Below are 57,671 nucleotides of genomic sequence, written 5' to 3' on the forward strand. Positions count from 1 at the left end.
CACAATGCCCCGGCCTTCATCTGCAACCATCCGCATTGCCGCATCGAGTTGTGGCCCACAATCACAGCGAAGTGAACCAAAGATGTCGCCTGTCAAGCATTCGGAATGAACACGAACCAAGACGTCGGCTCCAGAACCATCCGCGCCTGCGATATCGCCCGTCACCAGCGCTACGTGTTCAACGTCGTCATAGATGCTGCGGAAGCCAACAGCGCGAAATTCGCCGTACGGCGTCGGGATACGCGCTTCAGCGACGCGGACGACATGCTTTTCGTTCTTGCGTCGCCATGCAATCAGATCGGCGATCGAAATCATCGATAGATTGTGGTCGTCAGCGAAAACCCGCAGTTCGTCGGTCTGCGCCATATGGCCTTCGTCTTTTTGACTCACGATTTCGCAAATCGCACCTGCTGGTCGCAAACCAGCCAACCGAGCAAGGTCCACCGCAGCCTCAGTGTGGCCCGGGCGACGCATGACGCCACCCTCTTTGGCGCGCAACGGCACCACATGCCCTGGGCGGGTGAAATCCTCCGGGCGCGCTGCCGGATCAGCGAGAAGCTGCATCGTTGTTGCGCGATCAGCAGCCGAAATACCAGTACCGATGCCTTCTTTTGCATCAACGGTCACCGTGTACGCGGTTTGGTGCTTGTCCTGGTTCGTCGCGAACATCGGCGGCAGACCCAAACGGTCACAGTCCGCACCGTCGAGCGGAACACAGAGGTATCCAGACGTGTAGCGAACCATGAAAGCGACAAGTTCAGGCGTTGCCTTTTCCGCCGCAAAAATCAGGTCGCCCTCGTTTTCGCGATCTTCGTCATCGACGACCACGACGGCCTTACCCGCTGCGATGTCAGCAATCGCACGCTCGACACTGTCGAATCTGACCACAGTTACTGCTCCTCGGCCCCGTTGCCGGCGGCATTCGGTTTGTCGGCCGCACGCGGCCCTTCATTAGTAAATGACACTAACCGTTCGACGTACTTGGCAATAACATCAACTTCCAAGTTCACAACAGTCCCAATAGGGCTGCGGCCAAGAATCGTTAGGTTCAGTGTCGTTGGTATTAGAGAAACTTCAAAATACCCGCCACGTTCGTCGCGCCCCACCGCCGACACCGTCAGCGACACACCGTCGACCGTGATGGACCCCTTTTCGACCACATACCGCTCAATCGAGTCAGGGAGCGACACTCTCACGACTTCCCAGTTTTCGAGCGCGGTACGCGAAACAATCGCACCAGTGCCGTCAACGTGGCCCTGGACTATGTGGCCGCCTAGCCTAGTTCCTATCGCCATAGCGCGCTCAAGGTTGACTGGGCTGCCCTGCCCCAGGTTACCGAGACTTGTCCGGTCCAGCGTTTCGCCCATGACGTCCGCGGTGAAGGAGCCATCTTCAAGTGTGTCCACGACGGTAAGGCACACTCCGTTCACGGAAATAGAATCGCCGTGCTTAGCATCCGACGTGACGAGTGGTCCACGGACCGTTAGGCGCGAAAAACCGGACTCTGAGTCGACTGAATCAACTGCGACGACAACGCCACATTCTTCGACGATCCCTGTGAACACTCAAGCTCCCCTCAATGGTTCAACACCACGTTATCGCGGTACCAGACTGATAAGCACATCGTCGCCAAGCAAACTGACGCTCTCACAGTGAAACCGTTTTGCGTCCGCGATATTTCCTACCCCCGCATCGACCACTGCGGAAGTTCCAGATCCGAGGATCACCGGCGCGACATAAGCAGTAATGCGGTCGACCATTCCGGCCTTGAAGAAAGCCCCCGCTAAGTGCGGTCCACCCTCAACAACCACGTCGACATGGTCCTTGAGAGCCTCCACGACATCGTCGATATTGCGGGATCGGACAAAAACTGTCGGCGCTGCGTCATCACACACGCGCGCCTCCGGTGGAATCGGCCGAGTACCCACGACTACACGCACCGGTTGATGGTCAGTCAAACTGCCATCCGGGTTGCGCGCCGTCAACCAGGGGTTATCAGCCAAGACCGTGCCGGTTCCCACGACGATGGCGTCAATTTTGGAACGCTCCGCGCGGTCACGCGCACGGGACTGATCGCCGGAAATCCACTGGCTCGACCCATCCGCCGCCGCAGATCGACCGTCCAAGCTCGCAGCGTACTTATATGTGAAGTGGGGGCGTCCGGTCCGCTGCCTGTGCAACCAGGCCCGCAAGGGGCCTTGGGTTACCGGGGTTGCATCGTGCCAGGTTGTCACCGCTACCCCGGCCCGAGCCAAAGTGCGTGCACCACCGGCGGCATACGACACGGGGTCGGCCACCGCGTAGTGCACCTGTGCAATGCCAGCGTCAATGATTGCTTGGCTACACGGCGGAGTGCGACCAAAGTGATCACATGGCTCCAGCGTCACGATGATCGAACCGCCATAAGCTCGCTCACCAGCATCGCGCAGTGCCATGACCTCAGCGTGCGGACCTCCGGGCGGTTGCGTCGCTCCCACACCCACAACGGCACCCGCCACATCAAGCACCACCGCCCCAACCGGGGGGTTTGGGCTTGTGCTCCCACGCACCTTGTCTGACTCGTCGACAGCGCGCCGCATAGCCTCCTGCAGATGCACGCCCATACCTCGGCCGCTACTTGGTGAAGTGAGGAGCCGACGCGAGTGCACGTTCACGCAATTGCGTCACCGCATCGGCTGGGCTTGGCGCTCCGTACACAGCCGAACCTGCAACAAAACAGTCCACGCCTGCAGCCGCAGCCTCATCAATGGTGTCGAGCGCAATTCCACCATCAATTTCAATCATCAAGTCGAGTTCACCCGAGTCGACCAAGCTTCGTGCCATCCGCACTTTGTCCAGCACCTCAGGCATGAACTTTTGGCCCCCAAAGCCTGGCTCGACGCTCATGATGAGGAGGAGATCAAATTCCTTGAGGATGGTCAGGTATGGCTCCAACGGGGTGCCCGGTTTGATGGACAGTCCAACTTTGGAACCAGCGGCTCGGATCTCTTTCGCAACCGCGATGGGGTCTTCGGTCGCTTCAGCGTGAAAAGTGACGTTGAAAGCTCCGGCCTCAGCGTAAGGCGGCGCCCAACGCTCAGGGTTCTCGATCATCAAGTGGCAATCGAATGGCTTATCCGAATACTTCATCAAACTTTTGACGATCGGAAGGCCAAAGGAAAGGTTAGGTACAAAGTGGGCATCCATCACATCGATGTGCAGCCAGTCTGCATTGTCCACGGCCTGCGCCTCAGCGGCGAGGTGCGCAAAGTCAGCGGACAGGATTGACGGAGCGATGATCGGTCCCGAAGGTTGAGCAGCCATAGTGCGAGTGTAAGAGGTTCAGTGTTAAAGTCCGAACCCGATGATCACCGCGATTTCTTTGAGCATCACAGTGCTTGCCCTCATCGCCGCACTGTGGTCATTTATCAAGCTTGTCGCCGACCGACCGGTAAATGTAAGCCGTGTCAGCGATAAAGCACTACTTGGCGTGCTTGCATTGGTCGAAATACTCACCGTCGTGCAATGTTTCGTCGGCCTCTTCCTTGCTTTCACAACAGACCGCGAACTGTCCACGCTGACGTTCGTGCTCTATCTCGTCGGTGTACCACTCATCATCCCCGTGGCCACATGGTGGGCAATGGGCGACCGGACCCGCGCGGGCGCGGGTGTCCTCACTGTGGGACTTATCTCAGTACCTGTCATGGTTTTACGAATGCATGAACTATGGGGAGCCGGACTGTGACGAACGAAACGACGACTCCTCAACTATCTACCCTGCAGGAACGCACCCGCACCGGAACTGGGCGCATCCTCATCGCCGTTTATGCGGTCTTCAGCCTCGCTGCAGCGGCACGGTCGTTTGTCCAGATCGTCGATCGATTCGAAGTCGCACCGGTTGCATTCATCTTGAGCGCAGTCGCCGCAGCGTTTTATATCCTCGCCACCTTCACACTCGCTCGCGCGAGCACGGTATCGCGGAAACTTGCTACGTGGTCATGCATCATCGAGTTCGCGGGTGTCATCACAGTGGGCACCATTAGCGTGATAGTGCCGGAATGGTTCCCAGAAGCGACCGTGTGGTCCAACTTCGGGCAAGGCTATCTGTTCATACCGCTCGTGCTGCCCATCGTCGGATTGTGGTGGCTACACCACACGGCGCGTCTTGATGCTGCTGCCGGGTCGTCACACTAGTTCGCGTTGATACGGCGCCACGGATGCGCTTGCTCTAGCTCGAACGCCAATTCAAGCAGCGTGCGCTCGTCACCGTGCTGAGCAGAAAAATGCACCCCGATTGGCAAACCTTCGTCAGTGACCCCGCAGGGCAACGACAATCCTGGGTTTCCGGCCGCGTTGTTGACTGGGGTGAAGGCCACGTAGTTGGTGAGCCGCTCAAGCAACTCCTCAAAAGGGTGACGTGGGGACAAGTACCCAATGGGTGGCGTCGTGTGGCTCACCACAGGGCTCACGATCACGTCCCACTGCTCAAAGCTTCTTCGCACGTCCTCAACGGACTTACGTAACCGATATAGCGCCGCAGGTGTTTGATGCACCTGTTTCCAGTAGTGCTGCGCCAAACCCAGCGTCAACGAGTCGAGATGTTCGCGGTTGAAGTCGCGGCCATGAATCCACCGTCCTGGCGCGGTGATGATCACTGAAAGCATGCCCCAGTAGTGCAAAAACGCCCGCGCAAAGTCTTCACCAACGGGCAGTTGTGCCTCCCCCACATGATGACCAAGGTCAGTGAGGGTACGCGCGGTACCGTCAACCGCACGCAAAGTTGGAGCGTCGACCACCTGGCCCAAAACCGAATCGCGAATAACCCCGACCCGCAGCCGCCTCTTCGACGGGCCACGCACCGCGCCGATAGAAAGCAACTTCGGATTCCGGTACACAAGTTCTGCTTGCTCGTAGAACATCGCTACGTCGCGAACGCTCCGGGCAAGTACTCCATCGCTGATAATCCGCACAGGCAAAGCATCTTGAATGAACTCGGTACGCACCCGTCCACGAGTCGGTTTGAGGCCCACTAACCCGCACGCCGCCGCAGGAATTCGAATCGACCCGCCACCATCGTTCGCATGCGCAATCGGTACCGCACCGCTAGCGACCAAGGCCGCCGCCCCACCTGAGGACGCCCCAGCTGAAAACTCGGTATGCCACGGATTACGCGTCGGTTCAGCGTTCGAGAACTCCGTCGAGGCATTAAACCCGAATTCGGGTAGTCGCGATTTTCCTAATACCGCGAAACCGAGATCGAGAAATTGTTCAACAAATCGATCGCTTCGGGGCGCAGGCGTTGGTGAGAACGCAGTCGAACCTCTGGTGGTCGGTAGCCCCTTGACGTTGACATTGTCTTTAAAGAAAGTTGGCACTCCGGCAAAAGCGGACTCCCCCAACGCGGTTGTCGACACATTTCTTGCCCGATCAAAATCAGCGAATTGCACCGCGTTGAGAACTGGTTCTATTCGCTCCGTTCGCGATATTGCAGCGTCAATAGCCTCACGTACAGATATGTCTTTCCGCCGAATGCTCTCGGCGACACCCACAGCATCAAGATCACCGAGAGCATCGTCGGAGAACACGTGTGCGGATTGGAGCGGACGTGGCGGCAACGAATCGGGCAGGCCCTTCATCGTTTCGATGCTACCCGCGCCCCGCTGCCGCACACTTGTAGCTGTATGTAATCCCCGTCATTCCGGGTTGGGTGTCATTCCGGCTTGCGTAAAACGGCTACAAACATCGCGTCGGTGCCGTGTCGGTGCGGCCACAATTGCACAAACGCCCCGTCCGGCCCAGTCGCGCAGCGCGGCACTTCAGGAAGCAACTCGGGGCACGACAAAACCTCAACCGAATGTTTACGGATAACTGGGCCCACCACACCAACAGTTTCAGCGATGTGTGGCGAACAAGTGGAGTACACCACCACTCCGCCTGGGCGCACCAACTTCAACGCTGACTCAAGTAATTCACGCTGCAGTTTCGTCAACGCCGAAACGTCGCTAGGTTGCTTACGCCACCGAGCTTCGGGACGACGACGAAGCGCTCCCAGACCAGTGCAGGGTGCATCAACGAGGACACGATCGTATCCGCCGCTAAGGCCGGGATCGCGCCCGTCTGCCTCAAGGACAGTCACGGGTAGCCCCTCAGTAGAGGTGCGGACCAACTTAACGCGGTGAGGAGCCAATTCAACGGCGTCGAGGTGTGCCCCGTCGATCCGCGCTATCGCGCCCATCATTGCGGCTTTTCCGCCTGGGCCTGAGCACAAGTCGAGCCACCGCCCCGTGTCTTCGCCGACAACGGGTGCGCGCAGCGTCGCAAGCGCAACGAGTTGGCTGCCTTCGTCCTGCACAGTCGCGAGACCGTCACGAACCGGTTCCAGCGAACCGGGGTCACCACCGTCGAGGTACACCGCATACGGCGAGAACTTTCCTTCCTCGCCGCCTATGCTCAACGCCAGTTCCTCAGCTGTGATGTCACCTGGACGAGCAGCTAAATGCACAACCGGTCGGGTGTCATCAGCGGCCAGGGCAGCGTCTAGTTCAGTTGCATCAGCACCAAGGGCATCGACAAACGATTGCGCTATCCAACGCGGATGAGCGTGCGTGAACGCCAGCCTCCCGACGGGGTCCTTGGGTGCTAGCTCCGCCACCCATTGTTCCTCCGTTTTTTCTGACACCCTCCGCAGCACCGCGTTGACAAAGCCTGTCACTCGCTCGCCCGCAGATTCCCGCGCCATTGCCACAGCCGTACTAACAGCAGCATGGGGCGCGACTCGCGTCCGCAGAAGCTGGTAAGCGGCGAGACGCAAAACATCAATAACCTGGCCGTCCATTTCCTCAACTGGACGCCCTGCTCCGGCTGCAATTATCGCGTCGAGAAGTCCCTGCGCTCGGCATGCCCCGTAGGCAAGTTCGGTGGCGAAGGCTGCGTCGCGGCCCGACAGCTTTCGTTCCCTCAGTAGCGACGGGAGAATCAAGTTTGCATACGAATCACGGCCACGGACGGCCCGCAAGACATCTCGGGCGACCATTCGCGGCGCGTCGACGGTGCTTGGTGCAGGAGTCTCGCGTCGGGTGGGTCCACGACGAGGTGAATCACGATGCGGCACTTTCGGACCGGGGCGACTGCCGGCACCACTGTTTCGGCGGTTGGTGCCACCCTGGTTCTTGCCACCCTGGTTCTTGCCGCCCTGGTTCTTTCCGCGATGTGGTTGGTCCCCGGGACCCGAACCTGTTGCACTCACTGCGCCTGCACCTCTTCACTAAGTCGGGCACCGCGAGCCCAATCTGCGGCCACCATAGTTTTCTTGCCTTGCTGTTGAACCGTCGCGACCTTGATGGGGGTTGACCCCGTGCCAACGAACACTGCCTTCTTGGTGACATGAACCTGACCAGGAGCGAGTTCGGCGTCAATGTTGTCGGCAACACCAGCGGAAGTGATCTTTAGCCTCATATCGCTGACCGTGGTCCATGCACCTGGCATGGGCGACATGGCACGGATGTGTCGATCAACGACAAATGCCGGGGCTGACCAATCCACACGCGCTGCATCGACAGAAATCTTCGGGGCGTATGACACACCGTCGCTTGTCTGCGGAACAGCGGTGAGCGTGCCGTTTTCAATTCCGTCCATTGTTCGCTCAAGCAGTAAGGCACCCGACAACGCGAGGCGGTCAAGTAGCACCCCAGCCGTGTCATCTGGCCGAACCGTCTCAGTAACGACACCAAAAACGGGCCCGGTATCGAGGCCCTCATCGATGCGAAATGTCGTGGCCCCTGTCATATCATCGCCCGCGGCGATACTCGCCTGAACCGGCGCAGCTCCACGCCATGCAGGTAATAGCGAAAAGTGCAGATTGACCCATCCATACCTCGGAATCGCGATGACTTCTTTGGTCAGCAATGCTCCGTACGCGACAACTGGGCAACAGTCGGGCTCAAGCGCCTGCAACGCGGCAACAAATTCGGGATCGGATGGTCGCTGTGGCGTGAGCACTGGAATGTTGTAGCTGTCCGCGAGTTGCGCAACGCTACTTCGCTGTGTGCGGCGCCCTCGACCAGCGGCTGCATCTGGCCTGGTGACCACGGCAACGACGTCGTGTTGTTCGCACTCTATAAGGCGTTGCAGCGCCGGAGCAGCTGGATCAGGAGTTCCTGCAAAGACGAGCCGCATCGATCTCCTCGTGGTCGCTGGCGTTTGGGTCGTGAGCACCCATCGGTGCTTCAGACCGACACAGTCTATTGACAGAGCAGACCTCAGCGCTAACCGCGACTAGCTGTTGCTCGCGATGAAAGTGTCAATTAGCCCCACGCCGGGCGGCACGAAGCGGCATTCGACCACCGGAATGTGTTCCGGATTTAGCGCGTGGAGCGTGAGTTCGAGCACCACTGGGTTGAACGACAATTGAAAATGTCCGCTCATGTCGTATGGGCACACGGATTGTAGGGAGAAGTGCTGCGATTCACCTCGGAGGGGAATGTTGGTCACTGGTGAAATAACTTCGTCGAAGTCGGTGCTGATGGTGGTGTATCGCACGCCAGGAACCGTGTCTGTGGGCCAGTTAAGTTCGTGGAGAAACGATGAGCCCGAGATCTGTTGTATCAGCGCCGGAGCGAGAACATTCGCAGCCAACTCTTCACCGCCTGGTATGCGGAGGATCGGTGAGAATGCGTCGCTACCGTAGGTAGGTGACGCAATCCCCACCCAGGCGTCAACTACGCTGGCTCCGCCAAGTTTGTTGACGTAATACCGGGTGACGTTGGCTCCTTGCGAAAAACCGATGAGATGTACCTTGTTAGCGCCTGTTGTGGCACGGATCCGCGTGACAGCGTCGGCAACTTCACGCGCCGATTTTCTAATGTCTTTGGTACCAAAGGTGGGGGCGTCTACACCCGTCGATGGGCTCAGGTTGATGCCTGGCTTTCCCACGCCGTAGTTCAGCGCGAAGACGCAGTATCCGCGCTTGCGTAGTTCTGGCGCGAGATAGGCGAAATCGGTGTAGGCGGTGGCATCAGTACCATGGGCGAGCAATATCGGATAGGAGCTAGTGGAAGTGCAAGCTGGATCGTTCGCCCCGTGCGGCGCGCGCCCAGGATTACTTCTATCGAAGTGTTTGGCCTTAATCGGTGAGTTTTGCGCTGGGCCGTGAACGATCGGGATGGTAATCGAGTGTCCGTTTGCGCCTGGCTGCGTCGATGAGGTCGGCTCCGCGGTCGCCAGACTGACTTGTGCAGTGACCAGGCCAGCCGAGACAAGGCCAGCCGAACACACCGCAATCACTATGGATTTCCATGTTTTGCCCGAACTATTTCGACGCATGTTCCTGACTGACCGCGCTTTCCGTTGTACTAGCGGCCTACCCGCGCCGATGTGCCTGTGTTGTGCGAGGCCGGTTGTGCAAGGCCGCGTGTTGCACCGTCACGGGTAAGCCCAGACTCGATTGCGATGAGAGTACTGAACCAGTCGCAAAAAAGTCGGCATATCGGACACGTTTCTATGCCATTTGTTGGCGATGTCCTACGACTGAACGACGGTTCGCCGACCTGAAATTCAACTCCAGGAATTAAATAAATCAATCGTGCATGATTTATTTAAAGGTTTTTGCTGAGACCTGACGACTCACATATATTCGCTTTCAGCGCAATACATTGACGACCACGAATAACAGCCACAAAACGTGCAATGCTGAAATCGGCGAGCCATACGGTAAGCCAACAACCCCACTCTCGGCACCCAAGTCGGTGACACTACAGTGGAAATGTTTCCAGCGAACTGCACACTCCCCATCAGGAGGAACACAGCGTGGCTTCCACCACCAACTCAAGGAATGTCGTCTTTGTCGACGGCATCCGCACACCATTTGGTCGGGCCGGCAAAAAAGGGATATACGCCGAAACCCGCGCCGACGATCTCGTAGTCAATTGCATTCGCGAACTAGTTCGCCGAAATCCACAATTACCGACCGACCAAATAGACGAAGTCGCAATCGCCGCGACAACACAAATCGGCGATCAAGGCCTCACAATAGGTCGCAGCGCCGCCATGCTCGCTGGGCTGTCCGAAACGGTCCCCGGTTACGCCATCGACCGCATGTGCGCTGGCGCGATGACAGCCGTCACCAATACGGCAGCCGGCATCGGTTTTGGCCAGTACGACATCGCTATAGCTGGTGGAGTCGAGCACATGGGACGTCACCCCATGGGCGAAGGCGTTGACCCCAACCCGCGCTTCCTCGCCGACAAACTCGTCGACCCCAGCGCGCTCGTCATGGGAAACACTGCAGAGAACCTGCACGACCGCTTCCCCAGCATCACCAAGGAACGCACTGACGCATACGCCATCGGCAGCCAGCAGAAATATGAGGCAGCCCGGGCGGCAGGAAAAATAGCCCAGACCTTGGTCCCCATAGCAACGCGTCACGTCGACAGCGGCTGGGGATACGCCACCGCCGACGAACCGCCACGTCCAAGCACCACTCTGGAGGACCTGGCCGCGCTCAAGACACCGTTCCGTACAGCAGGACGCATCACCGCGGGCAACGCTGCCGGTCTCAATGACGGCGCCACCGCAGCAATCCTCGCTGGTGAAGACACCGCTAAAGAACTCGGCTTGCCCATCGGCATGCGCATGGTTGGCTTCGCCTTCAAGGGCGTCGACCCCGCCGTGATGGGAATCGGCCCCGTACCCGCCACCGAGAAACTTCTCGATCGCACCGGCCTCACGATTGGCGACATCGGACTGTTTGAAATTAACGAAGCATTCGCAGTGCAGGTTCTCGCCTTCCTTGAACACTTTGGCATTGCAGATGACGACCCCCGCGTCAACATGTGGGGCGGCGCCATCGCATGCGGCCACCCACTTGCGTCATCGGGCGTCCGCCTCATGACCCAGCTGAGCCACCAATTCAAAGAACGCACAGACGTCCGCTATGGCCTCACCACCATGTGTATCGGCATGGGCATGGGCGGCAGCGTTATCTGGGAGAACCCGAACTACACCGGAGAGAAGGCATAAGTACACATGACTGATCTCACGTCAGCCTTTGCAGATGAAGTCGTCACCCACGCATACACCACCCTTGTCGATGTCCCAGAAATCGAAGGCCGCATCGCGCTCGTCACACTCGACAACGGGTTCGACCACACCAAACCTTCCACCTTCGGCCCACAAGGACTCACTGAGCTAGACGCCGCACTAGACGTTGCCTTTGATGCGAAACCCTCGGCGATTGCCATCACCGGCAAGCCCTTCATCTTTGCCGTTGGTGCAGACCTCAAAGGTGTTCCCGACATCAAAGACCGCGACCTCGCGCTCCACATCGGGCAGCTTGGGCACCGGGTCTTCAAGCGCCTACGCGACTCCTCCATCCCCACCTTCGCCTTTGTCAACGGCGCAGTAATGGGTGGCGGGCTTGAAGTTGCGCTAGCGTGCCACTACCGCACTGTCTCCCGCAGCGCCGCAGCAATTGCACTGCCAGAATGCTTCCTTGGGTTAGTGCCAGGCTGGGGCGGCACCCAGTTGCTGCCTAACATCATCGGCCCGTCCAATGCTGTAACTGTTGTTCTGGAGAATGCGCTCAACCAGAACAAGATGCTGAAACCCGATCAAGCAGCCAAACTGGGAATCTTCGACACCGTCCTCGACTCAGCTGACTACATCGAACAGTCGATCCGCTGGGCCGCTGGCGTTCTAAATGGCTCCGTCACCGTCGACCGCCCCACTGTGGAACGCGGCCAGGAATGGGACGACGCCATTGCCCGCGCGAAGAAGTTCGTCGACGCCAAGACTAAAGGCAACGCCCCGGGACCCGCGCGCGCCCTCGAACTGCTCGAACTTGCGAAAACAATCGACATCAATGACCCCGACTCACTCGCAAACGGGTTCGCAGCGGAAGACGAAGCTCTTGCTGACTTGATCATGAGCGACGAGCTACGCGCTGGTCTCTACGCCTTTGATCTCGTTCAACGACGCGCAAAGCGCCCAGCGGGAGCCCCCGACCGTAGCCTTGCGCGCCCCATCACTGGGGTTGGCGTCATCGGTGCAGGTTTGATGGCCTCCCAGCTGGCGCTTCTTTTTGTCCGGCAGTTGAAGGTTCCGGTCATCCTCACCGATATTGACCAGGAGCGCATCGACAAGGGTGTGGCCTACGTTCACTCCGAGATCGACAAGCTCCAGGGCAAGGGCCGTCTGTCCCCAGATGGCGCAAATCGCCTCAAGGCGCTCGTGTCGGGATCTCTCGACAAGTCTGTTTTTGCCAGCACAAACTTCGTCATCGAAGCCGTGTTCGAGAACATGGACTTGAAGAAGAAGATCTTCGCGGAACTTGAGGACCACATCGCTGACGATACGATCCTCGCAACAAACACATCGTCGTTGTCCATCACGACGATGGCAGCGGATCTCAAACATCCAGAGCGTGTGGTCGGGTTCCACTTCTTCAACCCTGTGGCCGTCCTGCCACTCCTAGAGATCATCCGCGGCGAAAAAACCGACGATGTCACTCTCGCCACCGCGTTCGCAACAGCGAAGGAACTGAAAAAGTCTGCGGTTCTCGTCGCGGATCTGCCAGGCTTTGTCTTCAACCGGCTGCTCATCCGCACGCTCGGCGAAGTCATGAACTCCGTTGACGAAGGCACCCCATTTGAGGTGGCTGATATTGCGATCAGTGAACTTGGAATGCCGATGACACCGTTTGCGCTGCTCGGACTTGTGGGACCAGCTGTAGCACTGCACACCGGTGAAACATTGTCGGAGCACTATCCTGAACGGTTCAAAGACTCGCCAGGGTTGCGTGCCATCGTTGACGCTGGGATCAAGGGGATCTGGTCGTACGATCAGGCAGGGAACCAGACGGTTGATCCAGAGGTCGCCAAGTTGTGGACACAGGGCGACAATCCATCCACTGCCGAGCAGGTACTTGATCGCACCCGTCGCGCTTTTGCTGAGGAAATTCGCATCATGCTCGACGAGGGTGTTGTAGCTGCTGCTCAGGACATTGATTTGTGCATGATCCTTGGTGGTGGGTTCGCGTTTTGGAACGGCGGCATCACGCCATACCTGGACCGCACCGGTGCTTCTGAGGCTGTGAACGGAAAACGCTTCCTAGAACCTGGCGTTGCCAGCGTTTCTTAGCGAACCAGCGTGTCCTAGGAAATAGGGTGATCACGTAGGGATGTGTCCGACATTGAGGCCGCACAGGTCGCGGTGTCGGACATTTTCTCGTTGAAGCGTCTGCACGTCGTGCGCGCTTTTATGACGAAGGTGATTCGTCGGCGAGTAGCCGGTACAACGCTTTCCGGGCGTCTGTCAGAATCTCCGCTGCTTTGTCTCTTTGTTCCTGGGTGCCGACGTTGGCAACTTCTGTTGCTGCCGACCCAACGAGGCGGGCAAGTTGACGAAGCTCGCGTCCGGTGTTGGACTTTCCGTCAGAGACAGCAAACGGGTCGCCGATTGCCGACTTGTTTTCCTCGACGTAGCTTGTGCCTTGCTCTGTGAGTTTGGCAGTTTTTCGTCCACCGATGTTTTCGATGAGGACGATTCCTTCGTCTTCGAGCTGTGACAAGGCTGGATAGATCGAGCCGGGGCTGGGTTTCCACTGCCCGTCACTGCGGCTTTCGATTTCTTGAATGAGTTGGTAGCCGTGCATGGGCGCTTCGGCGAGGAGTAGCAGGATCGCTCCGCGTACGTCGCCTCGACGGTTGCGTTCGCGGCGGTGCGGTGGTGTGCCGATGCGGATGAGTCCGTTGCCGCGGGAGAATCCTTCGATGTGAAGGCCTGCTGGCCGGTCTTCGCGTGGGCGCCGTGGTTGACGGCGGCGTTCGCGGTCAGGGCCTCGGTGGGTGCTTGATTTGCGGGTGGGGTGTTGGTTTCTCATGGTTTCCCTTTCGTATCGCGATATATCGCTTCGCTTACGATATATCGAGGACTGTCGAGTGTCAACCACTCCCCTTAGCCGATGTGCAAGGGGTCCACCTGAATGCGCACTGCGGAAGTTTCCTTGCGAGCACTTCGCGCCGCCTGCGCCACACGCAATGCACGGGAAAGCTCAAGCCCCACCTGCCTGGGAACCTTAATCAGCACGCGCTCAATCTCGCCCTCGTCCACACCGGCATCCGCCGATGGCGGCCGCGCAAACGGCGGCAATGGAACCGGACCCAATACTTCCGCCCCACCAGGCAGTTCCAGCACATCCAGCATCCCCGACACAGCAGCATGACTCCCATCGATAGCCGCAATCCGCACCGCAGGAGGAAACCCCACCTCCGCACGTTCGGCCAGTTCATGCTCCGCGAACCCCACCGGATCCCACCGGACCAGAGCCTGGACGACAGGAATGCCCGCATCAGCAATGACTGCGACCGCGCCCCCCGCAGAAGCGGGCTTCACCAACGCCGCCGCGGCCATCCACTTCCGTAATGTTTCTTCCCCCGCGCGCAAATCCGCACGCCCAAGCAACGCCCACCCATCTAGCAACAACGCCGCCCCATAACCGCCCTCGACCAGCGGCTCAGCGCCCGGAGTGCAGACGACTAGCGCGGAATGTGGCTGAATCTCCGCGACCACATCATCACCCCCAGAAGTGACAACGGGAACGCCCGGGAATGCTCGCCCTAGCTCCTCCGCCGTACGGCGAGCCCCGACAACCTGCGCACGAACGCGAACAGACCCACACGCAGAACACTTAGGGGTATGCACCGACGTCGAACACCACCGGCACTGGTAAACGCCACTATCATCGACAAGCTCCAAGGGACCTGCGCAACGACGACACCTCAGACTCTCGCGGCAATCTTGGCACACCACCGCTGGCACATACCCCCGGCGCGGAACTTGCACCAGGACAGCATCTCCCCGCTGCAACGCCGTACGAGCGGCACTAAACGCGATACCAGGTATCCGCGCCGCCTTCGCGCCAGGATCACGCTCGAGCGCAAAATCGCTGTCAGCCAGAGCTACCACACGAGGTGACCGCTCCCGAATGGCGCTACGCGAAGCAACCAACGGGTGAGCCCAGCCAGACTCAACGAGCAGCTGCCCTTCACAGGTGCGCGCAAACCCGCCACTCAGGAATCCCGCACCGCTCCGATGCGCACGATGAACAGCAATGTCCCGGGTATGTGGATATGGCGACCGCGGTTCCGACAGCAGATCATCGCCGTCGTCCCAGACAGCAACAAAACCTAGGTTGACCACAGGCGCAAAAGCCGCACTGCGTGTGCCAACCACAATACGACTGTGCCCTCGCAACACTGACAGCCAGCGGCGGTATCGCTGCGCAGGCCCCAGCCCAGCGGCAAGCGCGCAAACAAGGGACGGGTCAACCAATGTTTCACAGACCTTGACCACACGGTCCAAATCTTTGTGGTCGGGCACAATGATCAACGCTCCGCGCCCAGTGGCAGCCACCATCGCAGCCATTTCAGCCACACGACGAGGCCAATCCTCACCTGGTGCAGCATTCCACACAGCACGGGCGGGTCGCCCAACTCGCACCGCGTCGGCGTATGACATGGCGTGCTCATAGATGGACCAGTTCCGCAGATCAGGTGCGACGATGGGCGCAGGCGGACTTTGAACCGGTGCTTCGTTTTCAACCCTTGCATGCCTCGGCGGTATTGCGAGACGAAGCAGGTCCGCCCGCGTACCAGCAAAACGCTCAGACACTGTGTCTATGAGGTCGACAATTTCCGGGGTGAGAACCTGAACCGGCGACACGACCTTATGCAGCCAGGCCAGCGTTCCTTCGCGGTCACTGGTCTCAACTCGCTCAAGCAAGTAGCCGTCGACAAGTCGCCCACCAAAGCGGATGCGAACACGCACACCTGGTTGCGCGTCCGCATCGCTTTCTGCCGGCACACGGTAGTCAAACACCCGGTCCAGGTGTGGCAGTGGCAGCAAAGGCAGCACCTTCGCGATTGGGCGTTGCGCTGCCGCAGTGAGCTCCAGAGCGCGGTCCTTTCCTACTCGACACCGTCCCTCTCTGAAACCGACGGAGGTGTTTTACAAACCTGCCGCTGCGCGCAAAGCTTCAGCCCGATCCGTCTGCTCCCACGGCAGGTCAATGTCTGTCCGGCCGAAATGCCCATATGCCGCTGTTTGGGCGTAAATGGGACGCAAAAGATCAAGATCCCTGATGATCGCCGCGGGACGGAGGTCAAACACCTCGGTGATGGCTTTTTGGATGACAGCGGGATCGACCTTTTCGGTCCCGAAGGTCTCCACAAATAGCCCTACTGGTGCGGCCTTACCGATAGCGTAAGCGACCTGCACTTCGAGGCGATCTGCAAGCCCTGCCGCCACAGCATTCTTCGCGACCCACCGCATGGCATACGCTGCGGAACGGTCAACCTTCGACGGATCCTTGCCGGAGAATGCTCCCCCACCATGCCTAGACATACCGCCGTAGGTGTCGACGATAATCTTGCGGCCAGTCAGACCGGCGTCACCCATCGGTCCACCCACGACAAAACGTCCGGTTGGGTTAACAAGCAACCGCACATTCGACGTATCGAGGTCCTCGATATTGAGTTCATTGAGAACTGCGACGAGGACATGGTTGCGAATATCTGGGGTGAGGAGATTATCGAGATCGATGTCTGCCGCATGCTGGGTGGAGATGACCACAGTGTCGAGTCGAACGGGCTTCTCGCCGTCGTATTCGATGGTGACCTGTGTTTTTCCATCTGGCCTGAGGTACGGCAGGATGCCCGTCTTTCGCACTTCAGTCAGCCGTCGGGCCAACCGGTGAGCGAGCGCAATCGGAAGCGGCATGAGCTCCGGTGTGTCTCGGCACGCGTACCCGAACATCAGTCCCTGATCGCCAGCGCCTTGCCGGTCGAGGTCGTCTTCGCTCAAACCTTCGACACGAGACTCGTAAGCATTATCGACACCTTGAGCGATTTCTGGTGACTGCGCGCCGATGGCGACGTTCACTCCGCACGAGTTACCGTCAAAGCCCTTTGACGATGAGTCGTAACCGATCTCAAGGACTCGCTCGCGAACAATGGTCGGGATATCCGCGTAGGCGGTAGTCGACACCTCGCCCACGACATGCACCTGGCCGGTGGTGACAAGTGTTTCTACGGCAACACGGGCCCGTGGATCAGCTTTCAAGATCGCATCAAGAACTGAGTCGCTGATCGCATCACAAATCTTGTCCGGATGCCCTTCTGTGACTGATTCGCTGGTGAACAGTCTGCGACTTGTCGCGCTCACTTATATAGCCCTCTCCGTTTTCACCTCACAACACGCCCTAGTGGCAGTCGAGGCACTCAAGTCCTACTTCAATGATGAGGTCCCAGTCGATGATGGGATGGTGCTTACCGTCTGGTCAGCTAGTATGTAGCACGCTTGACACAGCATCAAGTATTCGGCTCGCCATGAGGTTTTTCGAACTCAATGGTAGGGCCGATTCGGTTCCATCTGCCTTCAGTAGCCAACCCATATTTGAATCGACTTCGAAGGCTTTACCCTCACCAACAGCGTTGACGACGAGGAGGTCACACCGCTTGCGGTTGAGCTTACTCCTCGCATGGGTCAAGACATCGCCCTGTTCGTCACCCGTTTCCGCAGCAAAACCGACAATCACACGGGTCACCGGGAGTTCACCCTGATCGCGTCGCTTCACAACCTCGGCGAGAATGTCAGGGTTTTTCACCAACGGGATCGATGTTGGTTCGTCGTTGCCTTTTTTGATTTTGCTCTCGGCCACTGAAACTGGCCGGAAGTCAGCTACTGCTGCTGCCATGATGACAATGTCAGCGCGTTCAGAAAGCTGATGCACAGCCTTTCGCATCTGTTCAGCCGTAGTGACGTTGACGACGCGAACACCAGCCGGGACCGGTAGTTCCGCTGTTGCCCCAGCAACAACCGTAACCGATGCACCGCGCTGGACAGCGAGCCTTGCGAGAGCGAATCCTTGCTTGCCGGAGCTGCGATTTCCAAGGAACCGAACCGGATCAAGCGGTTCGCGAGTGCCACCCGCCGTTACGACGAGTGTGCATCCGGTGAGGTCACGCGGCAAGGAATCGCGACGCTCTAAGAGCATCGCACCAAGGCCGCCGATCTCGTCCGCATCGGGAAGTCGACCGGGGCCGGAGTCGTGCCCTGTAAGGCGACCCGACGCAGGTTCCATCACAACGACCCCACGGGCGCGCAATGTAGCTACGTTGTCGACCGTTGCTGGGTGATCCCACATTTCGGTGTGCATAGCGGGCGCAAACAACACGGGGCATCGCGCCGTCAACAGAGTTGCGGTAAGGAGGTCATCAGCGCGACCATGTGCGGCACGAGCCATGACATCGGCAGTTGCAGGCGCGACAATCACTAGGTCGGCCTGCTGCCCAAGTTTCACGTGCTGAACTTCGGGGACTTTCTCAAAGACCCCGGTGTCAACCGGATTGCCAGACAACGCCTCGAACGTGGCCTTGCCGATGAATTCAAGCGCTGACGCCGTAGGAACAACTCGAACGGAGTGGCCACGCTCAGTGAAGTACCGAATGAGTGCACACGATTTATAGGCAGCGATACCACCGGCAACGCCAATCACAATTCGCTTAGCCGGTGTTTCCACCTCGTACGGTGCCTCACTCTGAGGCGATGCCGCAGCATCCGCTGCACCAGAGTTTGTCGCGGACACTGCGAAACCTCGCTATTCGCCTTCGTTGTGGATAAGAAGATCGCCGTGGATTTCACGCAACGCCACAGATAGCGGCTTCTCGTGCATACCCGGGTCGACCAAAGGTCCCACGTACTCGCGCATTCCCATGCCAATTTGGTTGTAATAGTCGTTGATCTGCCGCGCGCGCTTAGCTGCGAAGATTACGAGCGCGTATTTCGACGAAACCCGATCGAGAAGTTCGTCAATCGGTGGGTTGGTCAAGCCGGTGGGCTGATCGTAGACCGGTGCACCGCTGGTGGACTTCGTCGCTTTTGTTGTCACAAATTCTCCTCATAGAAGCACTGACGAGCGTGTCTCCTGGCCGAAACCGCCGCTGTGAATTCATCACATGCAGCCGTACTCGGCTTCAGAATCACTCCCTGGTCAGCAACAGTACCAATTGTTGGACCGCAAGTTCCAAGTCGTCGTTAACGATGACATGGTCAAACTCGTCCTGAGCTGCGAGTTCTTCTTTTGCCGTACGTAATCTGCGTTCCACAACTTCGGGGCTTTCGGTGCCACGACCGGAAAGTCGGGAAACCAGCACGTCCCAACTGGGTGGCGCAAGGAATACGAGTTGTGCCTCCGGGAGAACGTCGCGGATCGCGCGTGCACCTGCGAGATCAACTTCGAGAAGAACAGGCAAACCCTCGCTGAGAGCGTGGTCTACCGGAGCTTTGGGGGTGCCCGATCGCTGAAGGCCCCCGTGGACTTCAGCCCACTCGAGAAGTTCAGCGTCGTCGATCATGCGGTCAAACTCAGTGCGACTCACAAAGTGGTAGTCCCGGCCTGGAGTTTCTCCCGGCCGCGGTGCACGTGTTGTCGCAGAAACACTGAACCACAGGTTCGGCACTTCGTCGCGTAACCGCCGCACCACCGTGGACTTGCCGACGGCGGAGGGGCCAGCCAGAACTACTAGCTTGCCCCTCCGCCGTGCTGTCGACACCTCGTCAGACGTATTGCCTTCTGAGATTTTATTCACGACAGCGAACACATCACTCTCAGGCTTCGAAGTCGAAGCGCTGCAGAAGAGCCCTGCGCTGACGATCACCAAGGCCACGGAGGCGGCGCGTAGGCGCAATCTCGAGCTCGGTCATGATGTCTTTAGCCTTGACTTTGCCCACCTTCGGCAAAGCTTCCAGCAACGCTGAAACCTTCATCTTGCCAAGGATTTCATCAGTCTCGGCGTCGGTAAGAACCTGCTTGAGGTCGGTTCCTCCACGCTTGAGCTGGTCCTTGAGCGCCGCCCGGGCCCGGCGCGCTTCTGCTGCCTTCGCCAAAGCAGCAGCACGCTGCTCATCGGTCAACTGGGGAAGGGCCACGATTCCTCCGTCTCATTTACAATCGTTTATCTCACCGCGAGGACGCGGCGAGAGCGACCGTACACAGTTTGCCCATGTGACGCGAAGCCACCAGGGCGCGTGTGTCGGTCTCACGCACTTCAAATGCGCCTCGACCATACCGCGCATCTAGGCGAACACAGCATCAAACTTGGCGACACGCTGGGGAAATACAAGAATTTGTTACGTTCGAGCACTTTCCACAGCCCAGATTGTGGCGCAGATCACAATATTTAGTTCGTCAGGAAAGCAAACGAATCCACGAACTCCGACAAAGCGGACTTCAGCGCGGCGACCGACGGACCATGCTTGAGTACCTCACGGGAAACCGCAGGGAGCGCAGCCCTTCGATGCTCCCCCATCACGCGTTCCACGTCCGCAGGCGTACCGCCTTGGGCCCCAACTCCAGGGAGAAGTATCGGCCCACAGAGCTTCGATACGTCTGGTGGGTCAGCCACCGTTGCACCAATAACGGTGCCAAACGATCCGCGCGGGGAGGCGTTGCGCAACCCCACCTCGTCAACAATCAACTGTGCGACGGTACGGCCATCATCTGATATTGCACGTTGAACCTGCGGCCCCTCCGGATTCGACGTCGCCGCAAGCACGAACACTCCACGCCCCGACGCCGATGCCGCCTCAAACACGGGATCTAGCGACCCAATACCTAGGTAAGGGGAAACAGTGACGGCATCGGCCGCTAACGGAGACCCATCGCTCAGCCAGGCACGTGCATAAGCAGCCATCGTCGAACCAATGTCCCCTCGCTTAGCGTCTGCCAACACTAAAGCGCCCCGCTGTTGGAGTTCACCCGTCACTGTTTCGAGAACCTGGAGTCCCGCCGAACCGTAGGACTCATAAAACGCCACCTGAGGTTTGACGACAGCCGCTAGGTCACCGAAGGCTTCAACACAGATTTCGCTGAATGCCCGCAACCCTCCAACAGTGTCGTCAAGTCCCCACGAGCGCAACAGTGGTGGATGCGGATCGATCCCGACGCACAGTGCGCCCCGTTCCGCAGTCGCCGACCACAAGCGCTCACCAAATGGTGTCATCCGCGCAGCACCTTGTGGAGTACCTGAAGCGGCTGCACACCGATGTCACCCCGCCGCAGTGCTTCAATACCTTGAACCGCGGCAGCAGCACCTTGGACGGTCGTAATGCAAGGAGTCGACGTGGCTACAGCCGCATTGCGGATTTCGTATCCGTCCACACGCGGGCCAGAGTTGCCATACGGCGTATTGATCACCATGTCGACCTCGCCATCGCGAATCTGATCGACAATGGTCCGCTCCCCTTCGGCAAGGTTCTCGCCAGACAGCTTCCGAACCTCAGTGCATGGGATTCCATTGCGGCGCAACATCTCTGCAGTACCTTGCGTCGCAAGAATCGTGAAGCCCAAGTCTGCGAGCCGCTTGACAGGGAACACCAACGAACGCTTGTCGCGGTTTGCAACCGAAACGAACACGGTGCCCTCAGTAGGCAGGGACCCGTAAGCCGCTGACTGGCTCTTCGCGAACGCTGTACCGAAGTCAGCGTCAATGCCCATGACCTCACCCGTCGACTTCATCTCTGGGCTCAGTAGCGTATCCACTCCTGAGCCGTCAGCGCGACGGAACCTATTGAACGGAAGTACAGCTTCTTTCACCGCAATCGCAGAGTTCACCGGCATCGTGCCGCCGTCGCCTGTAGCTGGGAGCAGCCCACAGTCGCGGAGGTCTTGAATGGATTCGCCCAGCATGACACGCGCCGCAGCCTTCGCCAACGGCACCGCGGTGGCCTTCGACACGAACGGAACCGTGCGGCTCGCACGAGGGTTCGCCTCAAGCACATACAGGGTGTCGTCTTTAAGGGCGTACTGCACGTTTAGCAGGCCCTTAACGCCGATTCCTGCTGCGAGAGCCTCTGTTGACCTGCGCACCGCTTCGAGGTCTGACCGGCCCAAGGTGATGGGAGGCAAAGCACACGCGGAGTCACCGGAATGAATTCCAGCTTCCTCGATGTGCTCCATAACTCCACCGATGTACACCTCAGTGCCGTCACACAGAGCGTCAACGTCGATCTCGATGGCGTCATCGAGGAACTTGTCGACCAGCACAGGGTGATCCGCAGTCAGTTCAGTGGAGCGAGAGATGTAGTCCTCGAGGGACTTTTCGTCGTACACAATCTCCATGCCGCGCCCACCAAGCACGTAGGACGGGCGCACAAGAACGGGGTAACCAATTCCTGCAGCCACAGCACGTGCCTGAGCAAAACTCGTTGCCGTACCAAACTTAGGAGCAGGAAGCCCGGCGTTGTTGAGGACCTCACCAAACTCGCCACGGTCCTCAGCGAGGTTGATCGCCGCTGGAGTTGTTCCAACGATGGGAACTCCGGCTTGCTGTAGCTTCTCTGCGAGCTTCAGCGGAGTCTGTCCACCAAGTTGCACAATGACACCAGCGACGGTTCCTGATTCGCTTTCCGCGTTGTAGACCTCGAGAACATCCTCAAGTGTGAGGGGTTCGAAGTAGAGCCTGTCGGCGGTGTCATAGTCCGTGGACACCGTCTCTGGGTTGCAGTTCACCATGACGGTTTCGTACCCCGCCTGCGTTAGTGTCATCGCGGCGTGGACGCACGAGTAATCAAACTCGATGCCTTGCCCGATACGGTTCGGGCCGGAACCCAGAATCAGCACCTTTTGACGTTCAGTCTGCTGTGCGACTTCACTCTCAGCTGCAGGGTCAAGCTCGTATGTGGAGTAGTGGTAGGGCGTTTTTGCCTCAAACTCTGCCGCACAGGTGTCAACGGTTTTGTAGACAGGTCGGACGCCCAAACGATGCCGGAGCACCCGAACGCCCGCTTCGCCTGCGAGTTCCGGGCGCAAGGCCGCAATCTGCCTGTCTGAGAGGCCATTGTTTTTCGCGCGCCGCAACAAACCGGCATCAAGTACTGGTGCGTCGAGGACTTCCTGACGCAGCTCTACCAGGGCCGCGATTTCGGCGATGAACCACGGGTCGATCCATGTCGCCTTGACAACCTGCTCCTGGGTTGCGCCCATTCGAAGAGCCTGCTCAACGCGGTAGATGCGACCGTCGCGCGGGACGTGGATGTCTTCGAGAAGCGCTTCGAGACTGTCGAACTCGGCATCCGGGGTGGTCCAGAAGCTCGTGGCCGAGGTTTCCATCGACCGCAGAACCTTGCCAAGAGCCTCACGGAAGCTGCGCCCAAGGGACATAGCTTCACCGACGGACTTCATCGTGGTTGTCAGCGTTGCATCAGCCCCGGGAAACTTTTCAAAAGCAAACCGAGGGGCTTTGACGACGACGTAGTCGAGGGTTGGTTCGAAACATGCAGGTGTTTCTTTGGTGATGTCATTGACGATCTCGTCGAGTGTGTACCCAATCGCCAGTTTCGCAGCGATCTTGGCGATCGGAAACCCAGTTGCTTTCGACGCCAGCGCGGAAGACCGTGATACGCGTGGGTTCATCTCGATGACGACGAGGCGCCCATCGTCGGGATTTACGGCGAACTGAATGTTGCATCCGCCGGTTTCGACGCCGACTTCACGCAGGATCGCGATGCCCACATCACGCATGTGCTGGTATTCGCGGTCGGTGAGCGTCATCGCAGGGGCGACCGTGATGGAGTCGCCTGTGTGCACGCCCATCGGGTCGAAGTTCTCGATGGAACACACGATCACAACATTGTCGCGACTGTCGCGCATCAGTTCGAGTTCGTACTCTTTCCACCCAAGGATTGACTCCTCGATGAGCACGTTAGCTGTCGGAGATGCCGACAACCCGCCGCCGCCGATGCGTACGAGGTCTTCCTCGTTGTACGCCATCCCTGAACCAAGCCCGCCCATGGTGAAACTTGGGCGCACGACAACGGGATAGCCAAGTTCGGCTACTGTGTCGCGGCATTCGTCCATGGTGTAGCAGACACGTGAGCGTGCTGATTCACCACCGATGGTGGCAACGATGTCCTTAAACTTCTGGCGGTCTTCTCCGCGCTGGATTGCCTCAAAGTCTGCGCCAATGAGTTCGACGTTGTACTTCTCCAACGAACCACGTTCGTGCAAAGCGACAGCTGTATTGAGGGCTGTCTGCCCGCCTAGTGTGGCGAGTAGGGCGTCGATCGGATGGCCCTCAGCGGCCTCGCGTTCGATGACTTTTTCAACAAACTCAGCAGTGATCGGTTCGACGTACGTGGCGTCGGCGAACTCGGGGTCGGTCATGATCGTTGCCGGGTTGGAGTTGACCAAGGTGACGCGTAGGCCCTCTTCTTTGAGGACGCGGCAAGCCTGAGTTCCGGAGTAGTCAAACTCGCATGCCTGGCCAATCACGATCGGGCCGGAACCAATGACGAGAACGTGGTTGAGGTCTGTGCGGCGTGGCATTACACAGTGCCTTTCTTGGCGGTGGCATCAAGTTGCGTGATGAATTGATCGAACAGGTACGCGGCGTCGTGTGGTCCGGCTGCGGCTTCGGGGTGGTACTGCACGGAGAAAGCAGACCCGTCGAGCAGTCGGACGCCTTCCACGGTGCCGTCGTTAGCACACGTGTGGCTGATAGTGGCTCGGCCGAATGGAGTGTCAAATTCGTAGCCAGCTTCGCCTTCCAGCGCGAACCCGTGGTTCTGAGCCGTGATGGAGACTTTGCCGGTTGAGTGATCAATGACCGGAATATTGATACCGCGGTGGCCGAACTTCATTTTGTACGTTGACAGTCCCAATGCGCGCCCGAGGATCTGGTTACCGAAGCAAATCCCGAACAGGGGCAGTCGCTGGCCCAATATTGATTTGGTGAGCTGCACAGCGTTGTTCGCTGTCGCTGGGTCACCGGGGCCGTTCGATAGGAAGACACCATCTGGTTCGAGTTCCAGAATGTCTTCGAGCGTGACTGTGCTGGGCACAACGTGGACCCGCAAACCACGCTGCGCGAACATGCGCGGCGTATTCGTCTTGATCCCGAGGTCGACCGCCACAATAGTGAAGCGTGGTTCGCCTTCAGGTTCGATCGTGTATCCGGTACGTGTAGACACTTCGTCCGCAAGGTTGGCGCCCAGCATTGAGGGCTGGTTGCGAACTCGGTCAAGCATTGTGTCAAGATCAGCTAGAGCGTCGCCGGAGAACACACCTGCGCGCATCGCACCAAAATTGCGCAGGTGGCGCACCGCTGCACGGGTGTCGATGCCTTGGATTCCAACAATCCCTTGGCGCACGAGTTCGTCTTCAAGGCTGCCAGTGGAGCGCCAGTTCGACGTGGCTCGAGTTGATTCCCGAATCACATATCCGGCAACCCAGATCTTGCCCGCCGGGCCAGCGTCTTCGGCGCCGTTGGAGCCGTACGATTCACTATCTTCGTTGTTCCACCCGGTGTTGCCGATTTGCGGGGCTGTGGAGAGCACGATCTGTCGGTGATAACTCGGATCGGTGAGCGTCTCCTGGTAGCCGGTCATGCCGGTACTGAACACAGCCTCACCGAGAGTTTGTCCTTCTGCCCCGAAACTGCGGCCCCGATATACATTGCCGTCTTCGAGTACGAGAGCTGCTTCGCTCACTCGTCTACACCGCTCTTTCCGTTCTTCAACGTACTGTCGTCCCCTGTCCACAGTGCTAACCACTGCGGATATTCGTGTTTGTCCACGGCGCGTACACCGCTGTCGATCTCGGCGCCGGTACTCGTGCGCCAACGGATAATCAAAATTCCATCTTTAGACATCACCTTGCCGGCGTGCCCACGTTCAGTACGAAGTCCCAGGACCTGGTCTTTCGGTATCCACACATCGCTCGCCCCTTGCCGGGCCAGCAGGATGCCACCGTTGAATGCAAGAAGTTCGCAGTTTGCTCTGTCGCCAAGATCTCCCACCGCGACGCGGTTAATCCACGATGGAGCCAACGTAGAGCCGACGTACAGGCCCTCGCTGGGGCCAAGAACCGGGTCGCCAAGGTCCGATGGGATTGGCGCCAATGGACCGACAATCCCTTCTTGCAGTTCGCCGCGCCGACGCCATGCACGGATCATCATCCACACAAGTAGCGCCCACACCGCTAACAGCAAGACGGTCAGCAAAAAACGTGTCATAGCGGAAACACCGTGCCCTCCCGTGCGGTAATTCTGCCTCTGAGCATCGTGAGATCCACCGTTGCCGGTAGAACCATCCCCTCGAACGGGTTGTTTGTCGACAAGCTCGCAAATTCATCACTCTTAACAGCCCACTCGGCGTCTGGATTAACCAGTGCGAGGTTGGCTGGCTCGCCCACCGCGATCGGTCGGCCCTGATCAGTGAGTTGCACGATTTCGGCAGGGCGTTCGCTCATCACCCGCGCAACGTCTCGCCACGTCAGGAGACCAGGCTTGACCATGACCTCCGCAATGATCGAAAGCGACGTCTGCAACCCGAGCATCCCAGGGCGCGCATGCGCGAAACCGCAGCACTTGTCTTGCGCGGCATGGGGCGCGTGATCAGTGGCAACACAGTCGATGATGCCCGCCGCCAACGCAGACCTCAACGCTTGGACATCCGACTGCTCGCGAAGAGGAGGATTGACCTTATTCACAGCGTCGTAGGTTTCGAGCCGTGAATCGTCTAGAAGGAGATGATGCGGCGTAACTTCTGCCGTGATGTTGATGCCCTGCGCTTTTGCCCACTTCACCAGCTCGACAGTGCCTGCAGTCGAAGCGTGGCAGATGTGCACGCGGTAGCCAGAATCTCGCGCAAGAAGAGCATCACGAGCAACGATGGCTTCCTCGGCGGCGCGCGGCCAACCAGTAAGGCCAAGCCGAGCTGCTGTGGGTCCCTCATGCGCCACAGCACCGACCGTCAATCGCGGTTCTTCTGCGTGCTGCGCAATAAGCACACCTAGACCGCGGGCATATTCGAGAGCACGACGCATCACTAGTGGGTTTTCGACACATACCCCGTCGTCGGAAAACATCCTCACGCGTGCTTTGCCGTTGGCCATCGACGCCATTTCGGTGAGCTGCTTGCCCTTCAACCCCACCGTGATCGCGCCAACTGGGTGCACGTCAACAAGTCCAATTTCTTGACCTCGTTGCCACACGTGATCAGTCACAACCGCGCTGTCGGCGACGGGATCCGTGTTGGCCATCGCGAAGACTGCCGTGAAACCGCCCAGCGCCGCGGCAGCGGACCCGGTGGCAACTGTTTCGGTATCTTCCCGACCGGGCTCACGAAGATGCGTATGAATATCGACCAGGCCTGGTAGCAAAATCCGCCCAGCACCATCGATTACCTCTGCGTCGGACGACCCGGCCGTGTCAGTGCCGATTTCGCGAATCACACCGTCGCGGACGAGCACATTCGTGCGCTCACCGTCCCCATACAGAACAACATTGGTCAGCAAAATCTCGGTGTGTGTCATACGTTCTCCTCCACACCCACAAGTAGACGGAAGAGTACTGCCATGCGCATGTGGACACCGTTCGTAACTTGTTCCAACACCGTAGTTTTAGGCGAATCGGCCACCGAGTATCCAATCTCCATTCCGCGCACCATCGGACCGGGGTGCATTACCACCGCGTGGTCACGCAACATTGCCAGGCGCCGGTCGTTCAGCCCGTAAGTGATGGAGTACTCCCGCGCTGATGGGAAAAACCCGCCATTCATGCGTTCGGATTGCACCCGCAACATCATCACCGCGTCAGCGGAGGGAAGTTCGGCGTCCAAGTTGTATCCGACTGTTACTGGCCATGTTTCGATACCCACCGGCATCAATGTTGGCGGTGCGACGAGAACAACCTCCGCACCAAGCATCGACAGCAAGAGTGCATTTGATCGAGCTACTCGGCTATGCAGGACGTCGCCAACAATCACCACCCGACGGCCGTCCAGTCCCCCGAGCCGCTGACGCAAGGTGTATGCGTCGAGAAGTGCCTGCGTGGGATGCTCGTGCGTGCCGTCACCGGCATTGATCACGGACGGCCCTGTGCCATCCGCTGCGGTAGTCCATCCCGCAATTAAGTGCGCCGCCCCGGAATCGGGGTGTCGCACAACAAGCGCATCCGCACCTGCACGATGCAATGTCATGGCCGTGTCCCGCAGTGATTCGCCCTTGGAGACCGAGGAGGCGCTGACACCAACATTGATCACGTCGGCGCTCATCCACTTGCCCGCGACTTCAAACGACACTCGCGTGCGGGTCGAGTTCTCGTAAAAGACCGTCATGATCGTGCGGCCTCGAAGCGTCGGCAATTTGCGCACTTCGCGCCCAGCGAGCGCTTGCTCGAACCGGCTTGCTTCATCGAGTAGATCTGTTGCCGAATCGCGTGTCAGATCTTGAATTGAAAGAAGATGTTTCATGCCGCCCCGCCTACTGGCCTCAGAACCACGGCATCACGGCCATCATGCTCACTGACCAAAACCGACACATCCTCAGACCTAGAAGTCGGAATGTTTTTCCCAACGTAATCAGCGCGGATAGGCAGCTCACGGTGTCCGCGATCAACGAGAACGGCTAGTTGAACAACACGTGGCCTTCCGACATCGCGGAGAGCGTCCAGGGCGGAACGCACAGTGCGTCCAGAAAACAGCACATCGTCGACGAGTATGACGGCACAGTGATCAACACCGCCGGGCGGCATTGAGGTGCGTTCAAGCGGACGGTGCGGCTTGTTGCGAAGGTCATCACGATACAACGTGGTGTCGAGTGATCCCACGGGCACGACAACGCCAGAAAACTCAAGGATCTTGTCAGCAAGCCGCTGAGCAAGCGTTGTCCCTCGTGTCGGGATGCCGATAAGAACAACGGCGCTTTCGCGTTCGCTCTGATCGAGCGCGGTCTTCTCGATAATTTGATGCGCCATGCGCGCTATCGTCCGCTTAACATCTGCAGCGGTGAGCAACTCACGACCGTCCCCACGAGGGGACGATGAGTTCTCCGCTACAGACGATTCATCTGGGGGCACCCAGACCTCCTTCTCCGCCTCACTGGACGGACCGTTAAAGGATGTCGCTCTGCACGCGTGACTCTACCAGTCTTGGCTCGAGTCCGTTTTTTCAGCGTCCTGTCCCGAAGCGGCGACCTCGCCGGAGTCAACCTCAGCGTCAAGAACACCCGAATCTTCAGAGTCAGCGGCAGCGTCAGCGGCGTCAGAGTTAGCGTCAGCACCGTCCTGAGCAGCCTGTGCGTCTCGGAATTCCTGCGCCGAAGCCTCGATTGTCGCGGCTAGAGCCGCAGCCTGGCCTTCAGCAGCGCGGAGTTGAGGAACGATATGCACAAGGTGACCGAGCACGCCATTGATAAAGCCGGGCGAATCATCGGTGGACAGTTCTTTGGCGAGCTCGACAGCCTCATCCACGGCAACGACCTCAGGAACATCCACTGCGTAGAGCAATTCCCAGATCGCGACGCGCATGATGGCGCGGTCAACTGCAGGAAGCCGCTCCAGCGTCCACTCATGTAGGTGCGAAGCAATGACATCGTCAAGCCGTGCCCGTTGCTCGGACACGCCAACCACAAGCGTGTGGGTGTACTCCGCAATCGGCGCGACCACTTCATCGCGAGCAAGCGCAACGCGCTCGCCGAGGACGGTTCGTGCGTCTTCGCTGCGCGCTTCTGCCTCGAACAGCAGATCTACAGCGCGCCGACGAGCCTTGTGTCGAGCTCCGAGCTTCTTGAAGCGATTAGTGCTCACGTGCGACCGAGGTAGTTGCCATCGCGGGAATCGACCTTCAGCTTGTCGCCGATGTTGATAAACAACGGCACCTGAATTTCCGCGCCCGTTTCCAGTGTTGCGGGCTTTGAACCGCCTGTGGAACGGTCACCTTGAAGACCTGGGTCCGTGTGCTGAACAACAAGCTCCACAGTTACCGGAAGCTCAACGTACAGCGGCAAATCATCGTGGATCGCAACCTGAACAACAGTGTTTTCGAGCAGGAAGCGCGCGCTGTCGCCCACAACCTGTTCGGTAACATTGATCTGCTCGTAAGTCTGGCCATCCATGAACACGAAGTCGGAGCCGTCGCGGTACAAGAACGTCATGTCACGGCGATCAACCGTTGCTGGCTCAACCTTGACACCGGCGTTCCAAGTCTTGTCGACAGTCTTGCCCGACAGTACGTTTTTCATTTTCGTGCGGACAAACGCTGGCCCCTTGCCAGGCTTGACATGCTGAAATTCGATTATCTGCCATAGCTGGCCCTCAATCTTGAGGACGAGCCCGTTTTTGAAGTCAGCAGTCGTCGCCACGACGTGTTTCCCCTATGTGTTCGAGATCTCCACATGATCAGTGTCGTTCATGATCAGTGTCGTCAATGTCTTTTTACTGTCTTATTGCTCGGCTCTTTTGATTCCACGTGCCTACACCACAGTGAGTTGCTTACTGGTTTTCGTGAGCAACTCGGGACCCCCACTTTCGGAAGCGGTCCCCTCACTGGCGGCAGAAACGACTAGCGTGTCCTCAATCCTTACACCACCGCGGCCCGGCAAATAGATGCCCGGTTCCACAGTGATAGCAGTCTTGCAGCGTAGTCTACTGTCGGCATTCTTCGCCACTGACGGTGCTTCATGTATCTCAAGCCCCACCCCGTGCCCAGTGCTGTGCACAAAGAATTTTCCATAACCAGCACCTTCAATTACGGCCCGTGCCGCAGCGTCTACCGACCCAGTGCTTGCGCCCTCCACTGCCGCCGCACACCCTGCTTCCTGTGCACGCCTGACAACCTCGTAGATTTCGCGTTGCCAATCAGAGGCCGGTGCTCCCACGACGAAGGTGCGAGTCATATCTGAGTGGTAACCATCAACGACAGCACCAAAATCAATTTTGACAAAGTCCCCTGGCGCTATGACCGAGTCGGTTGGGCGATGATGTGGGATAGCGGAGTGCGCACCTGCCGCAACAATGGTTTCGAATGCCACTGCCTGCCCGCCGTGATCATAAATGAGGTTTTCCAGGGCTCGAGCCACAAACCGTTCGGTGACACCGGGTCGAAGTACCCCCTGCGCAAGTACGTCGGCGAGCGCGGCATCGCCCACAGCGCACGCCTGCGAGAGGGCTCGAATCTCCAACTCGTCTTTCACGCAGCGAAGTTGTTCGACGGCACCTTCGGTTGGAATCCATTCAATTGTTGTCGAGTCGTTTTCACCAACTGCTGCAATCTTGTTGAACAGCGCGACCGTTGTTACATGACTTTCGAAAGCCACGCGGCGAAGTCCTACTGCAGCAGCATGTTGGGCTAGATGCACGGAACCTAACCGGGCGAACTCTACGTGCACATTGGGCGCCTGCTGCTGCACCTGGGTGGTGTAGCGACCGTCTGTACTCAATATTGCGTCGTGGTCGCCGCCTATCGCGCCGCTCATGACAAGCAGCGCAGCATGCGACCCTGTAAACCCGGTGAGATAGCGAACATTGATAGTGCTGGTCACTAACAGTGCGTCGGCGCCTTGCGCTTCGATTTCGGCTCTGAGCTGACCTCTTCGTCGCGCAAAGACGTCGATACTCCCAGGAGAGTGTGGGTCAGTTGCTAGCGACTTGTTTTCCACAACGCCACGATACGCATTTCGGGCACGGGTGAGCGATTCGGGCACCGGCGACCAACTTTCCCTCCACTAGCAGCCAACGCTGTTCCCCCAATCCCTCAAACCAATTGCAGTGATTTACATCACTCGCTCTGTGTGATCAGTGACGTGCGCTCAATCGGCGCGAAATGATGAGGGAGACGATCGCACGTTAGACCGTTTTGACCGGATACCTCCAGCGCACATCTGCCTCGTGCTTGAGTCCCACCGGAGGGCTCGCTACCCTTCACCACTAACAATCACCAGCCTCGGCTATCACATTTTTTCGTGTGATGGGGATAAAAATTGGCATATACCTGTGGGTTGTCACACATCACGTTTTAGTTACCGCTACTCTTCATTCTATGAATTTGTGGCTCATCCGTGGTCTGGTCATCGCAGCCGTTGTGACGTTTATCCGAGCGTTGCTAGGCATTGGCATCTATACCTGGCCTGAATCCGGCTCAACGCAAGTTTCAATCGCGCTCATCGTCGCCCTTGCCATCGGGTTCGTATGGCCGCTCCTTGATGGCTACAGCGACGGTAAAGAGTTTGAAGATGAAGAGGACCGTGCGGACCTCACAATCCTATGGCTGAAGTCACTGACTGCCGGTGCTGTGATCTCCGGTTTTGTTTCGTGGCTGCTCACCTTCGCCATCCCGGGTATCGGCGGCTTCAACTTGTTCGTTGAACTTACGATCGGTGCGGGTTTCCTCATTCTTCTGCTCTCGATCCCGGCCCTCATAGGCATTATGCTCGGACGCTTTCTTGGCGACCGTGCTCGACGTCGCTCCACACCACCAGTTGAAGAGGACGAATACGGCCGCCACCACGTCGTGGCGCATCACCAGAAGGAACCAGTCAAGGTTTCTACCGGACCAGGTCTCGCTGGAACGGCTGTGCACCACCATGATCACCCGGACCACCAGGATGCCAGCTTTAGTGAGACCGACTACCGTGACGACGACTTTGCAGCTGAACGCGCTGACATCGTTGATGGAGACGCGCGCGACGACCGCCGCTGACTAGAAACCAAATGTTGCCGTGACACCTTGGTGTCACGGCAACATTTGTTTACGGCAGTTACTTAGGTGAAACCACTCAGAGCAGGACTGCGCCCGAGTTTGGCTTCTCATCTTCTCGCGCAATTACCGAGTAGGCAGCGGCGAGCAGTGTCGGGTCTGGTCCCTCAAGTCGACCTGGTTTCGCCAACCCATCGAGCACTACGAATCGCAACAGGCCTGAGCGGTTCTTCTTGTCGGACTTCATGCCTTCCATCAAGTCACCAAACGCGTCAGCGTCGTAGGTGGTTGGCAAACCAATGAGCTTCAGGATTCGCGCATGGCGATCAGCGGTCTCGTCGTCAAGACGGCCAGCTAGTCGGCCCAACTCTGCCGCGAACACCATCCCCACAGCCACAGCGGCGCCGTGACGCCACTTGTATCGCTCACGCCGTTCCAGGGCATGGCCCAAAGTGTGACCATAATTCAGGATTTCCCGGAGGTTTGATTCCTTCAGGTCTGCCGCCACGACATTTGCTTTGACTTCGATGGACCGCTTGATCAGTTCAGGAAGAACTGAACCAGTCGGATCGAGCGCTAGCTCAGGGTCAGCTTCAATCAAGTCTAGAATCACTGGATCAGCGATGAAACCGGCCTTGATAACTTCGGCCATACCGGCAGCGATCTCGTTGCGTGGCAATGTTTCGAGCGTCGCGAGGTCTACAAAGACACCTGCTGGCTCATGGAACACACCAACAAGGTTTTTCCCGGCCTCAGTGTTAATGCCTGTCTTGCCGCCCACCGCTGCGTCAACCATCGCGAGCAGTGTGGTTGGAACATGAACAATTTTCACGCCCCTCATCCACGTTCCTGCCACGAAACCAGCAAGGTCGGTCGCTGCGCCGCCTCCTAAACTGACAATTGCGTCAGTACGAGACAACCCGATCCTGCCCAGGACTTCCCAGCAGAACCCAGCAACGGCAAGTTCCTTACCGTCTTCAGCATCCGGAATTTCAATGCGGTGTGCATCCGTGCCTTGTTCTTCAAGCGCAGCCCGCAACGCTTCCGCGGTATTCGCCAACGATGGTTGATAAAACACAGCGATCGTCGACACACCGCGAAGTTGTTCCACAATGTCACCGAGGAGACCACGACCTATCACCACCGAGTATGGCTGTTCGGTGCGTACTTCCACCTTTACCGGCTCAGTCACTGCTGCCCCTCTGTTCGTTTTTCGCGCCTCATCGAATTCGGCCAACGGGCGCGTGGCTTTTCGCTTTCTAGTTTTCGGACAATGTACTGCACCACACGTCCGGGGCTTCGACCTTCCGTCCGCACCCGCATCGACGCCACATTGCGATAAATCGGCCGTCGTATGCGCATAAGTTCGCGGTACTTACTGCTCGGGTCATCACCCACCAGCAGTGGCCGGGAATTATTGGCGCCTGTGCGCCGCAACCCCTCAGCCACACTGATTTCAAGATAAATCACTGTGACGCCACTCAAATTCTTCTGCGTGACCGGCGACAACACTGCACCGCCACCGAGTGACACCACGCCTGACTGCTCAGCGATAGCTCGTGCGACGACATCTTCCTCGATCGCACGAAAACCGGATTCACCGTCCGTCGCGAAGATCTCCGGAATGCTTCGACCAGTTTCCCGCTCAATTGCCACATCAGTGTCAAAGAACGACACCTTCAACGCGGAAGCAAGACGCCGACCAATGGTGGATTTACCCGCCCCCGGCGGACCCACCAGTACCGCTCTCGGTGCCACTCAGACCGCTTCTCCCGCGTCGGTGGCGTTGTCAGCGTGCCATTGCATGCGTTCTTCGATCTCAGCAAGATAGGTGGTGATGTTGCGTTTCGTTTCGCTGAGCGAATCGCCGCCGAACTTTTCAAGAACTGCTTGCGCGACAACAAGTGCGACCATTGCTTCTGCGACGACACCCGCTGCAGGCACCGCGCACACATCGGAACGCTGATGGATCGCGACGGCTTCATTTCCTGTACTCATGTCGACGGTGCGCAACGCACGCGGCACAGTCGAAATCGGCTTCATCGCGGCCCGCACGCGCAACGGCTGACCATTGGTCATACCGCCTTCGAGGCCACCTGCCCGATTCGAGAGGCGAAGAACGCCGTCGGGTCCGGGAGTCATCTCATCGTGTGCGGCAGACCCGCGGCGACGCGCCGTTTCAAATCCGTCGCCGATCTCGACACCCTTAATGGCTTGAATGCCCATGAGAGCCGAGGCGAGGCGGGCATCGAGTCGGCTATCACCGCTGATGAAGGAGCCCAGACCAATAGGGAGCCCATGCACGACAACTTCGACAACACCGCCGAGGGTGTCGCCTGCACGCTTAGCCGCTTCGATCTCTTTGATCATGGCCTCTTCGGCGGACTTATCGAATGCCCGTACTGGGCTATCGTCGATCGCCGAAAGGTCCTCTGCGAACGGAACTGCGTCGGACTCCGTACAAGCCGCACCGATACTCACGATGTGCGACACAACATCGACGCCGAGGGCTTGCTTCAGAAATACCCGCGCAACAGTGCCCACAGCAACACGCGCCGCCGTTTCGCGAGCACTTGCGCGCTCCAGCACAGGTCGGGCGTCATCGAACCCGTACTTCAACATGCCAGCGAAATCGGCATGCCCCGGGCGAGGACGCGTGAGTGGTTCGTTTCGCGCCAAATCCTTCAAGACGGCTTCGTCTACGGGGTCAGGTGACATTACCTGCTCCCATTTCGGCCACTCTGTGTTCCCAACCTGTATAGCGATGGGGCCACCCAGTGTCTTTCCATGACGAATACCGCCGAGGATGGTGACTTGATCAGCTTCAAATTTCATCCGCGCACCACGCCCGTAGCCGAGGCGGCGCCGAGCAAGGTGCTCAGCGATGTCATTCGAAGTGACGTCGACACCGGCGACCATGCCCTCAAGCATGGCCATGAGTGCGGGTCCGTGTGATTCTCCAGCAGTTATCCAGCGCAGCACGTGTTCCATCTTCCCACGAATTCAGGACGGTATTCGCACCCACCCACTACGCGAGCCCCGACGCATACGCGAGAGCGATAGCGGCCAGGGCAGTGCCGCACAGGGACGGTCCGTGGGGTAAGCGTATACGCCCGCGCTTCCGTGCCGCATTGCCCCACCGCGACTTCGCCATCAAAACCAGTCCACACAACACTGTGACCAGCGGTGCGGTAGCGGCAGCGAGAAACCACACAGCGGGGCCGTAAGCGCCGGTCAGAGCGCCGATTCCGACCGCAAGCTTGACATCACCCGCACCCATTCCACGGGACGACACAAGGTGTGGCACTAGGTACACCGCAGCAAGTGCGGCGCCACCGATAATTGCTGCCCACCCATGACCGGCGATAGCTGAAGCCACAACAATCGCGAACGCACCAGGCAATGTCAGCCAATTAGGGAGACGGCGATACCGAAAATCGTAAAAGGTAAGCGCAACCATCCATGGAATCGCTGCGAGCGTGACCCACCCCATGCCCGTACCGTGCAGCGTTTCTAGTCTGCAGCGGCCAAAGCCGCCATCATCGCGGCCTTGGGCGCAGGCTTGCCCGTAAACAACTCCACCTGCCCGTAAGCTTGGTTGAGGAGCATGCTTAACCCTCCCACCACGCTTCCACCGCGCTCTTGGACTGCGGTAGCAAGCGGTGTGGGCCACGGGTTGTAGATGACATCAAGAACACGCGGTGCGGCGGCTGCGGCTTCACTGAATGGTGCCATTGCCGCTGCTGGGATGGTGCTGACAAGGACATCAGCACGGGCGGCGACGTCTGCCATCGAAGAAAAAGCCGTGAACGAAACATCCAGACCAGCGTTGTGCCCGCATTCGATGGTGTCGGCGGCACGGTCGCGATCTCGAGCCACCAATGCAACTTCGGTTACACCGAGGCTCGCCAGCGCGACAAGCGCCGGCCGAGCGGTTCCGCCGGCGCCGACAACGACACAGCGACCCCCAGTGAGGTCGTCAGCGCCAAGTTCGTGAAGCGCCCCAATGACCCCATCGATGTCTGTGCAGTCCGCGAGCCAACCGGTGGGAGTGCGAACCAACGTGTTTGCTGACCCCACCGCCACTGCGCGGGGTGTGCGTTCGGTGGCAAATTCGAGCGCTTCTACCTTCCCCGGCATTGTGACGGACAACCCCACCCATTCCGGGCCGAGGCCTGAAACAAGTGCAGCCAACGATCCAGCTGGACATTCGATGCGATCGTAGGACCAATCGGTAAGCCCGAGTGCGGCGAAAGCGGCATTGTGCAGTATTGGTGACTTGGAGTGCTCAATCGGGCTTCCAAGCACTGCCGCTCTGCGCCGCACACTATCTGCATCCAATGGTTTATCAGCGTCCACTGGTTTATCAGCGACCACTGGCGAAAACACCGTTCTGACGCGCGACCTCCACGTAGCGGTTGTGCTCTTCAAACGTGTTTGTGAACATCGTCGTACCGTCGAGGTCGATCGTCACGAAGTAGATCCACTCGCCGTCTTCGGGGTTTTCTGTCCCTCGGAGCGCCTCCACGCTCGGTGAGCTGATGGGGGTCTGCGGCAAGCCCGTCATTGCGTAGGTGTTCCACGGTGTCACGCGGCCCCGGTCAGCGTCTGTAGTGCCGATCTCTACCGTGTCGAGTGCGTAGTTGACCGTGGAGTCGAACTGCAACATCATCCCGATGTCCAAGCGGTTAAGGATTACCCGTGCAACTTTGGCGAAGTCTTCGGGTTGTGATTCCCGTTCAACTAAGGAAGCGATGATGAGGGCTTCGTACGGGGTGACGCCGATGCTCTCGCTGGTTTGTTGGATGCCAGTGGCTTCGTAGGCGCGGGCACTGCGCGTCACCAATTCCGCGATGATTTCGGTGGGGCTGCCTGATGGATCTACATTCCATCGTCCCGCCGCAATGAGGCCTTCGATTCGGCGCCCTGGATCCTCGGCGCGTTCTACTTCGGCGCGCGCCCACTCGGGTACACCCAAATCATTCAAGTCACTGGAGGCTACTGCCTGCCTAAACGCGTCGGGGTCCGCGCAGGTGCTTTCTCCGTCGAGTTCGATGCAGGTCGCATCGGCAATCAGGGTGTAGATTCCGGGCGTCACCGCGCCAGTTGTCGAGACAATGTCGTCGAGTTGGCGACCTTCGGCGATGGTGAACGCTCCCACGCGCAACTCAGGGTTTGTCAGCATGTCTACTGCGACCGACGCAGGGATCTGTGTCCGCACCTTGTAGTACCCGGGCTGAATCGAGGCTAATTCGTCACGTCCGTGAGCTGCACCCATGAATGCCGCAGTACTTTTAATTACGTCGTTTTCAACCAAGGTGGTTGCGATATCGGTTCCGACGTCGCCTTCTTGGATTCTGATGACGACGTCATTGACACCGGTACCCTCATAGTCAGGAGTTGGTGATGGACGACGGTCGTCGATGAACGACTTCGCGATGAAAAATGCGCCGATGCCGAGAAGCAACACCAATACGAGAAATAGCACCATGCCGCGGCGACGTCTACGCCGCCTGGCGCGCTCGCGTTCGCGACGAACGTGTTGAGGTGTTCCCGCGCCTACTCCTACCCATTCAGGTTCTGCACGCGTGACACCCCAATCGTCGTCACCGTGCCCCTCAGGCAGTCCGGAGTTTCCGGCTTGGTGATCCCTTTTATCGCTCACTCACGATCCTCCATCGCGGGTTGGTGGCGCCTTCGCTCGTCAAGCCAGCCCTGTAAAATTCCCACTGCTGCCACTTGGTCGATGACGCCACGCTGTTTTCGAGCCTTCTTGCCACTGGCACGAAGATCGCGTTGCGCAACGACTGTGGTGAGTCGCTCGTCTGCCAGTCGAACAGGCACGGTCTCGATCTTGTCCTGCAAGCGTCCAGCGAAGTCAATCGCGATATCTGCGGCAGATCCCCGCTCGCCACGCAAGGTCCTGGGCAACCCAACGACAACTTCCACTGCACCATATTCGTCGATGATGTCAGCAATAGCGCCGAGTTCTGGGAAATCAGCCGTGTCCCGCGATGTGCGTGTCACAGTTGTGACCGGTGAGGCGAGGATGCCGTCTGGATCAGACACCGCCACACCGATGCGAACTGACCCCACATCGATTCCGATTCGTCGACCACGGCCGGGGTCGTCAGGTCCTGGCCTGTCTGGGGTGATGCTGTCGTGTGTCACGCCGGTCTCCGATACCTAATACGACTCATTACTTCGCGTTCGCGGACACTGACTCGCGCAGCGCAGCTATCGCGGCCGCGATCCCTGCCTCATTAGAGCCTGAGCCTTGCGCCATGTCAGGCTTGCCGCCACCGCGGCCTTCAATGAGAGGCGCGACATTGCGAACCAAATCGCCTGCTTTCAGTCCCACGGCGCGTGCTGCCTCCGTCGTTGCGATGACGAATGGAACCTTCCCGTCGCTTGCGCTGAACAAAGCAACGACGGCGGCTTCACTGCCAAGGCGGCCACGGACGTCAGCGACGAGTGTGCGCACGTCTGCGGCACCAATGCCGTCAGGCGCTTGTTGAGCAACAACCAGGACATCGCCCAAGCGTTCGGCAGACGCTGCAAGCGACCCAGCAGACGCGAGGACTGCGGCGGCGCGGTGCTTTTCGAGTTCCTTCTCTGCCGATTTAAGCCGCTCCACAAGTGATTCGACTCGCGTAGGTACGTCCTCGGGCGAAACCTTCAGTGCCGCCGCTACCCCTTCAAGAAGTGCTCGTTCCCTGGCGAGGTACTTGTAGGAATCCATGCCGACATACGCTTCAACGCGGCGCACACCAGACCCGACGGATGACTCGCCAAGGATTGTCACTGGGCCAACATCAGCGGAGCTGTGGACGTGGGTTCCTGCACACAGTTCCATGGAGAACGGGCCACCCATTTCGACGACCCTCACGCGGTCGCCGTAGTTTTCACCGAACAGCGCAAGCGCACCCATTGAGCGAGCTTTCGCGAGGTCGGTCTCAAAGATGTTGACTGGATAGTTCGCGAGCATTGCTTCGTTGGTGACTTCTTCGATTTCTTGCCGGACCGAGTCCGACAACCCGCCCTGCCACGAAAAGTCGAACCGCAAGTAGCCGGGCTTGTTCATGGAACCGGCCTGGACTGCGTTGGGGCCTAGGATTTGCCGCAACGCCGCGTGCACCAAGTGCGTGCCGGAGTGGCCCTGGGTTGCGCCGCGGCGCCATTGCGGATCGACCTGGGCGAGGACGTCGCTGCCCTCCACGATTTCACCTTCGTCAACGGTGACCTTGTGGATCCAGAGCTTCTTGCCGATCTTCTGCACGTCGTTCACGGACAGCGCGAGTCCCGCTGCGGTGATGCGCCCAATATCGGCCATCTGGCCGCCCGACTCTGCGTACAGCGGCGACCGGTCAAGGATGACTTCGATCTCTTGGCCCTGAGTGGCATGTCGAACCCGCTGCCCATCAAGAATGAGGCCGAGAACCCTGGCTTCGGAGTTCAGCTCGGTGTAACCGGTGAATTCGGTGGGGTGCGTGTCAAGAAGTTCCTTGTAGACCGACTGGTCAGCGTGCGCTTGCTTGCGCGAATGGGCGTCAGCTTTGGCGCGCTGCCGCTGCTCAGCCATCAAGGTGCGGAATCCCTCTTCGTCCACACTCAACCCGGCTTCGCTTGCCATCTCAAGGGTTAGATCGATGGGGAATCCGTAGGTGTCATGCAACGCAAACGCTTCACTGCCAGCGAGGGTTGTCTTCCCAGCTGTGCGGGCTTCAGTAGCTGCCAATTCGAACAATCGTGAGCCCGTGTCAAGCGTGCGTAGGAACGCTGCTTCTTCGCCGACGGCTACCCGTTCGATTCGCTCGAAATCCGTGGCAAGGTCAGGGTACGAAGGCGACATCATTGTGCTTACGACGGACATGAATTCGGCCATCACCGGTTGAGTTGCGCCCAGTAGCCGAGCTGAGCGCACAATGCGCCGTAGAAGTCGGCGGAGTACATACCCGCGGCCCTCGTTGCTGGGGTTTACACCGTCTGCGATGAGCATCGCTGCTGTGCGTGCGTGATCCGCGATGACACGGAAGCGCACATCGTTTTCGTCACTGCCGACGTGGTAGCGGCTACCGCTGAGCTCCTCGGCCTTTTCGATGACCGGACGTACGAGGTCCGTCTCATAAACATTGTCGACACCTTGTAGCAGCAGCGCGACGCGTTCCACGCCCATGCCCGTGTCGATGTTCTTCTTCGGGAGTACGCCCACCGGTGGGTTGCCGAGTTTGGGGCTCAATTCACCGCGTTCGTCTTGCATGAACACGAGGTTCCAAATTTCGAGGTAGCGGTCCTCGTCGACAATCGGGCCGCCTTCTTTGCCGTACTGCGGACCACGGTCGTAGTAGATCTCGGAACATGGTCCGCCGGGACCTGGCACACCCATGTCCCAGTAGTTGTCTTTGCCATCCCGGAACTGAATGCGCTCATCTGGAATCCCGGCTACGCGACGCCAAATTTCTGCGGCCTCGGGATCCTGTTCGTAGGCAGTAACCCAGATCCGCTCGGGGTCAAACCCATAGCCGCCTTCTTCCTGGGACTTGGTGATGAGCTCCCAGGCGAACGTGATGGCGCCTTCTTTGAAGTAGTCGCCGAACGAAAAGTTTCCGGCCATCTGGAAGAAGGTGTTGTGGCGCGTAGTCTTGCCCACCTCTTCGATGTCGCCGGTCCGAACGCACTTCTGCACGCTAGTGGCACGCGGGTAAGGCGGAGTTTGCTGGCCTAGGAAATACGGTTTGAACTGAACCATCCCGGCATTGACGAAGAGCAGGTTTGGGTCGTCAAGGATGAGAGACGCGCTCGGCACCTCCACGTGACCTGCCTTGACGAAGTGGTCGAGAAATCGCCTGCGGATCTCGTGGGTTTGCACTGCTGGTCCTCACTTGAAGTAGTAGCCACTAGTGGGTGGTGGTCAAAAGACTCGGCCGATTGCCTCGTTCAGGGTACCGGCAAACTTGAGTTCCTTCTCACACGGTGCGCTTGCGGTCAGTTTTGGCCTCGAATGATTCGTCGAAGTTTGGGCAATCGCACTGAAATTTCGCGCTCGTAGCCGTGGTTGGTGGGCCGATAGTAGTCAGTTCCAACGAGGTCATCTGGTGGATATTGTTGGGGCAGCACACCGTCAGCATTGTCGTGTGGATATTGGTAGCCGACCGCGTTACCAAGTCCCGTTGCGCCTGAATAGTGGCCGTCGCGCAAATGCGTCGGCACCGGACCTGATTTGCCCTTCGCGACATCGGTCATAGCGGCGTTGAGAGCTGCGACGACCCCATTAGATTTTGGTGCCGTAGCGAGATGAATAGTGGCATGGGTGAGCGTAAGCCCAGCTTCGGGCATACCGATTAGTTGGACGGCTTGCGCCGCAGCGATTGCAGTCTGCAGCGCAGTGGGGTCCGCCATTCCGATGTCCTCGCTGGCATGGATGACGAGCCTGCGCGCAATGAACCGTGGGTCCTCCCCCGCTGTGATCATGCGAGCGAGATAGTGCAGTGCGGCGTCGACATCAGAGCCACGTATTGATTTGATGAAGGCGCTGATGATGTCGTAGTGCTGGTCGCCGTCGCGGTCGTATCGGACCGCAGCCCTATCGACCGAGGTTTCTACCGTGTGTAGGTCAATGGTTGCAGCCGGGCTGGCATCAGCCTGTTGTCGGGCGAACGCCGACTCCGCTGCAGCCTCCAACGCAGTCAAAGCGCGCCGAGCATCGCCGCTAGAAAGTGCGATGAGGTGGTCGCGGGCATCGTCTGTGAGAGTGGCTGCGTTGGCGAGCCCACGCGGGTCTGTGACGGCTCGGTCGATGAGCTCACCTATTGCATTGGCGTCGAGCGGGAGCAGCTGCAAGATCAAGGAACGCGACAACAGCGGTGCCACCACGGAAAAGGACGGGTTTTCTGTCGTGGCGGCCACTAAGAGAACTATTCGGTTTTCGACGGCCGCTAGCAGCGCATCTTGCTGCGTTTTTGAGAAACGATGCACCTCGTCGATGAACAACACGGTTTGCTGTCCGTGCAGTAGGCGTTGGCGGGCTAAATCAATGACCGCCCGCACGTCTTTGACACCTGCGGAAAGCGCCGATAGCGCTTCGAACCGGCGCCCGGTGGCAGTAGAGATCATCGAGGCCATCGTGGTTTTACCGGTTCCAGGCGGGCCGTAAAGGACCACCGATGCCGCGCCCACGCCTTCAACGAGTCGACGCAGCGGAGATGCTGGCGTTAAGAGGTGGTCCTGCCCGAGGACTTCATCTAACGTCCGTGGACGCATCCGCACAGCTAGCGGTGGAATCGTGTTGTAGGTCGTTGGTGATTCAGCAGTGTCGTCGAGATCGGGGTTGTCGAGATCGGGGCCGAACAGCCCTGCGTCGACGTTTTCGCTCACATGAGCGAGGCTACCGGATGGCCACTGGTGAATACCACGTGAATTGTGAGTGTGTGCTCCGCCGAAAGCATTGCCGCGTTATATTCAACGGTGTGTGATGAACGGATGCGACCGACAAACCATCCACTGCCGCGGCGGCAAGTGCTTCGAGCCGGGATTGTTGTGCCGACGGCGATTGGGGCGAGCACGTTCATCAGTCGCGCGCATGCGCAAACATCATCTGCTGGCGCGCCCAGCCACCCGTTTATGCACGGTGTCGCATCGGGCGATCCCACCCACAACAGTGTCATATTGTGGACTCGCGTCACTCCAAACGCCGACGCGACACCGGGATCAGGCGTCGGACCAGCGGTTACGGTTCGCTGGGAAGTAAGTACCGACCAAACATTTGCGGTGCGCGTAGCCGAAGGATCAACGACCACCGACGTTGACCGCGACCACACAGTGAAGGTGGACGCACGCGATCTTCAACCGCAGACTGGATACTTTTTTCGATTCTCCATAGTGGACGCAAGTCAAGCTCGGATCTACTCACCCGTCGGCCGAACTGCCACCACTCCTGCGCCCCACCAGCACGTTGACCGCCTGCGGTTTGGTGTTGTGTCGTGTTCCAACTGGGAAGCCGGATATTTCTCTGCATACCGGCACCTCGCCGACAGGCGTGACCTCGACGCCGTACTTCACCTCGGCGATTATCTGTATGAGTATCGCCCCGGCAAGTACGGAGCCAAGTTCGGCTCTGTTCGCGAACACATTCCCGCCCGCGACATCGTCACCTTGGCCGATTACCGGATGCGGCACGGACAGTACAAGACTGACGCTGACCTCCAAAGTCTCCACCAAAAAGTACCCGTCATAGCCATTTGGGATGATCATGAATCGGCCAACGACGCCTGGGTGGCGGGCGCGGAGAATCATGACCCCGTCACCCAAGGCGACTGGCGAACGCGATACCGAAACGCGTTGCAGGCATACCTTGAGTGGATGCCCATTCGGCCTGGCGGTTCCGGAGACAGACTCTACCGGCGGCTCAGCTATGGTTCCCTTCTCGAGCTCACGATGATCGACCTGCGCTCGTATCGGGATGAACCAGCGGTAGCGGTGACGGGATGGCGCGACGTTGATGCACCCCACCGGAGCATTACAGGTGCGCAGCAGTTCGAATGGTTTGTCACAGGGCTCACAACCGCGGCGGCACAGTGGAAATTTGTTGGCAATCCAGTGATGATCTCCCCGTTCTTGATTCCGCCACTAGAACCAGCGACCACTGCTGCTCTAACTCAACTGCTTGGGATCCCTTCTGACGGAGCACCGCTTAATACAGATCAGTGGGACGGGTATGCGGCGGAACGAGCGCGACTTTTCTCGGCCCTGACCACGACAAATACCCGTGATGTTGTCTTTCTCACGGGCGATATTCACATGTCGTGGGCCAATGAACTCCCCCTCAATGCGGCAAATTATCCGGCAGCGGGAACGGTTGGCGTCGAATTTGTTGTGCCCTCAGTGACATCAAAAAATGTGGACGACATTCTCCAGGTACCGCCGCGCACTGTTGGGTTAGCGGCCGAGGCAGCGATCCAAGCTACGAACAACCACGTTCGCTTTGTCGAAGTCGATTCGCACGGCTACGGAGTGTGCGAAGTAACGCCCGACCACGCCCAGATGGACTGGTTTTTCATTCAAGATCCAGTCAACCCAAACAGTGCGTCTCGGCACGCGCACTCACTCAGAACTGCATCGCAGTCCGCACGCCTCACACCTGCGGCGCCACTGGATCCAACGAGTCACACTTCAAGGAGCTCCGCATGACGGCTGCCAACATCACACGACGAGCTGTCCTCGCGGGTGGGACGAGCGCACTAGCTGCAGGCATATTTGCGGCACACAGCAGCGCGACTCCGCTGAACGGTAGCGGCGAAGCCCTCGAAGTGCACGTCATCGTCATCGACGGGCTACGAAACGATGAAGTAAACCCCGATCTCATGCCCCATGTGGCGAGCCTGGACTCTGCCAGCATCAGGTACGCCAACGCCAATGCCATTCAAATCGCGGAAACCCTCCCGAATCACACCGCCATGATGACCGGCGTCTCCCCAGCGAGATCAGGCGTCCCCGCAAACAAAATTTATGACCGTGACGAACGCAAGTTCCGTAATCTTGATCGCCCGCAAGACCTCACGGCGCCAACAATCCTGGAACGTCTGCGCACCGAACGTGGGATCACGACCGCAAGTGTGTTGTCGAAGGACTACCTGCACGGGCTGTTCCAGGGCCGCGCGACAGTGCACTGGAACCCTGCCCCACTCATCCCTCTCACTGACCATGCACCCGACGCCGCGACAATGGATGCGCTTCTTCGCATCATGGTCGATCATTCACCCCGCATGACGTTCACCAACTTAGGTGACGTAGACCGCGTGGGGCACATCGACGTCACAGGTAACGATATTCGGCTCGCGCGCACAGCCGCCGTGCGCCACACGGATACGCAAGTCCGGCGATTCGTTTCCTTCCTCAAGGAGAGCGGACGGTGGAACCGGAGCGTGGTCATACTCATTGCAGACCATTCAATGGACTGGTCAAGACCGCTTTCCCTCATCAGCTTGCATGTACCGTTCTCCCTCGACCCGATGCTGCGGGACAACATCGAAATCGCAGACAACGGTGGCGCCTCGTTGTGGTACTGGACCGGCGACCCGGCATTACGCGATGATGCGGTGGAGCGCATGCGACAGATCGCGATGCTTCACCCGGGCATTGACTCAGTTCACGCAGCAGGGGTGTTGAATCTGGGTCCTCGAGGCGGCGATGCGGTGGCGTTCTGCAAACCGGGCTGGCGGTTCACCGACCCAACTGTGCTGTCAAACCCCATTCCTGGAAACCACGGCCACGGCGTGACATTACCTATCCCGCTGATTGTCACGGGAGGTCATCCACAACTGCCAGGCAAGCTCACGGTCAGCGACGCAGTCACCACCATGGATGTTGCTCCCACCGTGGCGGCACTCTTTGGTTTGGTCCCACCGCCGAACGGGTGGGACGGCACAGCCCTACCCGCCGTGATGTAACTGGCGAACAGTGGCCCCAGGGTTTGTCAGGGAAGGCGCATGGCAGGGGTGGAATCAGTTTGCCGCAACGCATCCATGACGGCCGCAGCGTGCTCAGCTAGCGCGTGGTCCCCCACCGCGTCAGCTGCCTGAAATAGGCCAGCCCACCGGCTCGCCAGCGCACGCCGAGGCGCAAGCGGCCTACCCGCATCACGCTCCAACGCGCGACGAAGATGATCTTCCGGCAGGTGCCACGCCGTCGACAACCACACCCACACTGTGCGAGCGGCAAGCAACCGGCGGTCCAGCACGTCATCGTCAAGGAGCTGCGGCCACACAGTCGCAATCTCAGCGCGCCAGGCATCCACCATCGACGCCGACTGCTCCGGGGTGAGCCCAAGGTCGTATGAACACTGCGGGAAGGACACCAAAATGGACCCGAGGTCAAGCACCGCGTCGCGGAACCCGCCCCATTCGTAGTCCAGGAAGCGAATACCCGAACTGCTCACGACGATGTTGTCGGGAGACAATTCACCGGGACTAAACGCCCGAAACGAATTTCCTTGCAATATGTCCGAAAACTCTGCCACTTTGTGTTGAATATCCGGCGGGGTCGCCACGCCCAGCACCTCAGAAAGCAGCTGTGGAACATTGTTCACAGATGCGCGCATGGTGTCAGCGGGAACATACGGCGACATGCTGGCTCGCGCACGACGGAGCAGTGCACCAAAATCTTCCGACCTGCCCGCAGTGGCAGCGTGCATCCGGCCCAGGCTCTGCGCGACACCCATCAGCACGTTGGTGGTTGAATCCGATGTTGACATCCCAGTGGTGTCAGGTGTGACGACATTTTCGAACGTAGGTACGTCACCGAGATCAGACAAGATCAACAGCCGCTGGTCAAGGTCATGCGCAAGAAGTTCTGGTCCGGGGCGGTGCCGTGTGGCTAGCGAGTTCGCAAACTGATACGAAACGGCCTCACGGACGAAGCCTTCAGCGTGTCCGTCTCCGACTCCGAGCGCTTGAGCAATGCCGTTCGCGCTCGCTCCATCGGCGTTGTGCATCTGCTTGATAACCAGTGTTCGCGAAAGACGAATCGGACTATCAGATACGCGAACGCGGAGAACGATCGCCTGTCCACTACCACCGAGGTTTTCCGGATCAGTTAGCCGCACCGTAACGCCGTATCGTTTGGCAAGGACACGTTCGGCGGCACGCACAACCGCATGGGCAGATTCGGACACAAGAGAAGTCATCGTTAACTACGCTACCCGTTTTGCTGTAGAGGCGGTACCTGCTCAACACGCGGAGCGGCATCGAGCGGTGCCACGTCGACAGACACTGACATGCTGCTGGACTTCGCCTGCGTGAGAATAATTCCGCGTAGAGGAGAGACGTCAACAAAGTCACGACCTCGAGCAACAGTGACGTAGCGTTCGTCCACAAACTGGTCGTTTGTCGGATCAAATGCAAGCCACCGATTCCCTGGAAGCCACACAGCAGCCCACGCATGCGTCGCATCCGCACCAATCATGCGTTCCTTACCTGGCGGTGGCGTCGTGGCTAGGTACCCAGAAACGTAGCTAGCAGCGAGCCCCTTTGACCGGAGGCAGGCAATCGCAACGCGCGAGAAGTCTTGGCACACTCCAGACTTGCGTTCCATCACTTCGGCAACCCGAGTCGACACCGAAGTCGAGCCTGATTTGTAGGTGTATTCAGTAAAAATTCGGTGCGTTAGATCCCACACAGCATCCGCTAGTGGCCGCCCCGGAGTGAAAATCTCATCGGCATACGCCGCCACATCCGGGGTGATTTCAGCCGGATTATTGTCAATCTGAAAATCGACAGCCCGGGCCGCGTCCACCCCCGTCGGGCGACACATCTCCCATGGGGCGTCAGCCAAACCCGACTTCAGATGCCCCTCCGGTGGGGCGTCAACTTCGACGCGCGACCTGGCCGTAACGACAAGTTCAGTGTGCTCAGTCGTCACATGAAAATACACCGCCGTATTGCCAAAGTAGTCCACCATGAACGATTGATCTGTTGGTTCAGGCGACACGGTGACGCTGTGCTCGAGTCTGCGTTGCTCCGGCAGTTCGAGCGGTGTCACAAACCCGCGCCCATAGGACGAAGTGACCGGTCCGGCGTACGAGTATGTGGTGATGTGAGTGACTTGATAGGTACGTGTGCTCATGCCCATACCTCGCTCTGCTCACCATCGGCACCTGTTGTGAAACCACCCGACAACCACAGCGGCTGCATCTCAACTGGCGGGGCAAGCAAGCTCGTTTCCACAATCTCGGATAGCTCCCTCAGTTGCTGCCGGACCGTCTTGAGGAACGTGTCCAACACCTGACGCTGGCCTTGTTCGTTGAGTTCCTCGAGTTCGTTCGGCGAGGCGCGACGGACGTGCGTGATGATTTCATCAATCAACCGTGACGCCCTCGCTGGCACAGACTGCTCAGGCAGACTCACAAAGTTCTCCCGAATGCGATCAAGCTGATAGATAAGCGCGCGCGGGTTAGTGCTGTCGAACAACAAGAACTCAGCGAGTGGAGCGATATTGACAACACCATGCTGGCGCCGCCGATACATCACTGACGACTCGCACGCGAGCAGCACCGACTCGACGACGGCGCGTTCGGTTACCGGGTTGTATGGTTTCACCAGTGTGGCACCCAGCAATGTTGTTAGCTGCAAACTTCGTTCAATGCGGCGGCCAATGTCTAGCAGGTGCCAGCCAGAATCTCGAACCAGTGACTCAGCGCCAAGGCCGGCGAGCGCCAACATCCCGCCAAGGACAGACGTGTGTACCGACGCCATCACCACCGGGTCGGCTGTCGTATCCTCCGAATAGTCCTCCAAAGCGTCGTTTACGCCGCTGAGCACCATCCATGTATCAAGGGACAGTTGATCCCGAACTCCGCGCGCAGCTGATTCGAGGCGTCTAACCGAAAATGCCAGCGAACCGGGTCGGTCAGCAGCCCCGGTCAACGACCGCAGTTCCACGAATGCGCGGTCAAGATCGCTCGCGCCCGATGGGACAAGCGCCGCAGGCGAACCAGACACCCTTGTGAGTGCTGAGACCAAGATCGGCAATGAGTTACTGCCCGTCAGCCACGGCCTCGAACGATAGTCCTGATAGCGGTCCCGAACCGCGCTGAGGAGTCGGGCAGTGTCCTCAGCCCGTTCCGCATACCTACCAAGCCAAAACAAATCATTGAGGACTCGGGGCGAGCTCACACCTTCGGTCGGCAAACCGTGTCGCACCACAGTGAGTGACGCAACCGGTTCGGGTGCTTCCAAAGGCGTGACGGTCACCGAACCACCCTCGGCAGAACGCTCCGGCGTGCGTACCCACACGTCCTTTGCGATCTGAACACCCGCGGTCTTCACATCTGCGCGGTGCTCAATGGGAACGTGAGCAAAACCACCCGGCATCACCGTGTATCCCGCGCGTTGGGCGACCGAAAACATTCGAAGCGTCACTGGCGCCGATGCCACGCCCCCGGTGGCCGTGACGATGGGTTGTTCGGTTTGCTCGGGAACCAAACGGGCACACCATTGCCACGTCTCGTCTTCAATACGCCCACATAGGTCATCCCGTTGCGCTCGACTAAGTTCCCCTCCGATGAACGATTCGCCAGTACGAATGTTCTCGCACACGACGTCATCAAGGTTCTCCCGGATGTGGGATCGCGCACTGCGGTCACCCGCCCACCAGTTATCCACCGAAGGTAGCGCCAGTTCTTCATCCAACAGTGCCTCACTGATGCGCGGCAGGTACGCGCCCAGCGCCGGATTTTCGACGACGCCACAGCCAAGCGGATTGACGATGCTGACGGCACCTCTGCGCACCATTTCAGTGAGCCCAGCGACACCGGTACGAGACGGAGATCGATGATCAAGGGGATCCGTCGCGCACGAATCAACGAACCGCACCACGACGTCAATGGGAAACCTCTTCCCAATTGCACGCATCCACAATCGACCTTCACGAACAGTGAGGTCCGTGCTCTCGACTAGTGGGTAGCCCAGCATGGACGCAAGGAATGCATGATCAAACGACGCCCTAGTATCAGGGCCGGGACTCAAGATGACCACCATGGGGTCCGCAGTGTGGGCCACCGAAGCAGACTCAATAGCGACCTTCATGACTTGCACAAACGGGGCAAGAGACCGGGGGGTAATTTGCTGGTGAAAATCGGGCATCGCATGCGACAAAACCTTACGATCGGCCAGCGCATATCCCACCCCAAGTGGAGCCTGCGTGCGATCCTCGATGACCTGAAAACCCTGCGCAGTGTGGGCAACATCCATGCCATGCAAAAACAGCGGCGCAACATTGTCTCGTCGTGCGCCGAAGGCACCACGTAGAAAGCTTCGATGTCCATACACCAGCTCAGGTGGCAGCAGTCCCTTACTGACGACTCGCTGCTCGCCATATAAATCCGCGACAAGAGCGCTGAGCAAACGCGACCGCTGGACCATCCCCTTCTCCAGCATGTCCCATTCATCCGATTCGACGACGAACGGGACCGGGTCGAGATTCCATTGCCCGTCATCCGGGGTGAACGTGATGCCCTCGTGCGCGACAAGCCGCCGAACGCGGCTGCGCAAACGCCTGAGATCGTCAGAGCCAATTGACAGAAGCCCCGATACTTCCGGCGCCGGGCCACCCTCAGAAGTTCCACCTGATTGCGTCAACTCTGAGCCTGCGCCTTCATGTGGACTGTTCATTGCCACCACCTCATCGGACAGCTAGAAAACCCGCTCGTGATCAACCTCGATCATGGCACCGTTTCATCACCGAGGTGACCCGGAAATACCTGCACCCCACGCTTAATTGTGCGCGGGGTGCAGGTGAACGCTAGTTTTTGCTCCGTGATACCGGTTTCGCGTCGATTCCAGATTCTTTACGCTGCTGCGCTGTAATAGGCGCTGGAGCGTCAGTGAGTGGATCAACTCCGCCACCGGACTTGGGGAACGCAATGACGTCACGAATGGAGTCTGTTTTCGCTAGTAGAGACACGATTCGGTCCCAACCAAATGCGATTCCGCCGTGCGGTGGTGCACCAAACGCGAACGCGTCGAGGAGGAACCCAAACTTGTCCTGAGCTTCCTCGGCGCTGATCCCCATCACCGAAAAGACTCGCTCTTGAACATCGCGGCGGTGGATACGAATGCTTCCGCCGCCAATCTCATGGCCATTGCACACAATGTCGTATGCGTAGGCGAGTGCCGAACCCGGATCAGTGTCGAACGTGTCGAGGCTGTCGGGCTTGGGCGAGGTGAAGGCGTGGTGAACAGCCGTCCATGCACTTGACCCGAGGGCCACATCGCCGCTAGCCGTCGCTTCGTCCGCGGGCTCGAACATAGGTGCGTCCACGACCCACACAAACGCCCAAGCATCTTCGTCAATTGCCTCGACGCGTTTTGCCACCTCAACGCGAGCTGCGCCGAGGAGTGCACGAGTCGATTTGGGAGCACCTGCGCCGAAGAACACGCAGTCGCCAGGCTTGGCGCCGACATGCGCTGCCAATCCCTCACGCTCCGCGTCGGTGAGGTTCTTTGCCACAGGTCCGGCAAGTGAGCCGTCTTCAGCGATGAGGACATACGCAAGTCCCTTAGCGCCGCGCTGTTTGGCCCACTCTTGCCACGCATCAAGTTGCCTACGAGGCTGGCTTGCGCCACCCGGCATCACGACAGCACCGACATATGGGGCCTGGAACACCCGGAATGGCGTATTGGCGAAGTACTCGGTGCACTCCACTAGTTCGAAACCGAACCGCATATCCGGCTTGTCTGTGCCGAACCGCCGCATCGCATCGTGATAGGTGATCTGCGGGATCGGCGTTTCCAGTTTATGGCCGATAAGCTTCCACAAGGACTCCAAGATCTCCTCGGCTAGGAGCATCACATCCTCTTGGCGCACAAAGCTCATTTCAATATCGAGCTGCGTGAACTCAGGCTGACGGTCTGCGCGGAAGTCTTCGTCGCGGTAGCACCGTGCGATCTGGTAGTAACGCTCAACCCCAGCAACCATAAGCAGCTGCTTAAACAACTGCGGTGACTGTGGGAGGGCATAGAAACTACCCGGCTGCAGGCGTGCGGGCACGAGGAAGTCGCGTGCGCCCTCGGGTGTCGACCGGGTCAAAGTGGGCGTTTCGACTTCAATGAACTCGTGTCGAGTCAACACCGAACGTGCAGCGGAGTTAACCTTCGACCGCAACCGAAGCGCATGGCCGGGCCCCTCGCGCCGAAGATCCAGGTAACGGTGGCGTAGACGAGTTTCTTCACCAACATTCGGCTCGTCGAGCTGGAATGGAAGCGCCGCGCTTTCGTTGAGAACGACGAGTTCGGTGACATTCACTTCGATTTCCCCCGTTGGGATTTCGAAGTTGGCGTTTCCTGCGGGACGCATCTCCACAGTCCCCGTCACACTGATGCAGAATTCGGCGCGCAAACGGTGCGCCTTCTCGAGAACTTCTGCGTCGCGGAACACCACCTGGCATACACCGGAAGCATCACGGAAATCGATGAAAATGACACCACCGTGGTCACGCCTACGCGCAACCCAACCTGACAATGTCACGGTGTGGTCGGCGTGTTCAGCGCGAAGCGAGCCAGCCAAATGGGTGCGAAGCACAGGGATCCTTCCTCCCAGCAAAAAACGAACAAATCTCATGACGAGCGTTAGTGGACACAGTCCACACGTGAAACGAGCACACGTGAAACAAGCACTGCGCTGATCCTACGGCCGACTCAATGGTAGGCGGAAACCGAATTACTACACGACAGCACCCCACGATGCACCCGATGGTGCAAAAATCGCTTCATGACGTTCAACCCGAACGCGCGCACCAACCCTAACCGGATGACAACCGGCGGAAAAGGCAGCGGCGCAAAAGTAGCTGTTGGCGGTGGCGGCCTTGGCGCGCTGATCATCCTGGCGCTAGTCCTTCTCACCGGCGGCGACCCCAGCCAAATACCTGGGCTCAGCGGTGGCGATGGCGGTGCACCAGCAGGCGTCGGCGGCCCCGATGTTTCACACTGCATTACCGGCGAGGCCGCCAATGAAGACATCAATTGCCGAATCGGTGCGACGGCAGAATCCTTGGACCAAATTTGGTCCGAACTTCTCCCCTCGGTGGGAATGCGATACACGCCACCAGGGGTTCATTTGTTCACGGGATCAGTAAGCACCGCCTGCGGGATGGCCACCAGCGCAGTCGGCCCGTTCTACTGCCCTGCTGATGAGACTACGTATTACGACACAGATTTTTTCCGCGTGCTCTCAGACCAATTCGGGGCGTCGACTGGGCCATTAACTCAGCAATACGTTGTTGCGCACGAATTTGGGCATCATATCCAGCATCTGCTCGGTGACCTCAGGAAAGCGCAGACAGATCCAAGGGGGCCCGAATCTGGCGCGGTGCGGGTCGAACTGCAAGCTGACTGCTTCGCCGGAATATGGGCCCACTTCGCTGACAAAACTCCCACCCCTGGCTCGTCAGAACCATTTTTGCTACCACTCACCGAACGGGACATCGCCGACGCATTGTCGGCCGCCGAAGCGGTGGGCGACGACCGGATACAAGAGTCAACAACAGGCCAGGTAAACCCAGAGTCGTGGACCCACGGATCATCGGCACAACGACAACAATGGTTTCTGACCGGGTATCGCAGCGGAAGCATCGGCGCTTGTGACACTTTTGCGGCAGACCTCGGTTAGAGAGTGTCGGCGGTGCGCCGACGCCACATCACGTCACGCAGCCTTCGCGGCACCACACCCTGCTGCGCCAGTTCCGCACGAGCCTTGCGACGCGTCACGACAATGCCCAGCACGGCAATTGCCCACACCGGGTATTGCATGAGCCACGCCACCCGGAACGCATCTGCGGTGTAGTCACCGAACAGCGTCAACACCACGCCAACTGTGCCAATGGTGACGAGCGTGGCTGCGAACCCGCCCTGGTTGACCATTCCCTGAGCTACGCCGAGTTGGTGGGGTTGATTAAAAGTTCGCGCATAGTCGAACCCAATGACAGAACCTGGCCCACCCGACGCAACGGCGAAAACAAGCAGCGAAAGCAACCACCACGGCGCTGGCCACGGCACCAATAGCAAAACTGTCCATGCCAAGGCATTCACGGCGATGATCGATAACACAAGCCACGATCGGCGCAGCGGATGCCGCCCGGTAAGCACTCCAATCGCAGGCCCGATCACGACAGTCGCGACGACGAACAGGGTTAGCAGCGCACTCGCTGCGGCTTCACTAAGGTCGTGCGCACGCACTAAGAATGGGAATCCCCACAGCAGGACAAACACATTGCCCGAAAATGCCGTCCCCATGTGACTGTAAAAACCAAGCCGCGTGCCGGGTTGTCGCCACACAACCCGGATGGAGCGCACAATGTCGCCGAGTGTCGCGCCACGGGAGGTGATGTCACGCCCGAATGGGTCGTTCCGGATGACCACGAACACCAGTATCGCGGTGAGGACGGTAAGGGCAGCGACCGACTGGTACGCCGCCATCCATCCAGGTCCGTGCAATAAAGCCAGCAACGGCACCGCAGAAAGTACTTGCCCAATCTGGCCGAAAATCCCCGTAAGTTGCGTTAGTAGCGGAACCTTGCGAGGAGAAAACCACCGCGGGATGAGACGAATGACAGCGATGAAAACCAGTGCATCGCCTAATCCCACGAGGACGCGCGCGATGATCGCTGTCGTCAAATCAGTGCTAAATGCCAACAGAATTTGGCCAGTCGACATCACAACTACGCCCGCCGTGATCATGGCTCGTGAACCATAGCGGTCCAGGAGCACACCGGACGGTATCTGCATCGCCGCGTACACAATCACCTGCAACACAACGAAAGACGCGAGCACACCCGCTGTGATGGAGAAACGCTCGGTTGCATCAAGCCCAGCAACGCCTAGCGAGGTTCGGTTGAGGACCGCCACAATGTACGCGAACAATCCGACTGTCCACACAGCAAGCGGAGTCCGCACCCGGAGCGGGCCTGCTGGATCCATCGACACGAGAGTCATCATGCGCCTTATACAGCTGTTGTGCACATCATGACGATGCCAGCGCGCTTACTACGCTTCGCCGACGTCCGCCCGATGGGACCCTGGCTTTAACGCCTGTAGATGGTGCCCGACTTGACCAATCCGAGTACGCGCCACCTTGCCAGCCCCTGCCGCTTTGCGTCGCATCTCCGCCAACGCCGCACCAAGCGCCGGATCCTCATCATCAAGCCACCCCATCAACTGTCCGTGTCGTGAGTGGGAAAAGTCCTCAACAATGTCATGCAGACCAGCGATCGACCGACGCAACCGGATAGTGCTATTCCACCGGTGCACATCACGCACCCGAATGGAACCTAACCCTGCGAGTTGTTCCCGCAGTGCCCTCACAATTTCGCTGTCGCGATCACTATGTTCTTTGAGCAAAGCCTCCGCTGAAGCGATCGTCGCCTCTAGGTGTTCAGGCTCCTCCGCCCGCACACGTTCAGCGCGCAACTGCTGCCACAAGTACACCGACTCCTCAGCAACAAGCAGCAACTGAAGGGTTTCACCAAGCCTATTTTCGTCCGATGCCTGAGACAGGTACTTGGCACGGTCTGATATCGATGCATCCGCGGGCACCGTATCTAACGTGCGCCGAGTATGGGCGCGCAGCCTCTCCACCGTCACTTCCAACATCGGTCCGAGTGAGGCCACAGCTTCCCAGTCCGCCGACGCCAACACACCTGTGGCATCAACGGTGCGCTGCAACCTACTCAATGCCCGGTGATGACCAAACACATCACCTGCACGCGACGCCTGCGCAAGCGCAAGGACCTGATCAGCTGTACCACCCACCGCTTCCACCGCGGCCTCTGTGTCGCGGACAGCTGTACGCAGCGCCATCACGGAAAATGCCACGTGAGCGTTGACAATATTCTTGGCACTGAGCGCGGACGTCACCCAATGTAAATGCGCAGACCGCACGGCATTGGCGCCCCGGATGGTGGTGCGGAAAATCCCGTCGCTCGAGGGGATCACACCACGCGCTGCAAGGAGGGTCCGCGCCGGTGGAGCAACCTTGAGGAAGACACCGCCGCGGGAGCGCAACAATTTGGGCCCCGGCACCGACGGGATGAGGCGCATGGGCGCGGCCTGAGAAAATACCTCCCCAGGCGATTCGTCGATAATGCGTTCGGCGAAACTGTGAACCTCAGCCTCTGGACCCGACACGAACATGCCTTGAGGACCGGACACCACTTCTAGTGACCGTCGCAGCACTGCGTCTTTGCGCTCGGACACAACGTGCCTGAGCGCGTCGGTGCGCCCCATATGTCGATCATGCCGCACCGACAGTTTTCACGTCGAGAGTTGGGGCAATTCCCGCCATCCGCTGTGAGGTCTAGTCAGAATCAAGCAGGCTGACGAGGTCCTCTTCGGACAACGCGAACCTCGATGCCCGCCCATGATGCTCTGCCCTGCCTAAGGCACGAAACAGTGGACGTTCCATCAGCCCCGCACCACGCGCTTCTGCCCGGAGGTGCTCAACAAGAACGCGTGACACGGTCTCCGCGCTAATCAACTCACTCAATGCCAACGCGTCCGCGAGCCTGCGCAAGGCGACAATGTCGAGTTCAGCCCCACGGTCCGCACCGTACAGCGCGAGCGGCAACGTAATGGTTGCTTCGCGATCCTGGAGGGCTAAGTGCACCTGACGAAAGCGCCCCGGCTGCACTGTTAGCTCCACACGGGTAAGCCCACCCAAGTTCACCGCTTTGGTGGTGACATTGCGTGCATACACCGTGCGACCATCGATCCAGTACGCACGGCGGGCTGCCAAAAATGCGCCCAACGCTGGCGGGCCCGCGATGCCAACTCCGATGAGCAGCGCCAACCAGTTGGGGCCAAACAAGGACACAAGCAGCGCGATGAGTGCGCCTACCGCGACGCAGACCATCCCCACGCGGCGGAGTTTTGGCGCGACGACATCACGCCGCACGAGGTCTAGAGGTAGGGCAGTTTGTGCGTAATCAGCCACGGCCTTGTGACACCTCGTTCAATAGGTCATCGATAGAAACGGAACGCTGTTCACCGGTGGCCAACTCTTTCAACCCGATGGTCCCTTCAGCGAGATCACGGTCGCCGAGCATCAGCGCATACTTCGCGCCTGATTTGTCTGCGGCTTTCATAGCACCTTTAACTCCGCGGTTTCCGTATGCCATATCCGTGCGCACCCCCGCTGCGCGGAGGGTGCCTAGCAATTCCACCATGCGTTCGCGAGCTGGCTGCCCCATTGGCACGCCGTAGACGTCACAGCGTCCGGTGACGGCTGGATCCGCAGCTTCAGCGGCAAGCGCCAGAACGGTTCTGTCGACACCGATGCCAAATCCGATCCCAGAAAGGGATTGTCCACCAAGTTGTTCCATCAGCCCGTCATACCGACCGCCGCCACCGATGCCGGACTGGGCACCGAGACCCTCGTGGACGAACTCAAAAGTCGTCTTCGTGTAGTAATCCAACCCGCGAACAAGTCGGGGGTTAATTGTGTAGGGAACGCCAAGGCGATCAAGGTGCGACAGAACTTCGTCGAAGTGTTGCTTTGCACCATCAGACAGGTGGTCAAGCATCAACGGCGCATCCGCGGTCATTTCCTTAACGTGCGGCCGCTTGTCGTCGAGAACACGCAAAGGATTGATACGAGCGCGCTCTTTCGTGTCCTCATCAAGA

The 57,671-nt window shown here is 58.8% G+C and carries 50 protein-coding genes (2 of these 50 running past the window's edge); 8 read left to right on the top strand and 42 right to left on the bottom strand.

The features are described 5' to 3' along the window. The 4 genes in view from IEW73_RS04575 to rpe are tightly spaced (at most 30 nt apart) and all read right to left on the bottom strand, a layout consistent with a single transcriptional unit that may run on beyond the window. Window positions 1-888, bottom strand: the 5' portion of a protein-coding gene (locus tag IEW73_RS04575) for a bifunctional 3,4-dihydroxy-2-butanone-4-phosphate synthase/GTP cyclohydrolase II (protein WP_188671097.1). The gene continues 372 nt to the left of window position 1, outside the view; 888 of the gene's 1,260 nt are visible here — the first part of the coding sequence; its start codon is at window positions 886-888; its stop codon lies off the left edge, out of view. Between the two features lie 2 nt (window positions 889-890). Then, a complete protein-coding gene (locus IEW73_RS04580; RefSeq protein WP_188671099.1) occupies window positions 891-1,565 on the bottom strand; it encodes a riboflavin synthase in 675 nt (224 codons plus the stop codon). 30 nt (window positions 1,566-1,595) lie between these two features. Further along, window positions 1,596-2,603 (bottom strand): bifunctional diaminohydroxyphosphoribosylaminopyrimidine deaminase/5-amino-6-(5-phosphoribosylamino)uracil reductase RibD, encoded by a 1,008-nt coding sequence (gene ribD / locus IEW73_RS04585; RefSeq protein WP_188671101.1) that lies wholly within the window; start codon window positions 2,601-2,603, stop codon window positions 1,596-1,598. 10 nt (window positions 2,604-2,613) lie between these two features. Next, entirely contained in the window at window positions 2,614-3,303 is a 690-nt protein-coding gene (gene rpe, locus IEW73_RS04590) for a ribulose-phosphate 3-epimerase (RefSeq protein ID WP_188671103.1), read from the bottom strand. Window positions 3,304-3,343: 40 nt separating this feature from the next. Here rpe and IEW73_RS04595 point away from each other — a divergent pair, with 40 nt between their 5' ends. Beyond that, window positions 3,344-3,724 carry a hypothetical protein gene (locus tag IEW73_RS04595; RefSeq protein ID WP_188671105.1) on the top strand — a complete coding sequence of 127 codons (381 nt, stop codon included), beginning with the start codon at window positions 3,344-3,346 and terminating at the stop codon, window positions 3,722-3,724. Then, entirely contained in the window at window positions 3,721-4,173 is a 453-nt protein-coding gene (locus IEW73_RS04600) for a hypothetical protein (protein ID WP_229675751.1), read from the top strand. The genes IEW73_RS04595 and IEW73_RS04600 overlap by 4 nt, the downstream gene beginning before the upstream one ends. On the opposite strand, the gene IEW73_RS04605 is transcribed toward IEW73_RS04600, so the two are convergent. The 4 genes from IEW73_RS04605 to IEW73_RS04620 all read right to left on the bottom strand — a co-directional run bounded on the left by IEW73_RS04605 (window position 4,170) and on the right by IEW73_RS04620 (window position 9,300). Next, on the bottom strand, window positions 4,170-5,615 hold the full coding sequence (locus IEW73_RS04605) for an amidase (RefSeq protein ID WP_188671109.1): 1,446 nt from the start codon (window positions 5,613-5,615) through the stop codon (window positions 4,170-4,172). The genes IEW73_RS04600 and IEW73_RS04605 overlap by 4 nt on opposite strands. Window positions 5,616-5,689: 74 nt before the next feature. Then, complete coding sequence (locus tag IEW73_RS04610) at window positions 5,690-7,012, bottom strand: RsmB/NOP family class I SAM-dependent RNA methyltransferase (protein WP_188672896.1); 1,323 nt, start codon at window positions 7,010-7,012, stop codon at window positions 5,690-5,692. A gap of 209 nt (window positions 7,013-7,221) precedes the next feature. Beyond that, window positions 7,222-8,154, bottom strand: coding sequence for a methionyl-tRNA formyltransferase (gene fmt, locus IEW73_RS04615; protein WP_188671111.1), 933 nt, complete (start codon window positions 8,152-8,154; stop codon window positions 7,222-7,224). 99 nt (window positions 8,155-8,253) lie between these two features. After that, window positions 8,254-9,300 carry an esterase/lipase family protein gene (locus tag IEW73_RS04620; protein WP_188671113.1) on the bottom strand — a complete coding sequence of 349 codons (1,047 nt, stop codon included), beginning with the start codon at window positions 9,298-9,300 and terminating at the stop codon, window positions 8,254-8,256. A 483-nt stretch (window positions 9,301-9,783) separates the two neighbouring features. On the opposite strand from IEW73_RS04620, the gene IEW73_RS04625 reads away from it, so the two are divergent. Together IEW73_RS04625 and IEW73_RS04630 are read left to right on the top strand one after the other, a co-directional pair. After that, entirely contained in the window at window positions 9,784-10,995 is a 1,212-nt protein-coding gene (locus IEW73_RS04625; RefSeq protein ID WP_188671115.1) for a thiolase family protein, read from the top strand. Window positions 10,996-11,001: 6 nt separating this feature from the next. Continuing rightward, complete coding sequence (locus IEW73_RS04630) at window positions 11,002-13,113, top strand: 3-hydroxyacyl-CoA dehydrogenase NAD-binding domain-containing protein (protein WP_188671117.1); 2,112 nt, start codon at window positions 11,002-11,004, stop codon at window positions 13,111-13,113. 118 nt (window positions 13,114-13,231) lie between these two features. Here IEW73_RS04630 and IEW73_RS04635 read toward each other — a convergent pair whose 3' ends face one another. The 17 genes from IEW73_RS04635 to IEW73_RS04715 all read right to left on the bottom strand — a co-directional run bounded on the left by IEW73_RS04635 (window position 13,232) and on the right by IEW73_RS04715 (window position 31,468). Beyond that, window positions 13,232-13,855, bottom strand: a complete 624-nt coding sequence (locus tag IEW73_RS04635; protein WP_188671119.1) for a PadR family transcriptional regulator — start codon at window positions 13,853-13,855, stop codon at window positions 13,232-13,234. A 74-nt stretch (window positions 13,856-13,929) separates the two neighbouring features. Beyond that, window positions 13,930-15,888, bottom strand: a complete 1,959-nt coding sequence (locus tag IEW73_RS04640; RefSeq protein ID WP_229675753.1) for a primosomal protein N' — start codon at window positions 15,886-15,888, stop codon at window positions 13,930-13,932. A gap of 93 nt (window positions 15,889-15,981) precedes the next feature. Continuing rightward, entirely contained in the window at window positions 15,982-17,196 is a 1,215-nt protein-coding gene (gene metK, locus IEW73_RS04645; protein WP_188671122.1) for a methionine adenosyltransferase, read from the bottom strand. Between the two features lie 115 nt (window positions 17,197-17,311). Continuing rightward, entirely contained in the window at window positions 17,312-18,619 is a 1,308-nt protein-coding gene (coaBC, locus tag IEW73_RS04650) for a bifunctional phosphopantothenoylcysteine decarboxylase/phosphopantothenate--cysteine ligase CoaBC (protein WP_504739198.1), read from the bottom strand. A gap of 12 nt (window positions 18,620-18,631) precedes the next feature. Further along, a complete protein-coding gene (rpoZ, locus tag IEW73_RS04655) occupies window positions 18,632-18,922 on the bottom strand; it encodes a DNA-directed RNA polymerase subunit omega (protein ID WP_188671124.1) in 291 nt (96 codons plus the stop codon). Window positions 18,923-19,013: 91 nt separating this feature from the next. Further along, window positions 19,014-19,613: a guanylate kinase gene (gmk, locus tag IEW73_RS04660; RefSeq protein WP_188672906.1), complete on the bottom strand. Its 600-nt coding sequence runs from the start codon at window positions 19,611-19,613 to the stop codon at window positions 19,014-19,016. A 28-nt stretch (window positions 19,614-19,641) separates the two neighbouring features. Further along, entirely contained in the window at window positions 19,642-19,962 is a 321-nt protein-coding gene (gene mihF / locus IEW73_RS04665) for an integration host factor, actinobacterial type (protein ID WP_188671126.1), read from the bottom strand. A 251-nt stretch (window positions 19,963-20,213) separates the two neighbouring features. Next, window positions 20,214-21,035 carry an orotidine-5'-phosphate decarboxylase gene (gene pyrF / locus IEW73_RS04670; RefSeq protein ID WP_188671128.1) on the bottom strand — a complete coding sequence of 274 codons (822 nt, stop codon included), beginning with the start codon at window positions 21,033-21,035 and terminating at the stop codon, window positions 20,214-20,216. Then, a complete protein-coding gene (gene carB / locus IEW73_RS04675; RefSeq protein WP_188671130.1) occupies window positions 21,032-24,358 on the bottom strand; it encodes a carbamoyl-phosphate synthase large subunit in 3,327 nt (1,108 codons plus the stop codon). Before carB ends, pyrF begins: the two co-directional genes overlap by 4 nt. Continuing rightward, on the bottom strand, window positions 24,358-25,521 hold the full coding sequence (gene carA / locus IEW73_RS04680; protein ID WP_188671132.1) for a glutamine-hydrolyzing carbamoyl-phosphate synthase small subunit: 1,164 nt from the start codon (window positions 25,519-25,521) through the stop codon (window positions 24,358-24,360). The genes carB and carA overlap by 1 nt, the downstream gene beginning before the upstream one ends. Then, window positions 25,518-26,045: a PH-like domain-containing protein gene (locus tag IEW73_RS04685; RefSeq protein WP_188671134.1), complete on the bottom strand. Its 528-nt coding sequence runs from the start codon at window positions 26,043-26,045 to the stop codon at window positions 25,518-25,520. Before IEW73_RS04685 ends, carA begins: the two co-directional genes overlap by 4 nt. Next, entirely contained in the window at window positions 26,042-27,346 is a 1,305-nt protein-coding gene (locus IEW73_RS04690; protein WP_188671136.1) for a dihydroorotase, read from the bottom strand. Before IEW73_RS04690 ends, IEW73_RS04685 begins: the two co-directional genes overlap by 4 nt. Then, window positions 27,343-28,284, bottom strand: coding sequence for an aspartate carbamoyltransferase catalytic subunit (locus tag IEW73_RS04695; RefSeq protein ID WP_188671138.1), 942 nt, complete (start codon window positions 28,282-28,284; stop codon window positions 27,343-27,345). Before IEW73_RS04695 ends, IEW73_RS04690 begins: the two co-directional genes overlap by 4 nt. Then, complete coding sequence (gene pyrR, locus IEW73_RS04700; RefSeq protein WP_188671140.1) at window positions 28,281-28,889, bottom strand: bifunctional pyr operon transcriptional regulator/uracil phosphoribosyltransferase PyrR; 609 nt, start codon at window positions 28,887-28,889, stop codon at window positions 28,281-28,283. The genes IEW73_RS04695 and pyrR overlap by 4 nt, the downstream gene beginning before the upstream one ends. A 63-nt stretch (window positions 28,890-28,952) precedes the next feature. Continuing rightward, complete coding sequence (gene nusB, locus IEW73_RS04705; protein WP_188671142.1) at window positions 28,953-29,618, bottom strand: transcription antitermination factor NusB; 666 nt, start codon at window positions 29,616-29,618, stop codon at window positions 28,953-28,955. Next, window positions 29,615-30,172 (bottom strand): elongation factor P, encoded by a 558-nt coding sequence (efp, locus tag IEW73_RS04710; RefSeq protein WP_188671144.1) that lies wholly within the window; start codon window positions 30,170-30,172, stop codon window positions 29,615-29,617. Before efp ends, nusB begins: the two co-directional genes overlap by 4 nt. 111 nt (window positions 30,173-30,283) lie before the next feature. Beyond that, complete coding sequence (locus tag IEW73_RS04715; RefSeq protein ID WP_229675755.1) at window positions 30,284-31,468, bottom strand: M24 family metallopeptidase; 1,185 nt, start codon at window positions 31,466-31,468, stop codon at window positions 30,284-30,286. Window positions 31,469-31,848: 380 nt separating this feature from the next. Here IEW73_RS04715 and IEW73_RS04720 point away from each other — a divergent pair, with 380 nt between their 5' ends. Continuing rightward, entirely contained in the window at window positions 31,849-32,508 is a 660-nt protein-coding gene (locus tag IEW73_RS04720; RefSeq protein WP_188671146.1) for a B-4DMT family transporter, read from the top strand. A 76-nt stretch (window positions 32,509-32,584) separates the two neighbouring features. On the opposite strand, the gene aroB is transcribed toward IEW73_RS04720, so the two are convergent. The 9 genes from aroB to IEW73_RS04765 all read right to left on the bottom strand — a co-directional run bounded on the left by aroB (window position 32,585) and on the right by IEW73_RS04765 (window position 42,879). Further along, window positions 32,585-33,697 carry a 3-dehydroquinate synthase gene (aroB, locus tag IEW73_RS04725; RefSeq protein WP_188671148.1) on the bottom strand — a complete coding sequence of 371 codons (1,113 nt, stop codon included), beginning with the start codon at window positions 33,695-33,697 and terminating at the stop codon, window positions 32,585-32,587. After that, on the bottom strand, window positions 33,694-34,263 hold the full coding sequence (locus tag IEW73_RS04730; protein WP_188671151.1) for a shikimate kinase: 570 nt from the start codon (window positions 34,261-34,263) through the stop codon (window positions 33,694-33,696). Before IEW73_RS04730 ends, aroB begins: the two co-directional genes overlap by 4 nt. After that, window positions 34,264-35,487, bottom strand: coding sequence for a chorismate synthase (gene aroC, locus IEW73_RS04735; protein ID WP_279345066.1), 1,224 nt, complete (start codon window positions 35,485-35,487; stop codon window positions 34,264-34,266). It abuts the gene before it with no gap. A 46-nt stretch (window positions 35,488-35,533) separates the two neighbouring features. Beyond that, window positions 35,534-35,998 carry a prepilin peptidase gene (locus tag IEW73_RS04740; protein ID WP_188671155.1) on the bottom strand — a complete coding sequence of 155 codons (465 nt, stop codon included), beginning with the start codon at window positions 35,996-35,998 and terminating at the stop codon, window positions 35,534-35,536. A gap of 20 nt (window positions 35,999-36,018) precedes the next feature. Beyond that, window positions 36,019-36,882 (bottom strand): shikimate dehydrogenase, encoded by an 864-nt coding sequence (locus IEW73_RS04745; protein ID WP_229675756.1) that lies wholly within the window; start codon window positions 36,880-36,882, stop codon window positions 36,019-36,021. Continuing rightward, a complete protein-coding gene (locus tag IEW73_RS04750; protein ID WP_229675757.1) occupies window positions 36,872-38,170 on the bottom strand; it encodes an endolytic transglycosylase MltG in 1,299 nt (432 codons plus the stop codon). Before IEW73_RS04750 ends, IEW73_RS04745 begins: the two co-directional genes overlap by 11 nt. After that, window positions 38,167-38,676 carry a Holliday junction resolvase RuvX gene (ruvX, locus tag IEW73_RS04755; RefSeq protein WP_188671157.1) on the bottom strand — a complete coding sequence of 170 codons (510 nt, stop codon included), beginning with the start codon at window positions 38,674-38,676 and terminating at the stop codon, window positions 38,167-38,169. The genes IEW73_RS04750 and ruvX overlap by 4 nt, the downstream gene beginning before the upstream one ends. A 28-nt stretch (window positions 38,677-38,704) precedes the next feature. Continuing rightward, window positions 38,705-41,374 (bottom strand): alanine--tRNA ligase, encoded by a 2,670-nt coding sequence (gene alaS, locus IEW73_RS04760; RefSeq protein WP_188671158.1) that lies wholly within the window; start codon window positions 41,372-41,374, stop codon window positions 38,705-38,707. A 116-nt stretch (window positions 41,375-41,490) separates the two neighbouring features. Continuing rightward, window positions 41,491-42,879 (bottom strand): replication-associated recombination protein A, encoded by a 1,389-nt coding sequence (locus IEW73_RS04765; protein WP_229675759.1) that lies wholly within the window; start codon window positions 42,877-42,879, stop codon window positions 41,491-41,493. 105 nt (window positions 42,880-42,984) lie between these two features. Here IEW73_RS04765 and IEW73_RS04770 point away from each other — a divergent pair, with 105 nt between their 5' ends. Continuing rightward, a complete protein-coding gene (locus IEW73_RS04770; RefSeq protein WP_188671160.1) occupies window positions 42,985-44,691 on the top strand; it encodes an alkaline phosphatase D family protein in 1,707 nt (568 codons plus the stop codon). Next, entirely contained in the window at window positions 44,688-45,950 is a 1,263-nt protein-coding gene (locus IEW73_RS04775) for an alkaline phosphatase family protein (RefSeq protein WP_188671162.1), read from the top strand. The genes IEW73_RS04770 and IEW73_RS04775 overlap by 4 nt, the downstream gene beginning before the upstream one ends. 26 nt (window positions 45,951-45,976) lie before the next feature. Here IEW73_RS04775 and IEW73_RS04780 read toward each other — a convergent pair whose 3' ends face one another. The 4 genes from IEW73_RS04780 to aspS all read right to left on the bottom strand — a co-directional run bounded on the left by IEW73_RS04780 (window position 45,977) and on the right by aspS (window position 52,578). After that, window positions 45,977-47,185 (bottom strand): phosphotransferase family protein, encoded by a 1,209-nt coding sequence (locus IEW73_RS04780; protein WP_188671164.1) that lies wholly within the window; start codon window positions 47,183-47,185, stop codon window positions 45,977-45,979. An 11-nt stretch (window positions 47,186-47,196) separates the two neighbouring features. Next, complete coding sequence (locus tag IEW73_RS04785; protein ID WP_188671166.1) at window positions 47,197-48,123, bottom strand: transglutaminase family protein; 927 nt, start codon at window positions 48,121-48,123, stop codon at window positions 47,197-47,199. Continuing rightward, window positions 48,120-50,669, bottom strand: a complete 2,550-nt coding sequence (locus IEW73_RS04790; RefSeq protein ID WP_188671168.1) for a circularly permuted type 2 ATP-grasp protein — start codon at window positions 50,667-50,669, stop codon at window positions 48,120-48,122. Before IEW73_RS04790 ends, IEW73_RS04785 begins: the two co-directional genes overlap by 4 nt. Before the next feature lie 130 nt (window positions 50,670-50,799). After that, a complete protein-coding gene (aspS, locus tag IEW73_RS04795; RefSeq protein ID WP_188671170.1) occupies window positions 50,800-52,578 on the bottom strand; it encodes an aspartate--tRNA ligase in 1,779 nt (592 codons plus the stop codon). 189 nt (window positions 52,579-52,767) lie between these two features. Here aspS and ypfJ point away from each other — a divergent pair, with 189 nt between their 5' ends. Further along, the gene (ypfJ, locus tag IEW73_RS04800) at window positions 52,768-53,664 is read left to right on the top strand and encodes a KPN_02809 family neutral zinc metallopeptidase (protein ID WP_188671172.1); all 897 of its coding nucleotides are present in this window, start codon (window positions 52,768-52,770) and stop codon (window positions 53,662-53,664) included. Here ypfJ and IEW73_RS04805 read toward each other — a convergent pair. The 4 genes from IEW73_RS04805 to hisS form a co-directional block, all read right to left on the bottom strand. Beyond that, window positions 53,661-54,971: an MFS transporter gene (locus tag IEW73_RS04805; RefSeq protein WP_188671174.1), complete on the bottom strand. Its 1,311-nt coding sequence runs from the start codon at window positions 54,969-54,971 to the stop codon at window positions 53,661-53,663. The genes ypfJ and IEW73_RS04805 overlap by 4 nt on opposite strands. Before the next feature lie 66 nt (window positions 54,972-55,037). After that, on the bottom strand, window positions 55,038-56,276 hold the full coding sequence (locus tag IEW73_RS04810; protein WP_188671175.1) for a hypothetical protein: 1,239 nt from the start codon (window positions 56,274-56,276) through the stop codon (window positions 55,038-55,040). A 70-nt stretch (window positions 56,277-56,346) separates the two neighbouring features. Next, window positions 56,347-56,982 carry a hypothetical protein gene (locus tag IEW73_RS04815; protein ID WP_188671177.1) on the bottom strand — a complete coding sequence of 212 codons (636 nt, stop codon included), beginning with the start codon at window positions 56,980-56,982 and terminating at the stop codon, window positions 56,347-56,349. Next, window positions 56,975-57,671, bottom strand: the 3' portion of a protein-coding gene (gene hisS / locus IEW73_RS04820) for a histidine--tRNA ligase (RefSeq protein ID WP_188671179.1). It continues 566 nt past the right edge of the window; only the last 697 of its 1,263 coding nucleotides appear in the window; the start codon falls outside the window, past its right edge; it ends in the stop codon at window positions 56,975-56,977. Before hisS ends, IEW73_RS04815 begins: the two co-directional genes overlap by 8 nt.

It is taken from the genome of Hoyosella rhizosphaerae, from assembly GCF_014643175.1.
GTDB classification, from domain to species: domain Bacteria; phylum Actinomycetota; class Actinomycetes; order Mycobacteriales; family Mycobacteriaceae; genus Lolliginicoccus; species Lolliginicoccus rhizosphaerae.

Bases quoted from the DNA above. Each gene is read 5' to 3' on its own strand.
- ribD (WP_188671101.1), bottom strand. From the start codon at position 2,603: ATGGGCGTGCATCTGCAGGAGGCTATGCGGCGCGCTGTCGACGAGTCA.
- rpe (WP_188671103.1), bottom strand. From the start codon at position 3,303: ATGGCTGCTCAACCTTCGGGACCGATCATCGCTCCGTCAATCCTGTCC.
- IEW73_RS04595 (WP_188671105.1), top strand. From the start codon at position 3,344: ATGATCACCGCGATTTCTTTGAGCATCACAGTGCTTGCCCTCATCGCC.
- IEW73_RS04605 (WP_188671109.1), bottom strand. From the start codon at position 5,615: ATGAAGGGCCTGCCCGATTCGTTGCCGCCACGTCCGCTCCAATCCGCA.
- IEW73_RS04610 (WP_188672896.1), bottom strand. From the start codon at position 7,012: ATGGTCGCCCGAGATGTCTTGCGGGCCGTCCGTGGCCGTGATTCGTAT.
- fmt (WP_188671111.1), bottom strand. From the start codon at position 8,154: ATGCGGCTCGTCTTTGCAGGAACTCCTGATCCAGCTGCTCCGGCGCTG.
- IEW73_RS04620 (WP_188671113.1), bottom strand. From the start codon at position 9,300: ATGCGTCGAAATAGTTCGGGCAAAACATGGAAATCCATAGTGATTGCG.
- IEW73_RS04630 (WP_188671117.1), top strand. From the start codon at position 11,002: ATGACTGATCTCACGTCAGCCTTTGCAGATGAAGTCGTCACCCACGCA.
- IEW73_RS04635 (WP_188671119.1), bottom strand. From the start codon at position 13,855: ATGAGAAACCAACACCCCACCCGCAAATCAAGCACCCACCGAGGCCCT.
- pyrF (WP_188671128.1), bottom strand. From the start codon at position 21,035: ATGACACCATTTGGTGAGCGCTTGTGGTCGGCGACTGCGGAACGGGGC.
- carB (WP_188671130.1), bottom strand. From the start codon at position 24,358: ATGCCACGCCGCACAGACCTCAACCACGTTCTCGTCATTGGTTCCGGC.
- IEW73_RS04685 (WP_188671134.1), bottom strand. From the start codon at position 26,045: ATGACACGTTTTTTGCTGACCGTCTTGCTGTTAGCGGTGTGGGCGCTA.
- IEW73_RS04690 (WP_188671136.1), bottom strand. From the start codon at position 27,346: ATGACACACACCGAGATTTTGCTGACCAATGTTGTTCTGTATGGGGAC.
- IEW73_RS04695 (WP_188671138.1), bottom strand. From the start codon at position 28,284: ATGAAACATCTTCTTTCAATTCAAGATCTGACACGCGATTCGGCAACA.
- IEW73_RS04720 (WP_188671146.1), top strand. From the start codon at position 31,849: ATGAATTTGTGGCTCATCCGTGGTCTGGTCATCGCAGCCGTTGTGACG.
- IEW73_RS04740 (WP_188671155.1), bottom strand. From the start codon at position 35,998: ATGGGGTGGGTCACGCTCGCAGCGATTCCATGGATGGTTGCGCTTACC.
- IEW73_RS04770 (WP_188671160.1), top strand. From the start codon at position 42,985: ATGCGACCGACAAACCATCCACTGCCGCGGCGGCAAGTGCTTCGAGCC.
- IEW73_RS04775 (WP_188671162.1), top strand. From the start codon at position 44,688: ATGACGGCTGCCAACATCACACGACGAGCTGTCCTCGCGGGTGGGACG.
- IEW73_RS04780 (WP_188671164.1), bottom strand. From the start codon at position 47,185: ATGACTTCTCTTGTGTCCGAATCTGCCCATGCGGTTGTGCGTGCCGCC.
- IEW73_RS04785 (WP_188671166.1), bottom strand. From the start codon at position 48,123: ATGAGCACACGTACCTATCAAGTCACTCACATCACCACATACTCGTAC.
- IEW73_RS04790 (WP_188671168.1), bottom strand. From the start codon at position 50,669: ATGAACAGTCCACATGAAGGCGCAGGCTCAGAGTTGACGCAATCAGGT.
- ypfJ (WP_188671172.1), top strand. From the start codon at position 52,768: ATGACGTTCAACCCGAACGCGCGCACCAACCCTAACCGGATGACAACC.
- IEW73_RS04805 (WP_188671174.1), bottom strand. From the start codon at position 54,971: ATGGATCCAGCAGGCCCGCTCCGGGTGCGGACTCCGCTTGCTGTGTGG.
- IEW73_RS04810 (WP_188671175.1), bottom strand. From the start codon at position 56,276: ATGGGGCGCACCGACGCGCTCAGGCACGTTGTGTCCGAGCGCAAAGAC.